This is a genomic window from Burkholderia sp. BCC0322, from assembly GCF_902833045.1.
Taxonomy (GTDB): domain Bacteria; phylum Pseudomonadota; class Gammaproteobacteria; order Burkholderiales; family Burkholderiaceae; genus Burkholderia.
On sequence record NZ_CADFDU010000009.1, the window covers coordinates 1 to 57671 of the forward strand.

Here is a 57671-nt window from a genome sequence, read left to right on the forward strand (position 1 = left end):
GAGACAGACTCGTTATAGGGTCAAGCGAACAAGTGCATGTGGTGGATGCCTTGGCGATCACAGGCGATGAAGGACGCGGTAGCCTGCGAAAAGCTACGGGGAGCTGGCAAACGAGCTTTGATCCGTAGATGTCCGAATGGGGAAACCCGGCCCTTTTGGGTCATCCTAGACTGAATACATAGGTCTAGTGAAGCGAACGCGGTGAACTGAAACATCTAAGTAACCGCAGGAAAAGAAATCAACCGAGATTCCCAAAGTAGTGGCGAGCGAAATGGGATGAGCCTTGCACTCTTTATTTGTATTGTTAGCCGAACGCTCTGGAAAGTGCGGCCATAGCAGGTGATAGCCCTGTAGGCGAAAACAGTATGAAAGAACTAGGTGTGCGACAAGTAGGGCGGGACACGTGAAATCCTGTCTGAAGATGGGGGGACCATCCTCCAAGGCTAAATACTCGTGATCGACCGATAGTGAACCAGTACCGTGAGGGAAAGGCGAAAAGAACCCCGGGAGGGGAGTGAAATAGATCCTGAAACCGCATGCATACAAACAGTCGGAGCCTCGTAAGGGGTGACGGCGTACCTTTTGTATAATGGGTCAGCGACTTACGTTCAGTAGCAAGCTTAACCGTATAGGGCAGGCGTAGCGAAAGCGAGTCCGAATAGGGCGTTCAGTTGCTGGGCGTAGACCCGAAACCAAGTGATCTATCCATGGCCAGGATGAAGGTGCGGTAACACGTACTGGAGGTCCGAACCCACTAACGTTGAAAAGTTAGGGGATGAGCTGTGGATAGGGGTGAAAGGCTAAACAAACTTGGAAATAGCTGGTTCTCTCCGAAAACTATTTAGGTAGTGCCTCGTGTCTCACCTTCGGGGGTAGAGCACTGTCATGGTTGGGGGGTCTATTGCAGATTACCCCGCCATAGCAAACTCCGAATACCGAAGAGTGCAATCACGGGAGACAGACATCGGGTGCTAACGTCCGGTGTCAAGAGGGAAACAACCCAGACCGCCAGCTAAGGTCCCCAAATATAGCTAAGTGGGAAACGAAGTGGGAAGGCTAAAACAGTCAGGAGGTTGGCTTAGAAGCAGCCACCCTTTAAAGAAAGCGTAATAGCTCACTGATCGAGTCGTCCTGCGCGGAAGATGTAACGGGGCTAAGCTATATACCGAAGCTGCGGATGCGAGCTTTGCTCGCATGGTAGGAGAGCGTTCCGTAAGCCTGCGAAGGTGCGTTGAAAAGCGTGCTGGAGGTATCGGAAGTGCGAATGCTGACATGAGTAGCGATAAAGGGGGTGAAAGGCCCCCTCGCCGTAAGCCCAAGGTTTCCTACGCAACGTTCATCGGCGTAGGGTGAGTCGGCCCCTAAGGCGAGGCAGAAATGCGTAGCTGATGGGAAGCAGGTCAATATTCCTGCACCATTGTTAGATGCGATGGGGGGACGGATCGCGGAAGGTTGTCCGGGTGTTGGAAGTCCCGGTCGCTGCATTGGAGAAGGCGCTTAGGCAAATCCGGGCGCAGGATTCAAGGGTGTGGCGCGAGCTCCTTAGGGAGCGAAGCAATTGGAAGTGGTTCCAAGAAAAGCCTCTAAGCTTCAGTCTAACGATGACCGTACCGCAAACCGACACAGGTGGGCGAGATGAGTATTCTAAGGCGCTTGAGAGAACTCGGGAGAAGGAACTCGGCAAATTGGTACCGTAACTTCGGGATAAGGTACGCCCTTGTAGCTTGACTGGCCTGCGCCAGGAGGGTGAAGGGGTTGCAATAAACTGGTGGCTGCGACTGTTTAATAAAAACACAGCACTCTGCAAACACGAAAGTGGACGTATAGGGTGTGACGCCTGCCCGGTGCCGGAAGATTAAATGATGGGGTGCAAGCTCTTGATTGAAGTCCCGGTAAACGGCGGCCGTAACTATAACGGTCCTAAGGTAGCGAAATTCCTTGTCGGGTAAGTTCCGACCTGCACGAATGGCGTAACGATGGCCACACTGTCTCCTCCCGAGACTCAGCGAAGTTGAAGTGTTTGTGATGATGCAATCTACCCGCGGCTAGACGGAAAGACCCCATGAACCTTTACTGTAGCTTTGCATTGGACTTTGAACCGATCTGTGTAGGATAGGTGGGAGGCTATGAAACCGGAACGCTAGTTTCGGTGGAGCCGTCCTTGAAATACCACCCTGGTTTGTTTGAGGTTCTAACCTTGGCCCGTGATCCGGGTCGGGGACAGTGCATGGTAGGCAGTTTGACTGGGGCGGTCTCCTCCCAAAGCGTAACGGAGGAGTACGAAGGTACGCTAGGTACGGTCGGAAATCGTGCTGATAGTGCAATGGCATAAGCGTGCTTAACTGCGAGACCGACAAGTCGAGCAGGTGCGAAAGCAGGTCATAGTGATCCGGTGGTTCTGTATGGAAGGGCCATCGCTCAACGGATAAAAGGTACTCTGGGGATAACAGGCTGATACCGCCCAAGAGTTCATATCGACGGCGGTGTTTGGCACCTCGATGTCGGCTCATCTCATCCTGGGGCTGTAGCCGGTCCCAAGGGTATGGCTGTTCGCCATTTAAAGAGGTACGTGAGCTGGGTTTAAAACGTCGTGAGACAGTTTGGTCCCTATCTGCCGTGGGCGTTGGATATTTGAAGGGGGCTGCTCCTAGTACGAGAGGACCGGAGTGGACGAACCTCTGGTGTACCGGTTGTCACGCCAGTGGCATCGCCGGGTAGCTATGTTCGGAAGAGATAACCGCTGAAAGCATCTAAGCGGGAAACTCGCCTTAAGATGAGATATCCCTGGGGACTAGATCCCCTTGAAGGGTCGTTCGAGACCAGGACGTTGATAGGTCAGGTGTGTAAGCGCAGTAATGCGTTCAGCTAACTGATACTAATTGCCCGTAAGGCTTGATCCTATAACAAGTCTGCCTCGCGCTGATAACAGCGCGTCGGACAAGTTGGATTCTCGTGTGTGATACACACAACTCAAAAATTACTGCTTCTTCCCAGATTGGTTCTGTTGGCCACGCTAGCAGAACAACCCTCTTTGCCTGATGATCATAGCGAGTCGGTCCCACCCCTTCCCATCCCGAACAGGACCGTGAAACGACTCTACGCCGATGATAGTGCGGATTCCCGTGTGAAAGTAGGTAATCGTCAGGCTCCCTAAGCCAAGAACCCCCGCCCGAAAGGCGGGGGTTTTTGCATTGGCGCGAAGGAAATGCACGGGGGATCGGGATGGACGGCCTGGCTGGAGCCGAGACGACGAATGCGCTGATTCAGGCGCCTGCCGTTCTCGAGCAATGACGGCTCCCCCACTCAAGAAACGACGACTGTAAATTCAACCCCCGATTCAAAGTCCAGGGTCGTGGTCGAAAACCGCGGGTCGTTGTCGAGGTAGTGTTTGTACGGTCGAACGGCGTCCTCGGCTGTGTACATGTTGTCGGCCAGTACGACCGATCCGGGGTGCAGCAGGCGCTCGATCTGCTTGAACAGCTTCAGATAGGCATCGGCCCATACGTCGATAAACACCATGTCGAAAACACCGTCGAGTTCGGCAACGGTCTCGAATACGTCGCCCTCCCGCATGTCGACATAGGCGTCCAGGCCCGCTGTTCTGACGTGAGCGCGCAATCGTGCGCACTTGAGCGCATCGCACTCGGTCGCGACGATCACGCCACGGCCCAACATGCGCAGCGCGTCGGCGAAATACAGCGTGGACACGCCGCATGAACTGCCGAGTTCGAGGATTCTGGCCGGCCGTTGCGAGAGCGCCATGTTGCGTAAAAATCCCCCCGTTTCCGGCGACACGGCCAACGACAGCCGACCGCCTTCCGGGGACTCGAAGTCGTCGCTGGACAGCCCGAACGTTTCGAGAAACCGCCCTCGCAGACGGGGAGCGATCGCGTCGTATTCCTCGGCTAACGACAGAAAAACCTCGTTCGATCCCTGGAACTGCGCGCGGGCGCGGGCGATGATTTCGGTTCGGCTCTCTTCGTGGAGCCGTTGCAGAAGAGCGATGGTGGGTGAAGTCATATGCGTTCCTTGACGCGATTGATCCGGTCGACGCTGTATCCAGCCAGCGACAGCCTCTCCCGTCAGGGTCGCTGCGCTGTCGCTCGATATCGGTGATACACGGATGTTGCTATGCCGTTCGGGCGAGCGTGATGGCGCGTTCGGGGCACGCCGTCACACACAATCCGCATGAACGGCAGGCATCCGCGTTTGGCGTGTAGGCGACTTTCATTCCATGCATACGCAGCTTCAGGCGATGCATCAGAGCAAGGCCGAGGTAATCGGCCTGGTCGATGCGCCGAATCTCGAACACGCTCTCGGGACACACCGCGACGCAAGCCCCCTTGCCTTCACAGCGTTTCAGATCGACGACCGGCGCTATCACGCCCGGTTTCTGTTTGCAGTCGCCCGTTGATTTTTCGCGCACGTTCACTCTCCCGTGGGCCGGTTGCTACCGGATCGCCACGCGGTCCGGAAAAGCTCGCGTTCTTCGGGTGTCATGGATTCCCACTTGCGCCAGTGACGCCGGCCGCGCCAGCCGTGGTGTCCGCGGAATCCGCCGAACAGGATGCGGCTCAGCACGAGCAGGCCCAGCGCATGGGCGAAGTCGATCGTACGGGCGCCGACGAATAGCGCCGGAATCACCCAGTTCCATAACATCATGACGACCCATCCGAGCACGCCAATCGCGATCAACACGAGCAGCGCCTTGCCTGCACATCTGGTTCGGTAATTCATCTGTCGATTCCTTTAGGTGTTATCCAATTCGTCATAAATGGGTTGCAGTCGGGCACGCAAATGCAAGACCGCATAGCGTTTGCGAGCGAGCAGCGTATTGAGCGCGACACCGCTTTGTGCGGCCATTTCCTTGAAGGACCGGCCCTCCAACTCGTGTGTGATGAATACCTCACGCTGGTTCGCCGGCAACTCGTCGAGCGCATCCTGCAACGCCTTGAGCACTACCGTGCGAGCGTAGAGTGCTTCGGGGCCGGCATCATGCGCTGGTAGCGCGAGGTCCAGGCGATACTCGCTGTCCGCGTCATCGTCGACCTCGGACAGGTCGGCCAGCGGCTGCTCCTTCTTCTTGCGAAAGCGGTCAACGATGCGGTTACGCGCGGCACGGAAAAGCCATGCACTCACCTGTTCAATTGGCGCAGGAAGCCGATAGGCTTGGACGAATTCGTGAAACACATCCTGCAGGATGTCCTCGGCATCGTCCGGATCGCGTATCCGACGCCGGATAAAATTCACTAGCCTCGTTCGTTCACGCATCACTGTCGCAGTGATGTCGCGGTCTGGGTCGGTCATCGTGTGCGAAGTGGGTGGCGATTCCATGCGCTTGAAGACGTTTCAGGCGCGCGAATATTGTGACGAGCGTAAAAATCTGCCGCTGAACACGCCAGCTTTGCGGGCATGCCATTTATCGCTGATCCAGCCAGCGGAACATGCATCGTAGGCGCCCCGTCGAACACGCCTGCCAGGGAAAGGGATGGGGCCCTCATCCCGTCTGTTGCTTCGATCCGTTGACCGGATGCCATCCTGCAACTGCCCATGAGGGAGCCACCGGATCGCGATGCAGACAGATCCTCAGCCCTTCGCCGAACCGGCACATGACAACCGTCCGCGTATCCCGGCGATCGTGGCCAGTTCATCAGGGCTCCCCGCTACGCGCCCAGTCAGTCGGAGCGGTATCCGATCTTGCCGGATCAGCCCGTCCGTCCCCCAATCCGCGCATCTGCCGAGCCTTCGCCCGCACTGGTCTGGCCAGTCAGGCCTTAAGTTCCCGCGATCGCAGTCGTTAAACAGGACGTTGCCTGTTTTCGGCAACCCTATTCAAACAACGCGGTAACGGAGATCGAAGTCATCATGTTGTCCTCGATTCGTGCTCGGATACTTGCGACTTGCGTCGCCATCGTGGTCACGGCGCTGGCCGTTACAGGCGGCCTGGTCTATTACGTGGTCAAGCAACACAACGACGAGGCAATCGACCAGAATCACAAGTCGATCCTCGCCGGGCACGCGCTTGCGATCAATGAATGGGTGGCCAGCCGGGGCCGGGAAACCCAGGCACTCGCGGACACGATCTCGATCGGCGAGGGCGACCCGCTGCCGGCGCTGAAGTTGCTCGGCAAGTCGGGCGGCTTCGAGGTGTTGACGCTCGGCCTGCCGGACAAGACCGCGTTCTCGAACGTGCCGCTCGCGCCCGGCTACGACCCGACAGCACGTCCATGGTACAAGCAGGCCGTCGGCGCGGGCCACCTGGTCGTGACGGCCCTCTACCGGGATGCGACGAGCGGCAAGCCGGCTGTTGCGTTCGCGGTGCCCGTGGTGCGCGACGGCACGGTGAAGGGCGTACTGGCCGCCAGCCTGTTCATGGAGAGCGTGAGTTCGATAGTGACCTCGGTTCACCCGACACCGGCGAGCTTCGCATTCCTGGTGGACAAGAGCGGGCGCGTGATTGCGTCGGCCAAGACCGACCTGATCATGAAGCCCGCAACCGGTCTTTCGCCCGCACTCGACGCCGACCACCTCGGCGCGCTGCAAACAGCGTCCGAGCCCGTCGCCGTCGACATCGACGGGGCAACCAAGCTGATGCGCGCCCAGCCGATCGCCGGTACCGATTGGTCCCTCGTGCTCGCGCTCGACAAGGCGGACGTGACGGCCGGCATGCGCGCGGTCGCGACGACGACGCTGGCAGCGATCCTGATCGTCGCCATCATCGCCGCGGCGCTCGTCGGTGCGATGACGAACGCGGCCTTCAAGCGCATTTTGCTGGTCCGCGACGCGCTCACGGATGTCTCGAGCGGCAGCGGCGACCTGACGAAACGCCTGCCCGCCGACGGCGTGGATGAAGCCGCGCAGATCGCGCATGCGTTCAACCTGTTCGCCGGAAAGATCAGTACGATCCTGCTGCAGATTCGCGAATTCAGCGAATCCGTCAACCTCGCGAGCGCCGAGATCGCGCAGGGCAACCAGGATCTGTCGGGCCGGACCGAACATGCCGCATCGAGCTTGCAGGAAACCGCCGCAGCACTCGAGGAGATCGCCGGCACGGCCCGCAACTCGGCCGATGCCGCGAGCCAGGTGAGCCGTCTGGCGGAATCGGCGTCGGACGTCGCGGTGCGCGGCGGCACGGTCGTCAGCGAGGTCGTCTCGACGATGAACGAGATCACGCAAGCGTCGAGCGAAATCGCCAACATCGTCGGCGTGATCGACGGCATCGCGTTCCAGACCAACATTCTCGCGTTGAACGCTGCCGTCGAGGCCGCACGTGCAAACGAGCACGGCCGGGGCTTCGCGGTCGTCGCGGGCGAGGTGCGCGCGCTCGCGCAGCGTAGCGCGCAGGCCGCCAAGGAAATCAAGCAATTGATTCACTCGTCGGTCGAGAAGATCGAGGGTGGCTCGGGACTCGTCCAGACGGCTGGTGCGACGATGAACGAAATCGTCGAGGGCGTGCGCAGCATCACGAGCGTCATTGCGGAAATTACCGTCGCCGCGAAGGAGCAGAGCACCGGGCTCGAGCAGGTCAATCAGGCGGTGTCGCATCTCGACAATGCGACACAGCAAAATGCGGCACTCGTCGAGCAGTCGGCGGCAGCCGCGACGTTGCTGCGCGAGCAGGCCGCGAAGCTCGCGCAGACGGTCGGCGAGTTCAAGCTCGAGGACAGTCGTGCGAGGACGTTGCAGCCAGCCTGAGAGGGGGCGACACGGGTATGTCTGGTTGCAGCGCCCGACAGGCGTTGCGATCAGATCGTGATCCGCAGGATCGGGAAGAACCTGCCCGGGACGACGCCCGATTCCTTTTCGCCGATTTTTTCAGCCCCGAGCGCCAGATAGAACGGAACCGCATTGGGATCCGCTTCGATCACGAAGCTTCTGATCCCTCTCGCGGCGCTTTCCCGGCGGACTGCTTCCCACAGTGCCCGGGCGACACCGCGGCGCATGTGGTCGGGATGAACGAACAGCCATCCGGGCGTCGGGCGATCCGATTCCGAAGACGCCCTGATCCAGAATCCAATGATTGCCTCTCCGGATTCCGCGACGTAACCGATCGACCCGTCGATCGTCTCCGGCGCAATCGTGAGATCGCGCTGCCACAAGTCGAGCCAGTCCTCCGGATAGCCCCAGTGTGCTTTCGAAATGCGAGCCAGTCGCGTGAGTTCGTTCGCGTCCGCGGTACGGGCGGCACGTAGGGTGAATGATTGGTGCATGTCGTCTCCTGTCATGGTCGATACCTTCTTCGAGGTATCGTCCGGCTCGCATCCATTCCACTCCGGATTCGCGGCTCGCCGGCTCGAAGGGCGCGCGAGCTCGACGCGGCTACATGACCTGCGATGCATGCCCGGCGACGACGCGCCAGCCGGCGCGCGATCGACGCCATAGCCGAGTATAGGCAAACACGCCGTCGAACGCCGCGCCGTCGAAATGGCCGGCGAGTATCGCTTTCGTCGTGGTCAGGATCATCTCGCCGATCGCGCATGCGCGCGTTTCCTGCACATCGAGCCTGTCGAGACGCAGCAGCTTCGCGCGATGAGCGGCCAGATCGTCTTCTTTCGAGATGATCTGGCCGGTCGGAACGGTGAACACCAGATCGTCGTCCAGCAACGCATCGAGCGCTTCGACATCGTTGGTCAGCATCGCGGCACGAAGCGCGGCTTCGCTGGGTTCGATGGCTGTACGGATTGCATCCATTTCAGGGCCTCGCATCGTCTCTGAAGGTTGGTGGTGCTCATATCGGCGAGCAACGGCAGCAACGAACATACCGCACCGACGGATATTGTCTATCGCGTGTTCGACAGCGATTGACGCCGGACGAGCATCACTCCGTAGATGCCGACCGACGCGATGACGTTGACGGCCGGGTAGAACGCGACAGCGACCGCGACGCTCCACGTGCTCAGGGCCAGCAGCGCCAGCATGTACTTGAGCACGCACGGCGCGAAATACGCGAGGCTCTCGCTCCACGGATCGCGGATCGTCTTGCGGACGGTCGGGCCGAGGCCAGCAAGCTCGATCAGCGCGACCAGACAGATCGAGATCGTCGGGGCGTCGGTCAACATCCACAGCGGAATGGCCGACAGGGCCGCGATCAGGAAAAACCAGTCGAGGCGCGTTCCGCCGCGTTCGCCGCGAAAGCGGCTTGCCACCAGCGTCAGCAAACATGTAACGGCAATGGCTGTCGTGCACCACGCGGACGGCCTGGCACCCGCGACGAACGGGCCGGCAGCCGCGATCGCCGTGACGACCGACCACACGAGCCATGTGAACAGATGCGGACGAACCGTGCGCCGGTAGATCGCGAGCGAGTACGGAATCGCCGCCGGCAAAGACACGGCCGTTCCGATCGTGCCAAAGATCGATGCGGCGCCCTGATCGACACGCATCATCGGCGCGTCCTCGTTCGCGCAGGCCGACCAGCGTGTGGTCGGACGGGCCGAGGCGCAACGTCGTACCGGCCGGGTGCCGCCGTGGGCGACACGTCGAATCCCACCGGAAAGCCGACGGGGTCGCGCCCAAACAAACGGCGCCGGGATCGCGGCGTGGCAGCAAAACCCGCTGCACGACGGCAGGATGAATAGAAATAACCTCTTCAATGAGAAGAAAAACTGTTCTTTCAAATCTCTTTTTGACGACCGACAGTTGGCCAACCGGACGACTGCGGCAATGCGCGGCGCTCATGGGCATCGGTCGTGCCCGCTGGTGTCTTTCGTCGGGTCGAGTTCAGGCGGAGAACAACGCACAAACGCCTGGTCGTCAAAACGGAGCCTTGAATGAACCCAACTTCGGCAGAAAATCATCAGCATGCGGACTGGAGACGTCTCGCGGCACAAATCATCCCGAGGACGCTCGCGCATATCGGCGGCCGCAGCGTGCCGGCTCGAAGCGGCCGGACGTTCGCCGCGATCAATCCGGCGACGGAGGCGGTCATCGCGGAAGTCGCATCGTGCGATGCACCGGACGTCGACGATGCAGTGCGTGCCGCGCGTCACGCGTTCGAATCCGGCGTCTGGTCGCGCTGTGCGCCGGCGCAGCGCAAGCGTGTGCTTTGCCGGCTGGGTGAACTCATCGCATCGCACGGTGCGGAGCTTGCGTTGCTCGACTCGCTCAACATGGGCAAGCGCGTGGCGGACGCGTTCAGCATCGACGTGCCGGCCGCGGGCGGTTTGTTCAGCTGGTACGGCGAAGCCGTCGACAAGCTGCATGGCGAAGTCGCGTCGACCGACCCCGGCAACCTCGCGGTCGTCACGCGTGAACCGTTGGGCGTCGTCGGCGCCGTGGTGCCGTGGAATTTTCCGCTCGACATGGTCGCGTGGAAGGTGGCGCCGGCGCTGGCGGCCGGCAACAGTGTCGTGCTGAAACCGGCGGAACAATCGCCGCTGTCTGCGTTGCGTCTCGTGGAACTGGCGCTCGAGGCCGGGCTGCCGCCGGGCGTGCTGAACGTCGTGCCGGGCTACGGCGAGACCGCGGGGCGCGCGCTCGGGCTGCATCCCGACGTGGACGTGCTCGCCTTCACGGGATCGACGGCTGTCGGCAAGAAATTCCTCGAGTACGCCGCGCAGTCGAACATGAAGCAGGTGTGGCTCGAGTGCGGCGGCAAGAGCCCGAACCTGGTCTTCGACGATACGGACGATCTCGACCTGGCCGCACGCAAGGCGTGCTTCGGCATCTTCTTCAACCAGGGCGAGGTGTGCTCCGCCAACTCGCGGCTGCTGGTTCAGCGTTCGATTCACGATGCGTTCGTCGATCGGTTGATTGCGCATGCCGCCGCGTTCATGCCGGGTGATCCGCTCGATCCGTCGAGCGGGATGGGCGCCATCGTCGACGAGCAGCAGCATCGGCGCTTGCGCGAGTGGATTGCACGCGGCCGCGATAGCGCGACGCTCGCGATCGGTGGAGGCGCGCCGCGCGTCGATGGCAGGGGTTACTTCATCGAGCCGACGATCTTCATCGACGTGAAGCACGACGATGCCATCGCACGCGAGGAGATCTTCGGGCCCGTGCTGTCGGTGATGGCGTTCGACACCGAGGACGAAGCCGTCCGGCTCGCGAACGACTCGATCTATGGCCTTGCCGCGTCGGTCTGGACCGGCAGCCTGTCGCGCGCGCACCGCGTGTCGGGCCGGCTGCGCGCCGGCACGGTGTCCGTCAACACGGTCGATGCGCTGAGCGCGCAGACGCCGTTCGGCGGGTTCCGCCAGTCGGGCTTCGGCCGCGATCTTTCGCTGCATGCGATCGACAAGTACACGGGCCTCAAGACAACCTGGATCAGTTACTGATTCGACTCGGCGGGCCGCAAGCGGTTGCGCCGCGCAACACGACAACGCCTTTTATCCACAAAACGAACCGGAGACTCGCCTATGAATGCGCCCAATTTTCCGCATCGTACGACGCAGGACTATCAACGCAGCGACGCCGCGCATCACCTGCATGCGTTCGTCGACCAGAAGGCGCTGAACGAGGAAGGCGCGCGCGTGATGGTGCGCGGCGAAGGTGTCCATTTATGGGACAACGACGGCAACCGCTACCTGGACGGCATGTCCGGGCTGTGGTGCACCAACGTCGGCTATGGGCGGCCGGAGCTGGTCGACGCCGCCGCGCGGCAGATGAAGGAACTGTCCTACTACAACATGTTCTTTCATACGACGCACCCGTCGGTGATCGAACTGTCGGAGCGGTTGTTCGCGTTGCTCGGCAACCGCTTCAGTCACGTGGTGTATACCAATTCGGGATCCGAATCGAATGAAGTGCTGATTCGTACCGTGCGGCGATTCTGGGACGTGATGGGCAAGCCGGAGAAGAAGGTGCTGATCGGCCGCGTGAACGGCTATCACGGATCGACGGTGGGCAGCGCGTCGCTGGGCGGCATGGCGTTCATGCATGAAATGGGCGACCTGCCGATTCCGAACATTACGCACGTGGACGAACCGTACTGGTACGCGAACGGCGGCGACCTGAGCCCCGAGGCATTCGGAAAACAGGCGGCGCTGTCGCTCGAGCGCAAGATCCTCGAGATCGGCGCGGACCGCGTCGCCGCATTCGTCGCGGAGCCGTTCCAGGGCGCCGGCGGGATGATCTTTCCGCCGGACGGCTACTGGCAGGAGATCGAGCGCATCTGCCGTCAGTACGACGTGCTGCTTTGTGCGGATGAAGTGATCGGCGGTTTCGGCCGCACCGGCGAGTGGTTCGCGCACCGTCACTTCGGCTTCGAACCGGACCTGATCTGCATGGCCAAGGGGCTGACCTCGGGCTACGTGCCGATGGGAGGGCTGATCATGAGCCGGCGCGTCGGCGAAGCGCTGGTCGACAAGGGCGGCGTCTATGCACACGGGCTGACCTATTCGGGGCACCCGGTCGCGGCTGCCGTCGCGCTGGCCAACCTCGACGTGCTCGAGCGCGAAGGCCTCGTCGAGCGGACGAAGACGGATACCGGACCGTACCTGCAGAAGACGCTGCGCGACGCATTCGACAGTCATCCGCTCGTCGGCGAGATCCAGGGCGTGGGCGCGGTCGGCGCGATCCAGTTCGCGAGGAACAAGGCGACGCGCGAGCGCTTCGCGAACGAGGCCGACCTGACCTGGCACAGCCGGACGGTCGGGTTCGAACTCGGCGCGATCGTGCGTTCGACGAACGGCCGCCTGATCGTCGCGCCGCCGCTGGTGATCGATCACGCGCAAATCGACGAACTGGTCGACACGATGCGCAAGGCGGTGGATGCGACCGCGCGCGAAGTGCTCGGGATCGACTGCTGACGGGTTGGGCGACGCGCTTCCGTCCGGTGAGAGTCGGGCGGGAGCGCGGCGAGCCACAGGATCCGTTTCGGAGACAGGCTGGCTGCGTTCAGTCACTGCAGCGGCTCCCTGGCCGGTTGAAGATCGGGCGTTGAAGGCAGTCGTCCGATAAAGCGAGGGGCTGTCGGCCGCTTGTTGATAAGGAATACGAATAGCGTGGCTGATTCATCAAAGAGCGCGCGATTCGCGTGAGCCAGGCACGGTGCGCTACCCGTCGGCCGCCGAACCGACGGACATCACAACAGCAACAAGGAGACGAAATGCGTCAGGGCGAGTCCATTGCTCATCTCGAGGAAAGCACCATCCAGCCGATTCCGCTGACCGAGCGGCACGGCAGCGCGAAGGATCTGTTCACGATCTGGTTCGGGTCGAACATCATGATGCTGACGATCGTCACCGGATCGCTGGCGACCACGGTGTTCAAGCAGCCGTTCTGGTGGGCGGCGCTTGCCACGCTCGTCGGCAGCCTGATCGGCGCGGTCTTCATGGCGCTGCATTCCGCGCAGGGGCCGCAGCTTGGCGTGCCGCAGATGATCCAGACCCGCGGGCAGTTCGGGTCGTTCGGCGCGCTGCTCGTGGTCGCGCTGGTCGTCGTGATGTACGTCGGCTTTTTCGCGTCGAACTGCGTGTTCGGCGGCCAGGCGCTGCACAGCCTGAGCGCCGACATTCCGCTCGATGCGGGCGTCGTGGCGATCGGCCTGATCAGCCTGCTCGGATCGATCTACGGCTACAAGCTGATCCACGCGTATGCGCGGCTTTTGAGCTGGTGCTCGGGCAGCGTGCTCGCGCTGGCGTTCGTGTGGATCATTTTCGTGCATGGATTGCCCGCCGATACGTTCTCGAAGCATTCGCTGAACCTGTCGGGCTTCCTGGGTGCGATGTCGGTCGCCGCACTGTGGCAGATCGCCTATGCGCCTTACGTGTCGGACTATTCGCGCTACCTGCCGCCCGATACCGGGCCGCGCACGGCGTTCTGGTCGAGTTACTGGGGCTGCGTGCTCGGCTCGTTCTTCCCGATGCTGCTCGGCTGCCTGGTCGGCCTCGCGACGCCCGACGGCAATGTCGTGAGCGGCCTCACCGGCCTCACGCAAGGGATCAGCGTACTCGTGATCGTCGTGCTGTCGTTCGGCATCGCGGCCAGCAATGCGATGGAGCTGTATTGCGGGGCGCTGTCGGCCATCACGGTGTTGCAGACGCTCTTTCCGTCTTGGTCGGGCAAGGCGCGTGCGCGGGCGATCACCGCGATCGTCCTGTGCGGCATCGCGCTCGCGATCGCGCTGTTCGGGCAGAACGATTTCCTCGCCGGCTATACGAACTTCATCCTGCTGCTGCTGTATGTGCTCGTGCCTTGGACCGCGATCAACCTCGTCGACTACTACCTCGTCTGTCATGGCGAGTACGACGTCGATTCGTTCTTCCGGCAGGACGGCGGTATCTACGGACGCTTCAATACGGTCGCCGTCGGTTCGTATTGCATCGGCATCGTCGCGCAGGCGCCGTTCATGGCGACCGATCTCTATACGGGCGAACTGGCGAGCCGGCTCGGCGGCGCGGACGTGTCGTGGATCGTCGGCTTGTCGTTGACGTCGCTCGTCTACTACGCGGGCTGCAAGCTGTTCTCGCGGCCGATGCAGGGTGTTGCCGCGAGCGTTGACGGGATTTCCCGATGAATCCGCGTCACGTTACAGCACGAATGTCCGCAGGCGTTCGGCGTGGGCTTCGAGACCGTCGAGGCCGAGGTAGTGGCTGAGCTTGCCGGCGCGGACCTGGGCGATGTCGGCGGTGAGCTTGCGCAGCAGCGTTGCGCTCGCCGCGCGGTAGGCGGCTGCCATATCGACGCCTTGTGCCGCGAGTGCCGCACCGATCAGGCGCGCGCTGTCGGTGCCGCCGCAGGCGATACAGCGCGCCATCGCGTCGGCATCCGGCTGCACGCCCGCGTCGAGTAGCGCGCGCGTCAGTGCGGGCGGCACATCGCCGGATACGGAGACCAGCGCATCGGGCTCGACCGGTGCGCCTGATTCGAGCAATGCGGCCGCCGCCGCAAATTTCCGACGTCGCAGCGCGTAGTCGATCGGAATCGAGCTGCCGGCGAACGCGGTTCCGAGATCAGCGACGATCGGCGCGAGTTGCGCGGTGAGCGCCGCGTTGTCGCGGTCGATCGCATATCGCAGTGCGTGACGCGCGAGCACCGGCTGCGCGGCGAGCGTGCCGTCGGTAAGCGGCGTGCGCCAGTCGATCACGGCTTCGCGGTAGAACGCGATCAGCTTGTCCGCCAGTGGCGCCGACAGGCCATGCTCGCCCCGGCGTGCGTCGACATACTCGAGCAGCATTGCGCCGGTACCGGTTTCGCCGCCGGGTTCCAGCGGATCGGCGTGGAGCAGCAGCGCGCGAAAGGCGGCATGCAGATCGGGCGCGATCGTCGCGAGGCCGTCCTCATGCAACGCGCCGCGCCACGCGGGCGGCAGCCCCTGTTTCCACGCGAGCACGTGGCCGTGGTCCTTGGTGTCGGGCTCCGTCACGATGTAGATTCGGTCGGAATATGCGCATCCGCCGAACGGCAACGCATCGATCCTGCCGCTCCACGGCCGCGCGTGTTCTTGGGCGGCCTCCTCGGCCAGTTCGAGTTCATGGTCGATCCAGCCCTGCAGGTCGTGGTAGCCGTCGCTGCCGTTGTAGAACAGCTCGCTCCAGCCGATCCCTTCGATATGACCGTTCATCTCCAGCGTCAGGTCGTAGTCGAGGCTGCCGCCGGCCGTCGTGCGCCACAGGTCCAGCAGCGCGGGCGGGAGGTCGCCATGACAGCAGGCCTGCACGGCCGCGATCTGGTCGGCCGGCATCGGCGGCTGCGCGTCGAAGATCACGCGGTCGGCAAACAGCACGATGCCGTGCGCGCGCAGGTCGGCCAGTTCAGTGTCGGAAAAGAGCGTGGCTGGCATCGGAGCGGGAGCAGTGAGGGTGGGTCGGGTGGTTGCCGTCATTCATCGACAACGAACGGCAGTCGGCAAATCGCATCGTATCAGCGTCGCGCGAGCGCTTCCGTGTCGACCGGGCATGCATCGTTGACGATTGCCTGCCGCATCATCCGCTCGCCACCCCCGGCTCGCCTTCCGCCACATGCACGTCCCGCCGGAACGCGCCGGGGCTCGTCCCCGTCCATTTCCGGAACGCGCGATGAAACGCGCTCGGCTCGGTGAAGCCGAGCTCGGCCGCAATCTCCGCGACGCTGAGCGCATGCCCGCGCAGCAGCGACTGGGCCAGCGCGCCGCGCAGCTCGTCCTTGATTGCCGCGAAGCTTTGCCCTTCGCTGCGCAGACGCCGCCGCAGCGTCGCGGGCGTCGTGCCGAGGCGCACGGCCAGCGTATCGAAGTCGGGCCACTCCGCGGCCGGTAGCGTTTTCAGCTGCGCGCGTATCTTCGCGACCCAGCCCGTGTCGTGCCGGTAGCGGACGAGCAGGTTGCCGGGCGCGCCGCGCAGAAAGGTCTTCAGCGCTTGTTCGGAGCGGATCGTCGGCAGCGCGAGGTACGCGGCGTTGAACGCGAGCCGGCTGTCGGGACGGTCGAAATGCACGGGCACGCCGAAGAACTGGTGATAGTCGCCGCGCTGGTCGGGGCTCGGGCACGCGAAGTCGATGCGCTGCAGCGGAATGCGCCGGCCGATCAGCCAGCACGCGACGCCCAGGAGGATCAGCCAGAACGTCCGGTACGCGAACGCCGGGTAGGGTGCGCCCGTTTGAGTCAGCACGATCTGGGCTTGTCCGTCGGCCACGACGAGTTCGCCATGCGGCTCGTCCAGCACCACGCGCAGGAACTGCAGCGCGCGCCGCAGCGCCTTGTCGAGGGTGCCGGCGTGCAGCACCGCATGGCACAGCAGCGTGAAGCTGCCACGCCGCATCGGGCGCGCGGCGAGGCCGAAGAATTCGTCGTCGAGCGTACCGGCGATCGCGAGCCACAGCCTGCCGTACTGCTGCGGCGTGACGGGCTCGCGTACGGCAGCAGGCAGGCCGGCGGCGCGCAGCACGGGCTCCGTCGGAAGGCCTTGCCGGCGCAGGCACGCGAGCGCGTCGTCGACGAAATCCGGTGAAATCATCTGCGGCCCCATTTTCCTGCAACCTCCCGACATGGCAAAAGCGATCACGATTCTAGATTCCGTTTGTCATTGATTGCAATGTGCGGGCTGTCTACTATCGAACTATCCCCGTCGCGCCCCTGGCTCGCCGGCGGCCATAACGCACAGGAGACACGCATGTCTGATGGAGCTACCGCCCAAGCGGTGCCGGCCTACGCCGACGCCGTGGCCCGGTTCAGTATCGAGACCGCCGCGCAGCAACTGCACGGCGACCTGGCGCGCGGCCTGAACGCATGCGTGGAATGCTGCGACCGGCACGCATCGGCGAACGCGATCGCGCTCGACTGGATCGACGCCGGCGGGCAGCACCACAGCTACACGTTTGCGCAGATGAAGGCGCTGTCGGCACGCGTCGCGAACCTGCTGGTCGCGCAGGGCGTGAAGCCGGGCGACGTGGTGGCGGGCCTGTTGCCGCGCACGCCGGAACTCGTCGCGACGATTCTCGGCACGTGGCGCGCGGGCGCCGTCTATCAGCCGCTGTTCACCGCATTCGGCCCGAAAGCGATCGAGCACCGGCTGCGCATGAGCGATGCACGCCTGGTCGTGACCAACCTCGCGAATCGCGCGAAGCTCGACGAGATCGCCGGTTGCCCGCCCGTTGCGACGGTGCGCGAGCCGGGCGAGACGCTGCCGGAGCGCGACATCGATTTCCTCGCGGCGCTCGACGCGCAGTCCGACACGTTCGAACCGGTACTGCGCAAGGGCACGGACCTGTTCATGATGATGTCGACGTCGGGCACGACGGGCTTGCCGAAGGGCGTGCCGGTGCCGTTGCGCGCGCTGCTCGCGTTCGGCGCGTACATGCGCGACGCGGTGGACCTGCGTGCCGGCGACCGGTTCTGGAACATCGCCGATCCGGGCTGGGCGTACGGCCTCTATTACGCGATCACGGGCCCGTTGCTGCTCGGCCACGCGACGACGCTCCACGAAGGCAGTTTCACGGTCGACAGTACGTACGACGTGATCGAGCGGCTCGGGATCACGAGCCTTGCCGGCTCGCCGACGGCCTTCCGGATGCTGATGGCGGCCGGGACGGAAGCGGCGGCGCGACTGCAGGGCAAGCTGCGCGTGGTCAGCAGCGCGGGCGAACCGCTGAATCCGGAAGTCGTGCGCTGGTTCGACGCGGCGCTCGGCGCGCCGATTTACGATCACTACGGCCAGACCGAACTCGGGATGGTCGTGAACAACCATCACGGCCTCGCGCATGCCGTCCACGCGGGTTCGGCAGGCTTGGCGATGCCCGGCTACCGCGTCGCGGTGCTTGACGAGGCGAGCCGCGAGCTCGGCCCGGGCGAGCCCGGAAACCTGGCGATCGACATCGCGCGCTCGCCGCTGCTGTGGTTCCACGGCTACTGGCAGCAGGACACGCCGGCGATCGCGGGCGGCTATTACCGGACCGGCGACAACGTCGAACTGGAGCCGGACGGCACCGTGAGCTTCATCGGCCGCGCGGACGACGTGATCACGTCGTCCGGCTACCGGATCGGCCCGTTCGACGTGGAAAGCGCGCTGATCGAGCATCCGGCCGTGAGCGAGGCTGCCGTCATCGGCGTGCCCGACGCGGAGCGCACGGAGATCGTCAAGGCGTTCGTCGTGCTGTCGAAAGGCCATGACGGCACGCAGGCGCTGGCCGAGGAACTGAGCCTGCACGTGAAGCGGCGGCTGTCCGCTCACGCCTATCCGCGCGCGATCGACTTTGTCGACGCGCTGCCGAAAACCCCGAGCGGCAAGATCCAGCGCTTCGTATTGCGCAAGATGGAAGCCGAGAAGGTCGCTCAACCCTGAACACATACTGTACGGACTGCGAATGGATATCAAGGATCGCGTTTTTCTGATTACGGGCGCCGGTTCGGGCCTTGGCGCCGCGGTGGCGCGCATGGTGGTCGAGGAAGGTGGCAAGGCCGTGCTGCTGGACGTCAACGAAGAGGCAGGTGCGGGCCTCGCACACGAACTCGGTGCGGCCGCATGCTTCGTGAAGACGGACGTGACGAGCGAAGCCGACGGTCAGGCTGCTGTCGCCGCGGCGCGTGACGCGTTCGGCCGCATCGACGCGCTGGTCAACTGCGCGGGCGTCGCGCCGGGCGAGAAGGTGGTGGGCCGCGACGGCCCGCATTCGCTCGACCGCTTCGCGCGCGCGGTGTCGATCAATCTGGTCGGCACGTTCAACATGATCAGGCTGGCCGCCGAGGCGATGTCGAAGCAGGACGCCGATGCGGAAGGCGAGCGCGGCGTGATCGTCAACACGGCGTCGGTCGCGGCGTTCGACGGGCAGATCGGGCAGGCCGCGTATGCGGCGTCGAAGAGCGGCGTGGTGGGCATGACGCTGCCGATCGCGCGCGAGCTCGCGCGGTTCGGCATCCGCGTGGTGACGGTCGCGCCGGGTATCTTCGCGACGCCGATGATGGCCGGCATGCCGCAGGACGTGCAGGACGCGCTCGGCAAGAGCGTGCCGTTCCCGCCGCGGCTCGGCCGCCCGGAAGAATTTGCGGCGCTGGTGCGCCACATCGCCGGGAACACGATGCTGAACGGCGAAGTCATCCGTCTCGATGGCGCGTTGCGCATGGCACCGCGCTGACACTGGAGGAAGCGAATCATGACGACTCAGGATCCGATCGTAATCGTTGGCACGGCGCGTACGCCGATGGGTGGTTTTCAGGGCGACCTGGCGGCGGCCAGCGCGAGCGACCTCGGCGCGGTAGCGATTCGCGCGGCGCTCGAGCGCGCGAACGTGCAGGCCGAGCGCATCGATGAAATCGTGTTCGGCTGCGTGTTGCCGGCGGGCCAGGGCCAGGCGCCGGCGCGGCAGGCCGCGCTGAAGGCCGGGCTGCCGCTTGCGGCGGGCGCGACCACGGTCAACAAGATGTGCGGCTCGGGGATGAAGGCCGCGATGTTCGCGCACGACCTGCTGCTGGCAGGTTCGGCAGGCGTGGCCGTCGCGGGCGGGATGGAGAGCATGACGAATGCACCGTACCTGCTGCCGAAGGCGCGCGCGGGGATGCGCATGGGTCACGGGCAGGTGCTCGATCACATGTTCCTCGACGGGCTCGAGGACGCGTACGAGAAAGGCCGCCTGATGGGCACGTTCGCCGAGGATTGCGCACAGGCGTACCAGTTCACACGCGAGGCACAGGATGCGTTCGCGATCGCATCGCTGACGCGCGCGCAACGCGCGATCGCCGACGGGCATTTCGCGTCGGAGATCGCGCCGGTGACCGTGAAGGCCGGCAAGACCGAAACGGTCGTGTCGATCGACGAACAGCCGGGCAAGGCGAAGCTCGACAAGATCCCGACGCTGAAGCCGGCCTTCCGCGAAGGCGGCACGGTGACGGCCGCCAATGCGTCGTCGATCTCGGACGGCGCGGCCGCGCTCGTGATGATGCGCCGCTCGGAAGCCGAGCGCCTCGGGCTCACGCCGAAGGCCGTGATCGTCGGGCATTCGACCTACGCAGACAAGCCGGGCCTGTTCGCGACCGCGCCGATCGGCGCGCTGCGCAAGCTGTCGGAGAAAACCGGCTGGAACCTGCGCGACGTCGACCTGTTCGAGATCAACGAAGCGTTCGCGGTGGTGCCGATGGCCGCGATGCGCGATCTCGACCTGCCGCACGACAAGGTCAACGTGCATGGCGGCGCGTGCGCGCTCGGGCATCCGATCGGCGCATCGGGCGCGCGCGTGATGGTGACGCTGCTGGCCGCGCTCGAAACGTATGGGATGAAGCGCGGCGTCGCGTCGCTGTGCATCGGCGGCGGCGAGGCGACGGCGATCGCGATCGAGCGCATCGTGTAACGCATCGCGCGTAGTCCACATGCGGCGACGCGTCCGACGGGTATCGCACGGGAAACACCGGTGCGATACCCGTTCCGCTTTGGGCGGATCGCGGTGCCGCGCTATGCCTTCGCGTGCGGCGACACCGCCCCGCATGCGCGAATCACAAGCTGCACGACCTGTTCGGTCTTCTCGTCGAACGCCTTCCGCGTGAACGTACGCTTGCCGCTCAGCGCGCGGATCTGCGCATCGAAATCCGCGTAGTGCTGCGTGCTTGCCCAGATCAGGTACATCAGCGCATGCGCGTCGATCGGCGCGAGCAGCCCGCGCGCGATCCAGCCGTCGATGACCTTCACGCGCGTGTCGAACCACGGTTTCACGCGTTCCGACAGGATGTCCTGCATGTGCTCCGCGCCGTGGATGATCTCGTTGGCCCAGACCTTCGAACCGAGCGGACGCCGCCGCGACAACGCCATCTTCGCGCGCACGTAGGCGCCGATCGCTTCGACGGGATCGTCGTCGGCCTCGAACGAACCGGCCGCACGATGCCAGTCCTCGAACAGGTCGTCGAGCACGCGGCGGTACAACGCAAGCTTCGTCGGGAAGTAGTAATGCAGGTTCGCTTTCGGCAGGCCGGCGCGCTCCGCGATCATCGCGGTGCTCGCGCCGTCGAGCCCGCGTTCTGCGAACACGGCCTCCGCGCAGGCGAGCAGATGCGCTTCGTTGGACTCGCGGATGTGCGCCTTGCGTCGCCGCAAAGGCGCAGGCGTTTCGTCGCTGTCGGTGGCTTCGGTTGCCGCCTCGTCATGTCTCATCGTTGTCCTCGCGCGGCGGGCGTGCCGCGTTGGGCTTCATTCTAGCCGCTGATTCGCATCGAACGCACGCGTGCGGACATCGCGCATGCATCGCCATGCTGCGTTGCGATGGCACGTTTCTCGCTCCATTCATTCACGCAAGAAAGAGATTGATTTGGTCATTTTGATCGTCTAAAACCTGTCCAATCGGACAGGATTAGACGAGCGGCGGAAACCTTTCGGCCCGATTCGCCGGACGTTCCTCGCGAACGACCGGGGCATGCACCGCGCTTGGGCGGCGTTGCCCCGAAACAGGCATGACACGCACCGGCACGGACCGGCTGGCGGCATCACCGACCCCACAGGAGCGATACGAATGAACGCGGTATCGGAAACAGTGAAGCGGGCAGCTTTCGACACGTCGATCAAGGTCGACGGCAAGCGGTTGTGGGACAGCCTGATGGAAGTCGCGAAGATCGGGGCGACGCCGAAGGGCGGCGTGTGCCGTCTCGCGCTGACCGATCTCGACAAGGCCGGCCGCGACCTGATCGTCAGCTGGGCAAAGGCCGCCGGCTGCACGGTGACGGTCGATACGATGGGCAACGTATTCATGCGCCGCGCGGGCCGCGCGGCCGATGCGGCGCCGGTCGTCACGGGCTCGCACGCGGATTCGCAGCCGACGGGCGGCCGCTTCGACGGCATCTACGGCGTGCTCGGCGGCCTCGAGGTGATTCGCAGTCTCAACGATCACGGCATCGAGACCGAGCATCCGGTCGAGGTCGTGATCTGGACCAATGAGGAAGGCTCGCGCTTCGCGCCCGCGATGGTTGCGTCGGGTGTGTTCGCGGGCGTGTTCTCGCTCGAATACGGGTTGTCGCGCAAGGATGTGGACGGCAAGACGATCGGCGAGGAACTGGCGCGCATCGGCTACGCGGGTGACGTGCCGTGCGGCGGACGCAAGCTGCACGCGGCATTCGAACTGCATATCGAGCAGGGGCCGATTCTCGAAGCGGAATGCAAGACGATCGGCGTCGTGACCGACGCGCAGGGGCAGCGGTGGTACGAGATCACGTTCACCGGCCAGGAAGCGCACGCGGGGCCGACGCCGATGCCGCGTCGCCGCGATGCGCTGCTCGGCGCGTCGCGCGTGGTCGATCTCGTCAACCGGATCGGCCTCGATCATGCGCCGTTCGGCTGCGCGACGGTCGGCATGATGCAGGTCTACCCGAACTCGCGCAACGTGATTCCGGGGCGCGTGTTCTTCACCGTCGATTTCCGTCATCCGGACGATGCGGTGCTCGCGAAGATGGATGCCGCGTTGCGCGACGGTGTGGCGCGCATCGCAGCCGACATCGGGCTCGAGACCGACCTCGAGCAGATCTTCTATTACAAGCCGGTCGCGTTCGATCCTGCCTGTGTGGAAGCCGTGCGCAGTGCGGCCGACCGCTTCGGTTTCTCGCATCGCGACATCGTGTCGGGCGCCGGCCACGATGCGTGCTACCTCGCGCAGGTCGCACCGACGTCGATGGTGTTCGTGCCGTGCATCGACGGCATCAGCCACAACGAGATCGAGGACGCGACGCCCGCCTGGATCGAGGCCGGCGCGAACGTGCTGCTGCACGCGATGCTGTCGCGCGCATGCGAGCCGGTTTCATGACACGGAGACCGTAGCAGCCGGCAGGCTGCGCATCGCCTGACCGTAGCAATCCCAAGAACGACCGCCCCGACTGTGCGTTCGCAGCCGGCGGGGACGGCTTTGTCTCCACCCAGTCGAAGGAATGCGTATGACCACCAAGCCAACCGGCGATATCGCCGCGCATCGCCTGTCGTCCACGCAACTGTCGTGCGAATTCGCCGATATCGCGCCGCTGCTCGATCCGACGGCCGCCGCGGCCGCCGCCAGCCGCTGCCACTACTGCTACGACGCGCCGTGCGTGCAGGCCTGCCCGACCCGGATCGACATCCCGAGCTTCATCCGCAAGATCGGCAACGGCAACCTGAAGGGCGCCGCGACCGACATCCTGTCGGCGAATCCGCTCGGCGGGATGTGCGCCCGCGTGTGTCCGACCGAGATCCTGTGCGAAGGCGCATGCGTGCGCAATCACCAGGATGCGCAGCCCGTCGCGATCGGCGCGCTGCAGCGGCATGCGACCGACTGGGCGATGGAGACCGGTGCGGTGCGCTTCACGCGTGCGCCCGACACGGGCCGCCATGTCGCGGTGGTCGGCGCGGGGCCGGCCGGGCTCGCATGCGCGCACCGGCTCGCGCTCGCCGGGCACCGCGTCACGCTGTTCGACGCGCGCCCGAAGGCCGGCGGCCTCAACGAATACGGGATCGCCGCATACAAGACCGTCGACGCGTTCGCGCAGCGCGAAGTCGAGTGGCTGCTGTCGGTGGGCGGGATCGCGTTGAAAACCGGCGTCGCGCTGGGGCGCGACATCGCGCTCGACGCGCTGCGCGAGCAGCACGACGCGGTGTTTCTCGCGATGGGCCTCGGCGGCGTGCGTGCGCTTTCGATCGACGGCGAGCAACTGGCCGGCGTGATGAACGCGGTCGACTTCATCGAGCAGGTGCGGCAGGCCGACGCGCTGGAGCACGTGCCGGTCGGGCGGCGCGTCGTCGTGATCGGCGGCGGCAATACGGCCATCGACGCGGCGGTGCAGAGCCGCAAGCTTGGCGCCGAACGCGTGACGATGGCGTACCGGCGCGGCGTGGACGCGATGAGCGCGACATGGGCCGAGCGCGAGTTCGCGCAGAAGAGCGGCGTCACGCTCGTCACGCACGCGAAGCCGGTGCGCATGACGGGTGTGGACGGGCAGGTGACGGGTGTCGAATTCGAGTCGGCGTCGGGCGAGCGCTTCACCGTCGATGCGGACATGGTGCTGAAGGCGATCGGCCAGACGCTGACACCGGACGGCGTCGACGCCGCGCTGCTGACGGCGGACGGTGCCCGCATCGCAGTGGACGCGGACGGGCGCACCGCATGGCCCGACGTATGGGCCGGCGGCGACTGCGCGGCGACGGGCGGCATCGACCTCACGGTGCAGGCCGTGCAGGACGGCAAGCGCGCGGCCGCGTCGATCGACGCAACGCTTGCGCAGCGCGCCGCGAAGGCCGCGTGACCGCACAACGCGCGTCATACGCCACGAGCACAACGTACACGACCCCACTCTCACGGAGCCGACCATGGCCGACCTTCGCTGCACCATCGCGGGCATCACTTCGCCGAATCCCTTCTGGCTCGCGTCCGCACCGCCGACCGACAAGGCCTACAACGTGAACCGCGCGTTCGAGGCGGGCTGGGGCGGGGTCGTCTGGAAGACGCTCGGGCTCGATCCGCACGTCGTCAACGTCAGTTCGCGTTATGGCGCCGTGCAGTGGAACGGCCAGCGCATCGCGGGGCTGAACAACATCGAGCTGATCACCGACCGTCCGCTCGACGTGAACCTGAGAGAGATCGCGCAGGTGAAGCGCGACTGGCCGGATCGCGCGCTGATCGTGTCGCTGATGGTGCCGTGCAACGAGCGCGACTGGAAATGGATCCTGCCGCTCGTCGAGGATACGGGCGCCGACGCGGTCGAGCTGAACTTCGGCTGTCCGCACGGGATGAGCGAGCGCGGGATGGGCGCGGCGGTCGGACAGGTACCCGAATATGTGGAGATGGTCACGCGCTGGGTGAAGGAAGGCACGAAGCTGCCGTGCCTCGTGAAGCTCACGCCGAACATCAGCGACATCCGGATGGGGTCGCGCGCCGCATATAAGGGCGGCGCGGACGGCGTGTCGCTGATCAACACGATCAACTCGATCGTCGCGGTCGACCTCGATCACATGGCGCCGATGCCGATGGTTGACGGCAAGGGCACGCACGGCGGCTATTGCGGCCCGGCGGTCAAGCCGATCGCGTTGAACATGGTCGCGGAGATCGCGCGCGATCCGGAAACGCCGAACCTGCCGATCTCGGGCATTGGCGGCATCTCGACCTGGCGCGACGCGGCCGAGTTCATGGTGCTCGGCGCCGGTAGCGTGCAGGTATGCACCGCCGCGATGCACTACGGCTTCCGGATCGTGTCGGACCTGGCCGACGGGCTGTCGAACTGGATGGACGAGAAGGGCTACGCGACGCTCGACGACATCCGCGGCCGCGCGGTGCCGAACGTGACCGACTGGAAATACCTGAACCTGAAGTACGACATCAAGGCGCGCATCGACCAGGATCGCTGCATCCAGTGCGGGCTGTGCCATATTGCGTGCGAGGACACCTCGCACCAGGCGATCACGGCGACGAAGGACGGCGTGCGGCACTTCGAGGTGGTCGATTCGGAATGCGTCGGGTGCAATCTTTGCATGCATGTGTGTCCGGTCGAGCAATGCATCACGATGGAGCGTGTCGATTCGGGCGACTACGCGAACTGGACTACGCACCCGAACAACCCGGCGAGCGCGGACGCGGGTGCGGGCACGGCGGCGGCACCCGAGAAGCACGCGAAGCAGGCTGCCTGACCGGCGTCCGGCGGCGCGGGCCATTCCGCACCGCCGCTTTGGGTTCCACCCGGGCCGGCATCGCATGATGCCGGCGCCGACGTTTTTCGTGGAGTGCGTTCGATGAATCCCGCAGCGAATTCCGCCGATCCCGATAGCGCCGCGGCGCAGGGCGGCAGCCTGTACAACGACGACCTCGCGCCGACGACGCCGGCGCAGCGCACGTGGAAGTGGTATCACTTCGCCGCGCTATGGGTCGGGATGGTGATGAACATCGCGTCGTACATGCTCGCGGCAGGGCTGATCCAGGAAGGCATGTCGCCGTGGCAGGCGGTGATGACCGTGTTGCTCGGCAACCTGATCGTGCTCGTGCCGATGCTGCTGATCGGCCATGCGGGCGCGAAGCACGGGATTCCGTACGCGGTGCTCGTGCGCGCGTCGTTCGGCACGCAGGGCGCGAAGCTGCCGGCGCTGCTGCGCGCGATCGTTGCGTGCGGCTGGTATGGGATCCAGACCTGGCTCGGCGGCAGCGCGATCTATACGCTGCTGAACATCCTGACCGGCAACGCGCTGCACGGCGCCGCGCTGCCGGTCGTCGGCATCGGGGTCGGGCAGCTCGCGTGCTTCCTCGTGTTCTGGGCGCTGCAGATCTACTTCATCTGGCACGGCACCGATTCGATCCGCTGGCTCGAGAGCTGGTCCGCGCCGATCAAGGTCGTGATGTGCGTGGCGCTCGTGTGGTGGGCGACGTCGAAGGCGGGCGGCTTCGGCACGATGCTGTCGGCGCCGTCGCAGTTCGCGGCGGGCGGCAAGAAGGCCGGGCTGTTCTGGGCGACCTTCTGGCCGGGCCTGACCGCGATGGTCGGCTTCTGGGCGACGCTCGCGCTGAACATTCCCGACTTCACGCGCTTCGCGCATTCGCAGCGCGACCAGATGATCGGACAGTCGATCGGGCTGCCGCTGCCGATGGCGTTGCTGTCGGTGGTATCGGTCGTCGTGACGTCGGCGACCGTCGTGATCTACGGCAACGCGATCTGGGATCCGATCGACCTGACGAGCCGGATGACGGGCATCGGCGTGGGCATCGCGCTCGTGATCCTCACGCTCGACACGATGTGCTGCAATCTCGCCGCGAATCTCGTCGGCCCGGCCTACGATTTTTCGAGCCTGTGGCCGAAGGCGATCTCGTACCGCACCGGCGGGATGATCACCGCGACGATCGCGATCGTGATGATGCCGTGGAAGATCCTCGCGACGACGGACGGCTATATCTTCACCTGGCTCGTCGGCTATTCGGCGCTGCTTGGGCCCGTGGCGGGGATCCTGATGGTCGACTACTTCCTGATCCGCGGCACGCGGCTCGACACGCGCGCGCTGTTCGACGAGCGCGGCGGCTTCAGCTACGCGCGCGGCTGGAATCCGGCCGCGCTGGCCGCGCTCGCGATCGGCGTGCTGCCGAACCTGCCCGGCTTCCTGCATACGGCTTTTCCGGCATCGTTTCCAAACGTGCCCGCATTCTTCAACACGCTCTACACGTACGCGTGGTTCGTCGGCCTCGTGCTGGCGTCGTGCGTGTACGGCACCTGGATGAAGTGGCGCGCCGGACAGCGCGCGCAGATCGCGAGCGCGTGACGCGCGCGGCGCTTGTGATCCGAGCGCGGCATGCGGCACCCGACAGTCAACGAGGAGGCAACCCAATGGCAATCCTGATTCGCGGCGGCACCGTGGTCGATGCGGACCGCTCCTATCGCGCGGACGTGCTCTGCGCAGCCCCGGAGGACGGCGGCACGATCCTGCAGATCGCCGAGCAGATCGAGGCGCCGGCCGGCGCGACCGTCGTCGATGCGCACGACCAGTACGTGATGCCGGGCGGCATCGACCCGCATACGCACATGGAACTGCCGTTCATGGGCACGACCGCGAGCGACGATTTCTACTCGGGAACGGCCGCCGGGCTCGCGGGCGGCACGACGAGCATCATCGACTTCGTGATCCCGAGCCCGAAGCAGCCGCTGATGGACGCGTTCCATGCATGGCGCGGCTGGGCCGAGAAGGCGGCGGCCGATTACGGTTTCCACGTGGCCGTGACATGGTGGGACGAGAGCGTGCATCGCGACATGGGCACGCTTGTGCGCGAACACGGCGTGTCGAGTTTCAAGCACTTCATGGCGTACAAGAACGCGATCATGGCCGACGACGAGGTGCTCGTGAACAGCTTCGCGCGCTCGCTCGAACTCGGTGCGCTGCCGACCGTGCATGCGGAGAACGGCGAGCTCGTGTTCCAGCTGCAGAAGGCGCTGCTCGCGCGCGGGATGACGGGGCCGGAGGCGCATCCGCTGTCGCGGCCGCCGGAGGTCGAGGGCGAGGCCGCGAACCGCGCGATCCGCATCGCGCAGGTGCTCGGCGTGCCCGTGTATATCGTGCATGTCTCCGCGAAGGATGCGGTCGATGCGATCGCGCGTGCGCGCAGCGAAGGGCTGCGCGTGTTCGGCGAGGTGCTGCCGGGCCATCTGGTGATCGACGAGGCGGTCTATCGCGATCCGGACTGGACGCGTGCGGCCGCACACGTGATGAGCCCGCCGTTCCGCTCGGCCGAGCATCGCGAGGCACTGTGGCGCGGGCTGCAGGCGGGGCAACTGCATACGACTGCGACTGATCACTGCGTGTTCTGCGCATCGCAGAAGGCAATGGGCCGCGACGATTTCACGAAGATCCCGAACGGCTGCGGCGGCGTGGAGGATCGCATGTCGGTGTTGTGGCATCACGGCGTGAATCACGGCCGCATCACGCCGAACGAGTTCGTGCGGATCACGTCGACGAACGCCGCGCAGATCTTCAACCTGTATCCGCGCAAGGGCGCCGTGCAGGTGGGCGCCGACGCCGACCTCGTCGTCTGGGACCCGGCCGCGACGAAGACGATCTCGGTGAAGACCCATCATCAGCAGGTCGATTTCAACGTGTTCGAAGGGATGACGGTGCAGGGCGTGGCGACGCACACGCTCACGCGCGGCGCGCTCGCATGGGCCGACGGCGAGCTGCGCGCGGTGCGCGGCGCGGGCCGCTACCTGAAGCGCCCGCCGGCGGCCAGTTACTACGAGGCCGCGCGGATCGCGAACCGGCTGCGCGAACCGCATCCGGTCGAGCGCGGCGGCTGAGCGGAACGTGTCGCGGGGCGTGTTCGTTCGCGCGCCGCGCCCCGCGCGCGTTTGGACGTCCCGTTGCGCTCACGCCGACGGCCGGCCGGCGCGGGACGGCTTGTCACGCAGGTGGCGGCCGTTCCCCGCTTCCGCATCTTCTTCGCATCCTGTCCGTCCGGTCAATATATGGCACGGCTTGTGCTTTATCCCCTCGGGTTTATCCGCGAAACGGTCCGAATGCTGACTGACCGGTCAAGTTCGGAGCGCACGCGCACTTGAAGCAGGCGGCGCGCCCGAATCTGGGGCAGCGGCCGACCGCGGAGATCCGGGCCCGGCGCGCGGCATCGGGATATCGACAAGAGCAACGATCGGAAGGCGGGGTCAAGAGCATGCATATAGAAAAACTGAAAAAATTGTCAAGGAGTGCGATGAAAGAGATGAATGCGGCGGTGCGCACGGGCGCCATGCTGCTTGCGCTGTCGGTGGGGATGCCGGCGGCCGCGATCGCGCAGGAGGCGGGCACCGTCGCGCAGGCGGGTGCGACGCAGCTTGCCGAGAGCGGCACGGTCACGCCGAACGCGCCGCCGGCACCCGCGCCGTCGCCGTATCTGTCGAGCTGGTTTCACCAGAGCCTCGGCGTGATCGGGTCGAAGGACATCCGCTTCGGGCCGCACACGACCAACGACGTGTACCTCGAATACGAATACTTCGGCCGCAAGGGGCCGTTCGACCTGTACGGCTATGTCGACCTGCCGCGCGCGTTCGGCGTCGGCAACGGCTACGACTCGGGCTATACGAACAAGGGCTCGCCGCTGTTCAGCGAGCAGGAGCCGCGCGTGTCGATCGACGATCTCGTCGGCCGGCATCTCGGATTCGGGCCGTTCAAGGAATGGTATGTCGCGTTCGACTGGATCTACGACCAGGGGCACAACACGGCCGGGCGGCAGAACACGCTGTATGCGGGCCTCGGCACCGACATCGATACGCATACGAAGCTGATGCTGTCCGCGAACCTGTACCTGCGCCGGCAATGGGAGAACTACGGCGCGGCCAACCAGAACACGTGGGACGGCTATCGCGCGCAGATGAAATACATCTACCCGATCGGCACGTTTCACGGCGGCAACCTGACCTACGTCGGGTTCTTCAACTACGACTTCGGTTCGAAACTGCGCGAGGAGACGGGCGGCCATGCGCGCACCGACACCGCGTTCGTGTCGACCAACGTGCTGATCTATTCGTTCAAGCACTGGCGCTTCTGGACCGCGGCCCGCTATTTCCACAACGGCGGCCAGTGGGGCGGCACCGAGCTGAACTTCGGCGACGGGCCGTTCCAGAACCGGTCGACCGGCTGGGGCTATTACGCGAGCGTCGGCTATCAGTTCTGACGGGCTCGCAACACGATCATGAATCTCACACGAACGAGGCAAGCAATGTGGAAGGGGAAAGTAGCGAAGTGGGCGGCCATCGTCGCGCTGGCCGCGACGATGACGGGCGGCGCGCACGCGGCCGGCGAACGCGCGCATCCGCCGCGCGCGATCAAGGTGCTGATCGTCACGATGTTCGGGCCGGAAGGCAAGGCATGGCTCGACCGGATCGGCCCGGTGCGGAAGATCGCGGTGCCGGGCCTGTCGCCCGACTACCCGGCCGTCAGTTGCACGCGCAACGACGTTTGCGTGCTGACGACCGGCATGGGCCACGCGAACGCGGCCGCGTCGATGGCGGCGCTGGTCTATTCGCGCCGGTTCGACCTGCGCAAGACCTACTTCGTCGTGACCGGCATCGCCGGCATCGATCCGGCGCAGGGCACGCTCGGCTCGGCCGCGTGGGCGCGCTACCTGGTCGACTTCGGGATCCAGTGGGAGCTGGATGCGCGCGAAATTCCGGCCGGCTGGAAGTCGGGCTATCTCGGCATCAACACGAAGAACGGGGACGAGAAGCCGCCGCTCGATTACCGCACCGAGGTGTTCCGGTTGAACGAGGCACTCCTCGACAAGGCCGTCGCGCTGTCGCGCGACGTGACGTTGCACGACAGCAAGGAGGCGGCCGCGTATCGCGCGAAGTATCCGGATGCGCCCGCGAACCGGCCGCCGACCGTGATCCAGTGCGATACGCTCGCGGGCGACACGTGGTTCTCGGGCACGAAGCTCGGCGAGCGCGCCAGGGAATGGACGCGCCTGCTGACCGACGGCAAGGGGGTGTACTGCACGACGCAGCAGGAAGACAATGCGACGTTCGAAGTGATCAAGCGGGCGGCCGCGGCAGGGCTGGCCGATACGCAGCGCGTGGCCGTGCTGCGCTCGGGCTCGGACTTCGACCGGCCGCCGCCGGGCGGCTCGGACGTCGACAACCTGCTCGATTACCAGAGCCAGGGCGGGTTCGTACCGGCGCTCGACAATCTGTACCTCGCCGGTTCGCCGCTCGTGAACGCGATCGTGAAGGACTGGGCGCACTGGAAGGACGGCGTACCGGCCGAGTAACGGCCGCCGTCGGCAGGACACGGGCGCGCATCGGGCGCGCTCCGGCATTTCAATAACATCGAGAGAAAGGAGCACAAGGTGGAAATTCTGCGCAGTCTCCTGGGTATGCTGTGCCTGCTGCTGGTGGCCTACCTGCTGTCGAACAACCGGCGCGCGGTGAGCGGCCGGACCATGATCGCCGCGCTGTGCACGCAGCTGGCGATCGGCGCGCTGGTGCTGTTCGTGCCGTCGGGCCGCACGGCGCTGGCGGCGGCCGCGAACGGCGTCAATCGCGTGCTCGACATGGGCAATCACGGCATCGCATTCGTGTTTGGCGGGCTGGTCGACAGCCGGATGTTCCAGTTGTTCGGCGACGGCGGGTTCGTGTTCGGCCTGCGCGTACTGCCGATGATCATCTTCGTGACCGCGCTGATCGCGGTGCTGTACTACATCGGCGTGATGAAGTGGATCGTCGCGATCCTCGGCGCGGCGCTCGCGAAATTGCTCGGCGTGAGCCGCATCGAGGCGTGCTCGGCGGTGGCGACGATTTTTCTCGGGCAGAGCGAAATGCCCGCGCTCGTGAAGCCGTTCGTGCGGAACATGACGAGCGCCGAGATCTTCACGGTGATGGCGAGCGGCATGGCGTCGGTCGCGGGGTCGGTGCTGGTCGGCTACGCCGGCCTTGGCGTGAGGATGGAATACCTGCTCGCCGCGTCGTTCATGGCGGTGCCGGGCGGGCTGCTGTTCGGCAAGCTGCTGTACCCGACGGTCGAGCCGAGCCGCGTCGTGGTCGACGGGCTCGACTTCGACGACAAGCGGGCCGCCAACGTGATCGAGGCGGCGGCGTCCGGCGCGTCGGTCGGGCTGCGAATCGCGATCAACGTCGGCGCGATGCTGATCGCGTTCGTGGGGCTGATCGCATTGATGAACCTCATCGTCGGCGGCGTGGCCGCGTTCGCGGGCTTTCCGCAGATCACGCTGGTGGGTATCATCGGCCACCTGTTCGCGCCGCTCGCGTGGATCATCGGCGTGCCGTGGCACGACGCGGCGCTGGCCGGCAACTTCATCGGCGAGAAACTGATCTTCAACGAGTTCGTCGCGTATGGCGACCTGTCGCCGTACCTGAAGGGCGGCGCGCACGTCGCGGCGGCCGGCCTGCAGGTGCTCGACCCGAAGACGCTTGCGATCGTGTCGTTCGCGCTGTGCGGTTTCGCGAATTTCTCGTCGATTGCGATTCTCGCGGGCGGCTTCAGCGCGGTCGCGCCCGAGCGCCGCTCGGAAGTCGCGCGGCACGGCCTGCGCGCATTGACGGCCGCGACGCTGTCGAACCTGATGAGCGCCGCGATCGCCGGCCTGTTCTTTTCCCTGCATTGAGCCCGCAGCGGCCATCGACCGATCGAGGAGAGGCAACGATGTTCTTACCGCAGGAATTCATTCGCCAGAAGCGCGACCGGCAGCCGCTCGATCGCGACGAGATTGCCGCGTTCGTGCGCGGCGTGACCGACGGCAGCGTGACCGAGGGCCAGGTGGCCGCGTTCGCGATGGCCGTGTTCTTCAACGACCTGAGCACCGACGAGCGCGTCGCGCTGACGCTCGCGCAGCGCGACTCGGGCGACGTGCTCGACTGGCACACGCTCGATCTCGACGGACCGGTGATCGACAAGCATTCGACCGGCGGCGTCGGCGATGTCGTGTCGCTGATGCTCGGGCCGATGGTGGCCGCGTGCGGCGGCTACGTGCCGATGATCTCGGGCCGCGGGCTCGGCCATACCGGCGGCACGCTCGACAAGCTGAGCGCGATTCCCGGCTACGACGTGACGCCCGATACGGACGCGTTTCGCCGCACGGTGCGCGACGTCGGCGTCGCGATCATCGGGCAGACCGCGCGGCTGGCGCCGGCGGACATGCGCATCTATGCGATTCGCGACGTGACGGCGACCGTCGAGTCGGTCGCGATGATCACCGCGTCGATCCTGTCGAAGAAGCTCGCGGCCGGACTCGACGGGCTCGTGATGGACGTCAAGGTCGGCTCGGGCGCATTCATGCCGACCGCCGAGCAGTCGGCGGAACTGGCCCGCAGCATCGTCGACGTCGGCAACGGCGCCGGCATGAAGACGACGGCGATCCTCACCGACATGAACCAGTCGCTCGCGCCGTGCGCGGGCAATGCACTCGAGGTGGTGTGCGCGATCGACTACCTGACGGGCAAGTCGCGTCCGGTGCGCCTGCATGACGTCACGATGGCGCTTTCGGCGGAGCTGCTGGTCACCGGTGGGCTGGCGCGCGACGTCGCGGACGCGCGCGCGAAGTTGCAGCACGCGCTCGATACGGGTGCGGCGGCGGAACGCTTCGCGAGGATGGTCACGGCGCTCGGCGGCCCTGCGGACCTGCTCGATGCGCCCGCACGTCATCTCGCGCGGGCGGAGGTGATCGTGCCGGTGCCGTCGCGCACGAGCGGCGTGGTGCAGCGGGTCGATTGCCGCGCGCTCGGGCTGGCGGTCGTCGCGCTCGGCGGCGGCCGCACGCGCGCGGCGGATGCGATCGACTACAGTGTCGGCCTGACGGCGCTCGCGGAAATCGGGCAGCGTGTCGAAGCCGGCCAGCCGCTCGGTTACGTGCATGCTCGCGACGCTGCCGCCGCGGCGCACGCGGTGGACACGATCCAGCGCAGCTACGTGCTGGGCGAGACGGGCGACGCGCCGCCGACCATTTATCAGCGGATCGACTGACCGATCTCACGGTGCGGACAACAGCGGCCCGCTTCACGTCACGCGAGTATCGTGATGGCTGGGTGCGGCCGCGCTCATACATCCCGGCACACAATCGGAGGCACGACGAGATGGAACGACACGAACTGATCGAGGCGGCGAAGGCGGCGCGCGAACGCGCGTACGCGCCGTATTCGCGCTTCAAGGTCGGCGCGGCGCTACAGGCGCGCGACGGGACGGTTTTTCACGGCTGCAATGTCGAGAACGCATCCTACGGGCTCTGCAATTGCGCGGAACGTACGGCGATGTTTTCTGCCATCGCCGCCGGTTATCGTCCGGGGGATTTCGCGCGGCTCGCGGTCGTCGGCGACACGGATGGCCCGATCGCGCCGTGCGGCGCGTGCCGCCAGGTGATCATCGAGATCGGCACGCCCGACATCGAAGTGATCCTGGCCAACCTGAAAGGCGCCGTCGAAGTTACGACGGCCCACGCATTGCTGCCGGGCGCGTTCCGGTTGTAACGGCGCGCGCGATTCACGTCACGCGCCGTCGCGTGCGTCGCGGATCGGGATCACCGTGCGTGCGCCGCACTGGCGCAGCAGGTCGCGCAACTCGTTGATGACCGGGAACACCTCGTGGTTCCAGTCGGCGCCTTGGGCGTCGTGCGCTTCCTGCTCGCGCTCGACGATCCAGCGATCCTCGCGGAAGATCCGCTCGGTGAACCAGACGAGCAGCGGCCACGCAAGATCGAGCGCGAACGGGATGCCGGGCTTGTGGATCGACAGCAGTCCGAACGTGCGGTTGGTGCGCTGCTCGGCGTCGAGCGGCACATAGACGATCCACAGATCCATCACGAGCGTGCCTTCGCTCGAGCGGATCTGCAGCGTCTGGTACGGATAGGCGGTGCGCACCGTCATCACGCTCTTGTCGGACTGGTCGGCCGGCTTCTTGCTGGCGCCGAACACGAGCGCCTCGCCAACCGGCTGCTTGCCTTCCATCCGCGCGAACGTGTAGTCGACCTCGACCCAGTCGTCGCCGCGCCGCCGGCCCAACGAGCGCGCGCGCATCTGCCCCATCTGCTTGCGGTGCAGGAACTGATGGTTCATGTCCATCAGGTTCTCGTGCATGAACGAGTAATGGCACTTGACCTCGCGGCCGAAACGGCGCGTCTTGTATGCGCGGTCGTCCGCCGATTCGAGCGCGGGGAACGGCCGCGTGTCGGCGAGCGTCGCATCCCCCGGGAACACGAAGATCAGCCCGTGCGCTTCGCGGCACGGATACGCGCGCACGCCGTTGGGCAGGCGCTCGCGGCCGAGATACGGCACGTCGACGCAGCGGCCGCTGTCGCACGCGTAGGTCCAGCCGTGATAACAGCAGCGCAGCGTCTCGCCGCTCACGACGCCCGCGTGCAGCGGCACCTGGCGGTGCGCGCAACGATCCTCGAGCGCGTACACGGCGCCGGATTCGGTGCGCACGAGCACGATCGGTTCGCCGGCGAAGCGCACGCCGAGCGTCTTGCCGCGTTTCAGCTCGCGCGACCACGCGAGCGGGTACCAGTGATCGGGATGAATCGGCACGCGGCGCAGGTCGCGCACGGCCGCGCCGGAAGAGGGTTCTCCAAGGGTGCCGCTGTCAGGGAAGGGCACTGCGCGCATGCGTGACGTCTCCAGGCTGGACTGGGATTCCGGGCGCCGCACGACACGGCGGGGATCTGGAGAAGTCTACGCGAAGTTGCCTGTCTCGGCGGACGCGATGCGGGTTTGCCCCGTCACGGCGGTCGCGGTTTCGTTGATGCAGCGCAAACCGGCTCGAAGGCGGCGTGCGCCGGCCGTGCGTGGCCGCACGTGCCCCGGCCGCGCGGCGGGTATCACCCGTCACGCGGCCGCTTGCGGGTCACGAGCCCGTATCGCGCCACAGTACCGGGTCGGTGCGGTACAGCGCCGGAAAGTGCTGCTTCAGCCCGGTGATCTTCGGCATGTCGTTGTACGCGATGTACGGCGCGTCGGGGTGCAGTTCGAGGTAGTTCTGGTGATAGGCCTCGGCCGGGTAGAACCCCTTGTAGTCCTCGACGCGCGTGACGACGGGCGCCGGAAACACGTGCGCGGTGCCGAGCTGCGCGATGTACGCGGTCGCGACCGCGCGTTGCTGCGCGGTGGTCGGGAAGATCGCCGAGCGGTATTGCGACCCTTCGTCGGGGCCCTGCCGGTTGAGCTCGGTCGGATCGTGCGCGACCGAGAAGAACACCTGCAGCAGCCGGCCGTACGTGACCCGGGTCGGGTCGTAGACGATGCGAACCGATTCCGCGTGCCCGGTCAGCCCCGAGCCGACGAGCGCGTAGTGCGCGGTTTCGGATGCGCCGCCCGCATAGCCGGCCGTGACCTGCTTCACGCCCTTCACGTGCTCGAACACGCCCTGCACGCCCCAGAAGCAGCCGCCGGCGAACACGGCCGTCTCGTCGTGCGATGCGCCGGGCGTTTCGTCGAGCGCCGGTGCGGGCACGGTGCGCATCGGCTCGGCGGACTGGACGATGCGCTGGTAGCCGAACACGGCGGCGGCCGCGACGGCGATGGCGCCGATGCGGCGCAGCATCGCCGTGCGTCGTTGCGGCGCGGGACCGCGGGGGGAGATGGTGTTCACGGTGTGCTCCTTCGGAAGGCGGTATGGAAAACGGGTAGCCAGGAGGCGGCACCGGTGCGCCGCGTCCAGCCGGGATCAGCCTGGATCAGCCGAACGTGAACGCATACGCATTCACGCCGGGATCGAGAAACTCGACCGCGAATGTGCGGTCGGCGATCGCGCCGGGCTGCCGGACCAGCTGGTACAGGCGCTGCCCGGTCACGGTGCCGTAGCCTTGCGCATCGACGTCGGTGCCATGGGCGGCACCGGGCGCCGTGCCGTCGATCGTTACGCGAAAGCGCACGGGCTGGCCGTTCGCGCCCGGGCCGAGCACGAGGTGCAGGTCGCGGGCGTGGAAGCGGTAGACGATCCGTCCCGACGGCGCGTCGAGCGACGCGCGTTCCGCGCCGACCCGCCACGTGCCGGCGAGGCCCCAGTCGTTGAGGTCGGGGTGCGCGGGCGCGTCGTAGCGGTGCGCCGCATCGCGCACGACGCCGCCCGGCGACGTGAAGCTCTCCGCACGTGCGTAGCCGACATAGGTTTCGGGCGAACGGACGTCCGCGGCATCGGCTGCCGCGAGCACACCCGTCGTGGGTGCGGCGGCGAGCCCGAGCGGCACGTTCAGCGCTTCCGGATGGCCGGCCTCGGCGAGCAGCGACTGGATCGCGCGCTCGGATTGCGCGTATTCGCCTTCGCCGAAGTGGTGATGGCGGATCCGGCCTTGCGCATCGATGAAATAGTGCGCGGGCCAGTATTCGTTGCCGAACGCGCGCCAGATCGAATAGCCGTTGTCGATCGCGACCGGGTAGTCGATACCGAGGTCATGCACGGCCTTTTTCACGTTGCCGATGTCGCGCTCGAACGCGAACTCCGGCGCGTGCACGCCGATCACGACGAGCCCGTACGGCGCGTACTTGCGTGCCCATGCGGCCGTGTACGGCAGCGTGCGCAGGCAGTTGATGCACGAGTAGGTCCAGAAATCGACCAGCACGACCTTGCCGCGCAGGCCGGCCGCCGTCAGCGGCGGCGAGTTCAGCCACTGCACCGCGCCGTCGAGCGAGGGCAGCGTGCCTTCGACGGGCAGCGCGGCAGGTGTCGCGGCGGCCGTGCGCATCATCGCGCCGCCGGCCATTGCGCCGCCACCGGCCTGCGCGCCATCGGCAACCGCGGCCATCATCGCGCCGCCGCTTGCGTGGCCGGCGGCATCGCCCGTCGCGGCCATCGCCGCGGGTGCGCCGTTCGAACGCCCGCCGAGCCGGTCGACGAGTTTCGTCTCGAGCCCGCCGGTGGTCACGGTCGACAACTGCGCGAGCGCGCCCGTATCGAGGCCCAGCGCGATCGCGCCGACGCCGGCCAGCAGCGCCACGCCGATCCCGCGCTTGATCCATTCGCCGGCGCCGAGCGAGCGCTTCATCGCAGCGAACACCTTGCCGCCGATCACGAGTGCGACGCCGAGCGACGTCGCCGCGCCGGCCGCGTACGCGACCAGCAGCAGCGTCGTGCCGACACTTGCGCCTCGCAGCGCGGCGCCGGTCAGCACGAGCCCGAGGATCGGGCCTGCGCACGGCGCCCACAGCAGGCCGGTCGCGACGCCGAGCAGCAGCGACGACGCGGGGCCGGCCGGGCGGCCATCGCGTTGCGCGAAGCCGGTGAGACGGTTGCCGGCGGCGACGAGCGGGCGGGTCAGGTGCTCCGCGAGGCGCGGCATCAGCAGGGTCAGGCCGAAGAACGCGAGCAGCACGATGGCGACCCAGCGTCCGGCCTGGTTCGCCTGCGCGACCCAGCCGCCGCCGACGGCGGCGAGCGTCGCGACGACGGCGAACGTGAGCGCCATACCGGCGAGCAGCGGCAGGCCGGTGCGTACGAACGGCTGGTCGGCGCGCGCGAACACGAACGGCAGCACGGGCAGGATGCACGGGCTCAGGATCGTGAGCACGCCGCCGAGGTAGGCAAGGACGATGAGCAGCATGGTGCGTTCTCCAGTCGGTCGGGAGTTCGGGGCCGGATCAGGCGGCGGCAGGGTGGAAGGTGAGCGCGAGGCCGTTCATGCAGTAGCGCAGGCCGGTCGGTTGCGGACCGTCGTCGAACACGTGGCCGAGATGGCCGCCGCAGCGGCGGCAGTGCACTTCGGTGCGGATCATCCCGAACGACGTGTCGGTATGGGTGGCGACCGCGTGGTCGAGCGGCTTCCAGAAGCTCGGCCAGCCCGTATGGCTGTCGAACTTGGTGGCCGACGAGAACAGCGCGAGGTTGCAGCCGGCGCACGCGAACGTGCCTTGCCGGTGCTCGTCGTTCAGCGGGCTGGTGTACGGCCGCTCGGTGCCGGCTTCGCGCAGGATCGTGTACTGGGCGGGCGTGAGCCGGCGATGCCATTCGGCGTCGCTGAGGGTGACTTCAAAAGGGGCGGCCGTCTGCGGGGTGACCGGCGGCGCGGCGAACGCGCGGCCGACCAGCGCGCGGCGGCCGGCGGACGACAGGGTCGCGAGCACGGCGAGGCCGGTAGCGCCGGCGAACAGCAGATGTCTGCGGGTGGGCATGATGGGCTCCTGGCAGCAGGTCCTGAAAACATGCGCCTATCGTAGTTAGCGGCCGGTGTCGAAGTCCTCACGGAAAGTTAAATGAATTGTGAAGGTTGGGGGGCTGTCGAGGTGCGTCGGAATCCGTCGCAGCGCCGACCGGCAAGGGGCTTCAAACGGATGAGCCGCGGATTTCTACCGAGTACCTGTTCGCACCGCGATTTTTAGTGTTCGTCGAGTGGCGCGGCGAATCCGGATTTTGGGTTGCCGATCAAATGCGGTGACGTGGGACAGCCGGGGGCGACTGCAGCCGACGGCTCCCGGCCATTTCAGCCGTTCGCTCCCGCCCCCGTATGGACACTCAAATGTCCGCGCCAGGCATGGCTGCGGCCCCTCATACATCTGGCTGATCAGCCGCAAGTAAGCCGGCACGATATCGACGCCCGCAGGCGCTTCGCATTGCCGGGCACCTGCGCAGCAGCCTGGCGATGCGCGGCTCGCAATGCCGCTGCCGGCTCCGGCGTGACTTTCCTCGAGGTACTGGCGAACCAGAAAAACTTGACAATGAGAGCATATGCTCCTAACCTTCGTGTCAAGGGAGCATATGCTCTCATTTTTCGAAAGGAGCGAAGCGATGAACGAGCCTGAAATTCTTGTGAGCGGTGCAACCGGACGCACCGGAGGTATTGCCATTGACGAACTGCTCAAGATGCACAAGCGCGTGCGGGCCTATGTGCGCACGGATGATGATCGGGCGGCAGCCCTGAGGCAGCGCGGTGTCGATGTCGCGGTCGGGGACTTCACCGACATCGACGACATTCGGGCAGCGATGGAAGGCATCCGATCGGCGTATTTCCTTCATCCGATCGCGCCGGGGATCATCGGGGCCGCGGCCTATTTCGCGCAGGCAGCAAAGGAAGCGGGCGTCACGGCGATCGTCAACATGTCGCAGATTTCCGCGCGCCGGGCGTCGCTGAGCCACGCGGCACAGGATCACTGGGTCTCCGAGCAGGTGTTCGATTGGTCGGGTGTCGCGACGACGCATTTGCGCCCGACCTTCTTTGCCGATTGGCTCGTCTATCCACATTTTGCGCGGGAGATTTGGGCCACGAAGAAGATCGAATTTCCGTTTGGCGACGGCCGTCACGCGCCCATCGCCAGCGACGATCAGGGGCGCGTGATCGCCCGCATCCTCGCCAACCCCGAAGGCCACGAGGGCAAGACCTACACGCTCCACGGCCCCGTCGAGATGAACCACGTCGAGATCGCAGACGCGATGAGCGAGGTGCTCGGCGCCCGGATCGAATATGCGCCGACTTCCATCGAGGAATTCCGAATCAAGATGGAAACCCTTTACAAGTTTCCGCCGTTCCTCACGCAGCATCTGGTCGAAGTCGCGCAGAACTACCGCGACGGCATCTTCTCGGGCACCAACGATGCCGTCGAGAAGATCACCGGAACGCCGGCGCTGTCGGTCCAGCAGTTCGTCGAGAAATATCGGGCCGCGTTCGTGTGAACGCGTCGTTGAAACGAACCGGGAGGTTTGAAAATGTCACTCACTCAAGATGAGCGTCACCCGTTTCTCGATGATCTGACGGCCGACGCCGAGCTGGTCAGCTCGGTGTTGCGCGCGCCCGTCATCGGGCGCGACGAAATCCGGCTCGCCGTCGACGCCGTCGGGACTTTTTATGTCTCGCAGACGCCTACGTTTGTTCAAGCTGTCGGCACGCGGCTTTTTCTCGAATACGAGGCCGTTCTGACGAGCGGCGAAACGTTGAGCGCGGTCGTGGTCGTCGATCGCAATGCCGATGGCTCGGTGCCGCGCGTCAGCGTGCGGATGAGCCCGCTTGGCGCCGTACTGACTCTCGCGACCCATCTGCGGGAGTCGCTTTCGAAGCAGTTGCCGGACCACGTCTTTCTTTGAGCCAGCCACCCGCGCGCTCGTGGGTGGCGTCGACACCGCCCCCGGCACGCGGCTTTTGAAAAAGGAGCTTGTCATGGATATCAAGAACGCCACCGTCTTCATCACCGGTGCCAATCGCGGCCTGGGCCTCGCTTTTGCACGCGAGGCGCTTCGGCGCGGGGCGGCGAAAGTGTACGCGGGTATGCGCAACACGAGCGGTTTCGACGAGCCGGGCCTCGTGCCGGTCAGGATCGATGTCACGGATCCGGCGTCGATCGCCGAGGCCGCGAAACGGGCGGCCGACACGACGCTGCTGATCAACAACGCAGGCATTGCCGCGCTGATCGACGGGCCCCTCGCGGCCGACGTCGAAGCGCAATCCACCCGCATGTTCGATACCAACTACTACGGCGTGGTGCGCGTCACACAGGCCTTCGAACAGATATTGGCGGCCCAGCGGCACGCCGCCATCATCAACGTGCTTTCCGACATCGTGTGGCTTCCGAGGCCCATTCTGACGCCCTATGCCGCGTCGAAAGCCGCCGCCTGGAGCTACACGAACCAGCTTCGCTTTCACCTGCGCGAGCGTGGCATCCAGGTTCTCGGCCTGCACGTCGGGTTCGTGGATACCGATCTGACCAACGGCATCGACGTGCCTAAAGCCAGTCCCGTGGACGTCGTGCGACAGACCTACGACGCGCTTGCCGCCGGCAAGAGCGAGGTCATGGCCGACGAGGGGACAGCGGTGCTGAAGCGCACGCTCGCGGCCGAGATACCCGGCTACATCACGCCGCCGGCAGGGCTTTGAACACCGCAGTCGACACGGGCCGGATTCGGCGGCGCGCCACGCGGTGCGCAGGTCGTACGCCGGCCCTGTCGCTCCCGGCTATCATTGACAGCTACCACCGAACCTCCGCGCGACACGCGCGTAGCGTTCGCGCAATGAACCGAAATCAGGAGTGCAACCGATGTTGCCCGTTAACCAGCCGCTCGGAATCGATCAATGCAACTGCTTCACCGTCAGGAAGGCGAGCAGGCAGATCACCCGACTCTACGATAGCCATCTCGAGCCCTCGGGGCTGCGCATCACGCAATTCCTTACCCTGGCCGCCCTGTGCGAAGTGGGAAGTACCCCGGTCAACGCCCTTGCCGAACGGCTCGATATCGAACGAACGGCGATGGGGAAGATGGTGGGCTTCCTGGAGCGCGACGGCTTCGTCACGATCAAGCCGTCGCCCACCGACGGCCGAAGCCGCCTTGTCGAACTCACCGAGGAGGGGCGGCGCCTGCACGAACGGGCGGCCGCTCTCTGGCAGGAAGCGCAACGGGCGTTCGAGCAACTGAACGGCGTAGACAATGTGACGGCGTTGCGGAAGGGGTTGAAAGGCGTGGTCGTCGGCGACGTGCCGATGGGTTCGTCGGTCGACTAAGCCATCCGATGCATGGCGACAACAACATGATGCGTGACACCGGTCCTCCTTCGAGGAAGGGCTACGTTTCACGACCTGGAGTTCTTCTCAGCTGTCCGAGTGGTAGCGATGCAGGACCGTAGTGCGGTACGACGCGGGAGTCGTTCTGCAGTCCGACCCGCAACATCTTGAGGTCGGATTCGGGGGAGGCTCACAGACAAGCCGCCCGATGCCGCGGGGTTTCCGGTTGCCGAGATTTCGCAAGACGATTTCGAGAGCATGGCCCACTCATGCTGGCGCGAATCGCCCACCCGAGAGGGCGTGCGCTCGAGGTTGACTGGCGCTCGGGCTTCGACCTCGAAACCGAGATGATCCCTCCCGTCCCGAACGGGAAACGATTGATCGGGTTTGACGGCGCTCTGATCGGCAACGATCAAGACCTACCGCCCCACAACGCCATTCAACGCCGGCGTCAACTTTCCGGCCCCGCGTTTCCACGCCGCGGCAGGAGCACCAGGTCGGCCGCTTCCTCGGCATCCCTGAAGAGCGTCTTGCGCGGCGTGCCTAGCTGCGCACGCATGGTCAGCCCACGCGCCAAATCCGTGACTTGGGTGGCGCGCGCGGCTACGGGAAAGTCAGGGGGTATTTCTCCCGCGCTGATCGCGTCCCGGAAGCGACTTTCCACCAGCGCGGTGCCACCGGCGGCCGCGTTTTGCAGGAACTGCCGAACCTCGGGGTCGTCCACAAGCGGAGCGACGCACACCAGCAGGCAGCCCCGGGCGGACCCTTTCTCGGTCGCGCTTTCGACGGCGTACCTCAGAAAGCCCGTGATCGAGTCGCGAAGACTCGCTGGCGAGAGGAGTGCCTTCGCGGCCGATGCGCCTTTCCGTTCTGCGTACCCCCTGAGGACGCGCAGGAATATCGCCCGCTTGTCCCCAAAGACGGCATACAGGCTCGGCCGTCCGACACCCATCCCGGCGACGAGATCGTCAATCGTCACTCCGTCATAGCCTTTCGACCAGAACACCTGGGTGGCCTTTTCCAGTGCCCCCGTCTCGTCGAAGCTGCGCGGTCGCCCCCTCGGTCTACTCGTATTTTGAATCATTTGGTTCAAAATTCCTTGACGATTTGCATTGCGCAAATATATAACCAAATAGTTCTAAATTGGCAAGTCGTCCGTGGCCCCGCGGGGCCTCACGACTCGGCCTTCGCCCCTCACCACGGAGACACCCATGGAACATTCGATCGCGCTCGTCACCGGCGCCACCTCCGGGCTTGGCCATGCGGCCGCCCGCCTGCTCGCCAAAGAGGGCTGGCACGAGATCATCGTCACCGGGCGCAGCCTGGCTCGGGCCCAGGAAGCGGCCGCTCAGCTCGCGGCGGAAACCGGAAGGCAGGTCTTCACGCCGCTGGAGCTGGAGTTGGACACGCCGTCCAGCGTTCAGTCGGCCCTCGCCGAACTCGTCAAGCGAGGTCGGCCGATCGATTTCCTGCTGCTCAATGCCGGAATGGTCCCAGGCAAACAGCGCGTGATCACCGCGGCGGGCGTCGAGGCTTCTCAGGCCCCGCTGATCGGCCATCATCAACTGACTGTCGGGTTGCTCCGCGCCAACCTGTTGAGCCCCGACTCGCGGATTGTCATCGCCGGCGCGGAACCTGCCCGAGGGGGCGTACCCCTGTTCCGCTACACCGACGTGGACGCATTCGCTGCCCAATATCACCAGGGCGACCTGACCGCTGCGATGGAAGCCCTGCTGCGCAACGGGCCGAACGTGAAGTACGTGCCGAACAATGCATATGCCGACGCGAAGCTCATGATCGCCTGGTGGACCGCGGCGCTGGCTCGCCGGCTGCCTTCGGGCATGGCCGTGTACGCGGTCTCGCCCGGTGCGGCGACCGACACCAGGGTGGTGCGAAACGCTGGCCCCGCGTTGAAGTATCTGTTCATCCCGATCACGAACCTCATTCCCGGCATGAATCAGACGCCGGAGACCGCGGCCCGTCGATACCTCCAGGCGTCGGAGTTCGGAACCGACGTCTCAGGGCAATTCTTTGCCTCGGCCAAAGGGAAGTTCACCGGCCCCATTGAGGCGCAGCGCCACCCGCACCTCCACGATGGCGCCAATCAAGAAGCCGCGTGGCAGGCCGTCGTCAATGTCTCCGGCGTCAATTGGTCATACGCGGAATCCCTGAGCGCGGCGTCCTGAATCAGAAGCGCAACCCGAATCTCTCTAGGAGAAACCATATGAACCGGTACCAGGATAAAAAGGTGGTGATTATCGGCGGCACGAGCGGCATGGGGCTCGCGACGGCGAAGATGCTCCTCGACGGAGGCGCGCGCGTTCTGGTGACCGGCCGCTCGCAGGCCGGCCTGGTGTCGGCGCAGCAAGCGCTTGGGGACGGCGCTATCGTGATTTCGAGCGACGCGCGGTCGTTGACCGATATCGACGCGCTCGCCGCTCAGGCGAAGACCGAGTTCGGCACCATCGACCTGCTTTTCGTCAACGCCGGGTTCAGCATGCCGACGCCGCTCGGACACGTGACCGAAGCCGTCTACGACGAGATGTTCAATCTGAACGCGAAGGGCCCCTTTTTCGCGGTCCAGACGTTCGCGCCGCTGATCAATCGGGGAGGCGCTGTCGTCCTCACGACCTCCGTCGCCAACGTCAAGGGGCTGCCGGGCCAAGCCACGTACGGAGCCGCCAAGGCTGCGCTGCGGGCATTCGCCCGGGTGCTCGCCGCCGAGCTGCTTCCTCTGGAGATCCGCTTAAACGCGGTGTCGCCCGGCCCCATCGATACGGGCATCCTCGACAAGGTGTTTCCTGCGGAAGAGATGCGTACCCAGGTCAAGGAGCACACCGTCGGCATGATTCCCATGAAGCGCTTCGGGACGTCGGAGGAAATCGCCAAGGCCGTCCTCTTCCTCGCGTTCGACGCGACCTTCACGAACGGCGCCGAACTGCCGGTCGACGGAGGGTGGTCGCAGCTATGAACGCGGTACCGACCGCACGCATCGCCCGACGCGGGCTTCGCGATGAATAGGCTGGCAAGCGACCGCGGCCTGACCGGATGAGCGTCCGCTTCCGGGCGCTCGGTGCGGCCAGGCCGATGGCGGCATCGCGGCGCCCAGGGACGTATGCGGTCGATATCGCGTCCACCCAGCGCGCTCAGTCCACCAGCGCTTTACCGGCGACGTCCTTGATTTTCGCCTTCCATTGCTTGCGAATTTCGGACACGACCGGATCGGGAAGCGAGATGTAGTCGAGATCCGTGGCAGCCTGGTTGCCATTGCGGAATGCCCAGTCGAAGAACTTCAGCGTTTCCTTGCCTTGTTCCGGCTTGTCCTGCTTCGCGTACAGCAGCACGAACGTCGCGCCGACGATCGGCCACGCGTCCTTGCCCGGCTCGTTGGTCAGGATCTGATAAAACGACTTCGACCAGTTCGCGCCGGCGGCAGCGGCCTTGAACGTTTCCGTCTTCGGTTCGACGACGGTGCCCGTCGAGTTCTTCATCGCGGTGTAGACCATGCCGTTCTTCTTCGCGTACGCCCACTCGACATAGCCGATCGCGCCCGGCAGGCGCTGCACGAAAGCCGCGACACCGTCGTTGCCCTTGCCGCCCGTGCCCGTCGGCCAGTTGACCGTCGTGCCTTCGCCGACCTTCGACTTCCATTCGCCGTTGACCTTCGACAGGTAGTTCGTCCAGATGAAGCTCGTGCCCGAGCCGTCAGCACGGCGAACCACGGCGATGTCCGCATCCGGCAGCTTGACCTTCGGGTTCAGCGCGGCGATCGCCGGGTCGTTCCACTTCTTGATCTTGCCGAGGTAGATGTCGCCGAGCACCGGGCCCGACAGCGTCAGTTCGCCTGACTTCACACCGGGCACGTTGACGACCGGCACCACGCCGCCGACCACCGTCGGGAACTGGAACAGGCCGTCCTTGGCGAGCTCGTCATCCTTCAGCGGCGCGTCCGAACCGGCAAAATCGACCGTCTTCGCGTTGATCTGCTTCAGGCCACCGGACGAACCGATGCCTTGATAGTTGACCTTGCCGCCGCCCGACTTCTTGTACGCGTCTGCCCATTTTGCGTAAATCGGGGCGGCAAACGTGCTGCCTGCGCCGGTGATATCGGCGGCGTGAGCGGCGATGGCAGCGAGGGCCAGGGTGCAGGGAACCAGGATCCGGATGTTCATGTAGTACCTCCTGTCTACTGTCGGTATGCCGGCCCACCCGCGGGTGCTGATCTAGAAGTCTGATTTGTCGAGCAGGATGTGCCGGCCGTCGTTCGGCAAGGTATGTCGATTGACCGCAATCGCGATCTTCTCGCGATTGCTTTCAAATGCGGTGAGCAACTGTTCGGGTGTCGCCGTCTTTGCGCCGAGCGTTTCCCGAATGACGTCGACCGGGAGCTTGATTGCAACGTACCCCCAACCGGCCCCATAGGCAGAGAACGACAGGCTCAGATCATCGCAAACGACCGGGGAGGTCAGACGAGTGGCGGAGTCCGTCATGGCGCGTGGCGAATGGTCTCGCATCGGTGGCTGATAGGAGTATTGCATCTGGATATGAAAACTCAAGGAGCGTGCGACTGCCGGAAATGCCGGGTTCAGTTCCCGCCACTTGCCACGCTGGAGGCCAACGCTCGATCGCCGTCACGTTGGGCCGTGTCGTCAGCGGAATGGCCAGCGCGAAATGGTGGATGCGGCTGTCAGCTATCTTCACGATCAAAAAAACGACATATGCACCGGGCGTACGAAACGCTGCGCCGTTCTCGATCGCTCGAAAATCATTCTGATGAATCTGCCACGATCGAGACGAAGCCTTCGCGATTTCAGGCGTGGTTGATCGCGCGGGATATTCGCAGGACGCCTGTCTGGCCAACGTTGCCGGGCGGGCAGCGGGTGCGGCTTTGAAACGGTTGTTTCGGTAGAGGGCGCCTGAACGGCTGCTGAGGGGCGGCTGCAGCCGACCGCAATCCGTCATCGGCGCGGCTTCTCATGCCCCACGTGTCCACGAGAAATGGACAATGGCGACATCGAAGCCATCCGATATCGGGATGACTAACTGAATAGCTGAACCAGCGCGCTATCCAACCGGACGAAGATCGGCAAAATTGATTGTTCTTGCACCGCAGCCCTCTGTAAGCCATCGATCGTGACTCGAGAAGAACACCACCCGATCTTTTGCCAGCGTGCGGAAGAGATCCATGAGGACGCCGCGCGCGGCGTCGTCGAGCCCGTTGCCAGGCTCGTCCGCAATGACGATCGAGGCTTCCCCGAGTGTGATCGCGCTCAAGAAAATCTTCTTGCGAGTGCCGAGGGACATCTGCTCAAAGCGCTTGTCCAGGTGCGGCGCCAACCCGAAACGATGAGCCAGATCGAGCGTGCGACGATCGACGACCGTTTTTTTAGTCGCGGCGACGAGTTCGAGGAACTCACGTCCAGTCTGGAACGGATACGCGATGCAGTCGTCGGGCACATATGCGAGTGACGACTTCGCCTTGAGCGGCGCTTCACGCAGCGAATGACCGTTGATCCAGACATCGCCTTCATCGGCATCGATGGTCCCGGCGAGGATGCCAAGCAAGGTCGACTTGCCGCTGCCGTTTTCGTCACAAAGCGCCACGCACCCGGCCCCGAAGCTGTGACGCAGCCCCTGGAATATGACGCGCTCGCCATAGCGTTTGTGGAGGTTGTCGATTCGAAGCATCGTGAAGCCTATCAGACGAAGATTTGCCATGCGGCGGCGATCCAGATCGCGGCGAGTATTGCGCCGAGCAACACGGATTCCCCCGGCGCACAGCGTTGTGGCAAACGCAGCAGCGCAAGCAGTGGCGCCCCGGCCAAGACGATGGCTGCCGCGACGTGGGCCGCCAGGACGCCGTGCACGACCAGAAACAGGGGCGCGGCAGCCGCGAATGGCAGTGCCAGCGTGGCGACGGTCAGTACATCCGCACGAACCTGCACGATCGAGGCAAGCGGGAGTGAGCGCACAAAATGGGCCGCGCGAACATGACTCGCGCGCAAATCGCGATAGGTCGTCGCCGAGATCAACGCGATCGCAGCCTGCGCGATCAGCGTCAATGGCACGACGCGTGCGTCGAAACCCCAAAGGTCAATCACGTAACAAGTGGACGCAGCGACCGCGCCCATGACGACGCAGCGGCTAACGGTTCCTGCGAGGTGAAACCTTACGATACCGAGCTGAAGTTTGACCAACGCCGGAAGCCGGCGCGATGCATTGACGGAAATGCGATTGGTGAATCGACGCCACGTTGCACCGAGCTGCCCCGCACGCGCAGAGGATGCCGCAGGCGCATGGATCAACGCGAACGCAGCAACGATCGACGCCGCCGCCAGCAGCGTCGTCTGCAGCGCGTGACCCGTCTGCAGCGCGCCGATCAGCATGAAATTGGCCATCACCAACGACACTCCGTTACTGATATTGCGCGACAACGCGACCAATTGCCATCCAAGCGTAATCATCGTCAAATCGATCACGTACAGATAGTTCGAGGCCTTGTGCGGCAAGTAAGCGAACGCGATCGCAGCGGCAACGACGGGCAGCAGCAGCGGCGTACTCGCGATCAGCACGATGGTTGCGTCGAGGGCGCGGTGACGCCGATTGGAAACAGGCAACGACTTGACGAAGACGGCGAAGGGGCCGCCGCTGATGGCCGTACGTTGAATCAGCACCCAGAGCATGCCCATGGCTTCGAGCATGTGCATCCAGACGAACCGCCATTCGAAGCCATGCTCCGGAGCCAAAGGTGCGAGTACGGGCGCGCCCAAGAGGCGGGACTGTGCGAACAAGGGCATTGCGGGTACCAGCAGCAGGACAGCAAGTAATAGAGCCTGCCAGTGCTTGTGCAGCGTCCGGGCCGTCGCCAGTACGTACCAACGCAATCGCCACGACAGCATCATTTTTCAATCCCTGTATTCAATCCCTGTAACGCACACCACGCGCCCCGCACGATCGAAGCGATATCCTGCCATGTCGGCCGACAGGGTACAACTCGCCTGCCTTTTCAAGGCTGAGCCGCGGAGACGGATTCGAGTACCGCGGCGTTCAGCCCTCGTCGGCTCACGCGCACTCGATCGCCGCGGCGCGGGTCGACCGGCTGAGCCGGATCTCGCCCAGGTAGGCGCTGTCGCCCAATTCGCATGCTCGCGACGCGTTGCCGAGGGCATGCCGGATTTGCACCCTGTAGGAGCCGCTGCCTTTGGCCAGACCATCGAACCGGAAATCGCCGAAGCCGTCGGAGACGGTTTCGGCTATCAACTGATTACCGGCGTACAACGCGACGGCCGCATCCGCGACACACTCGACCACGTCTGCGGCTTGGACACTGACGCTTCCGCCGACGAAGCACGTTTCCCAGCGCTCAAGGCCGCTGTACCACACGCGGGGCTTCGTACCCAGGTTGGGTCGCAATACCTTGAGCCCCTCGCGTCGGGCCTTCTCGGCCATCGCCGTGTCATCGAGCTTGACCGTCTCGAAGACATCGGTGGGGCACGACTGCTGGCAGCGCGGACGGGGCCAACCCTGGTCGAGCAAATGGGCATCGAAGATCCAGATCTGGGGCAGTTGCAGTTCTGCGTTCCACACGATCGCCTTGTAAGGGCAGGCCTTGACGATGTCCTGTCGGCCGCGCGCCTTGTCCGGATCGATGATGACGATGCCGTCGGCACGCTTGCGAATGGCGTTGCCGCCGACACGCATGCACGGCGCGTCGTCACAGTGGTTGCACATGACCGGCAAATACGTGGTCTCGATCATATGCGCGGCACCGTGCACGCGACGCAGGATGCGGATGGGGCTCTCGGCGTCGGCCGAGGCGGGCGCGGCGTAACCGGGGAAGTCGTTGCCGACGTGCTCGTCCCGCGCGGCGATCACGCAGTTCTGGCAGTTCTCGCAACGTCCGACCTTGATAATCAGGTTCCACTTGCTCATTGGAAAATCCTCACGCTGCGCGACCGAGCATGAACGCCTCGGCACCGCGCCATTTCTCGACCTGCACCAGGCAGGAATTCGGGCTCATGCTGCTCGTGCCGGCGGTCTGCGGCCGGTCGGGGGTGAGCATGTTCATGCAACCGCCAATCTCGACTTGCTCGCCGTCGATTTCGATCAGCTGGAATTCGGCGCTCGCCTCGTAGGATTTCACTACGCCGGCGTTCACCAGCGGCGAGACATCGGCCGCACAGATCACCGCGCCGCGGTCGTTGTGCACCTTGACGAGATCGCGATGGGCAATGCGCCGAATCGCGGCGTCGGCCGGATTGAGCCGCAGCAGCCAGAACCGGTGCCCGGCAATCAGCGCGCGATGATCGTCGACGCTGTTCACCGCGGAACGCTTGCCGTCGCAATGGGTATGAAAGCTGTAGCGGCTGTGGGTGGCGATCAACTGCAGCGGGTAGCGTTGAGCCAGGTCCGAGCGCAGGCCTTCCCACGACGGGATATATCGGTTGAGCGGCGGCCGCTCGGGATTGTCCGCGGTGTGCCGCTTCAGCAGTTCGGGCACGAACTCGAGCTTGCCGCTCGGCGTCTGCAAGCCCCGGCCAAACTTCTCCGCGAACTGCGACGGTAGCGGATGCGGTTCCGGCAGATCCTTCTTCCGGTCTTCCGCATACCAGCGCATGTCCACGGGATGGCGAAGCTCGGGCTTTTCGGGCGGCACGACGAAATAGCCCTTGCGGCAGAATTCGCGCCACGACACGTGATCGGGCAGATCCGACGAATCGAACACGCGCTTGACCCAGTCGAGCTCGCCGCAGCCCTCGGTGAAAACGCCACCCAGGCCCAACCGGGTCAGGATGGCGGTGAAGATGTCGTAGTCGGAACGCGATTCGCCCAAGGGCTCGATGCACTTGTGCTGCATCGTCAGCATCCGATGGTTGACCGTGCCATACCCGTGATGGGCGTAGCCGCCCGAATTCGCCCATTCTCCGATGTCCCAACGTTCCAGCGACGTGCACGCGGGCAGGATGATGTCGGCGAACTGGGCTTCGCCTTCCATCCAGATCGACTGATTGACGACGAACTCGATGCTCGAGTGCCGGTAGGCCTGCGTCCAGCGTCCGGAATTCGTCACGGTACTGAACGCGGATCCGCCGTAGCGATAGATCATGTGGATCGGCGAATAGCCGGGCATCGGGTAGGTGAACGGCGCGAACTGGGCTTCCTGCGACATGCCGTCCCACAGATAACCGGTGGCATGGCCGTCGAGAATCGCATCGGGCATCTGCTGTCGCGGCACCATCTGCTTGACGGGATTCATGGTCAGGATGTGCGGCATGCGCTGGTAGTTGTCCACCGCATTGGCCGTCCACGCGAGGTCGCCTGAAATGCCGCCGTCCGCGTAGCCGGGGAAATAGAACTGGAGATCGTGCGGGGCGCCGATTTCGAGGCAGCCGAAATTCACCCCAGGCTTACCCCAGCCCTGCATGGCCATCATCATGATCATGCAGCGCGCCCATTGCGCGCCGGTCGCGCCGCGGCCCGCGCCACCGAATCCCGCGCCGGTCATCCCGACGGCGAGATGCACCTTTTTCCTTCCCCACAGGCGCGCAAGGGCGCGGGCGTCCTTGGCCGGCACGCCGGTCTCGCTCTCCTGCCACTCGGGCGTCTTGGGAATCCCGTCGGTTTCGCCCAGGAGGTAGGCTTTCCAATCGTCGAAACCGGTCGTGCGCGTGGCGACGTAATCCTGGTCGTACAGGCCCTCGACTGTCCATACATACATGATGGCGGTCGCCAGGGCGGCATCGGTTTGCGGCCGGATCGGGATCCAGCGGCCGCCCAGCAGCTGGGCGGTCGGATTGCAGTGCGGGTCGATGTGAACGAACTCGATCCCGAGCTCCTTGGCCCACAGGCGGCGCGGCGTTCCCTCGAATCCTGCGTAGGCGCCGTTGGTACTCTCGGGATCGCACGACCAGAAGACGATCATTTCGGCTTCCTTGAGACCATCCTCGAGGCCGCCATAGCCGGAGGGCACGCCCACACGCATCGAGTTGCCGAAATGATGCATGGCGCCCCAGTACCAGCCTTCCCAGCTGTCCGGATTCGCGGCGACCCGGGTGAAGCCGATCAGGTTGGCGAAGCGCGTCAGCGCGCTGAGGTAGTAGCCCACGTTGCCCCACTGGTGGTGGGACGACATCGGGAACGTGATGGAACCGGGGCCGTGAACGCGCTTTTGCCGGTTGATCTCGTTGGCGACGATGTCCAGCGCCTCGTCCCAGCTGATACGTACATAGCCGGACTTGCCGCGGTTCTGCGGATTGCGCTCGCCGTCAGGGTCGAAGTCGACTCGTTTCATCGGGTGAAGGATGCGCTTGTCGGAGTAGACCAGCGACTTGAGCGTCAACGCGTGGGGCGCGACCAGGCCGCGCCGTGGCGGGCTGAAGCGGCGTCCGCGTGCCTCGATCACCCAGCTTGGCGCATCCGTATCGTCCAGCTCGATGGGGGTCACGCGGACGATGCGGCCATCCTTGACGTAGACGAACAGAGGCCCGCCGTTGGTACACGTGGTGTAGCGCCGGGTGCCGTCGCGCATGGGGGTGCCCATCGGCTGGCCGACGGTGCGCATCATGCTCAGGGTTTGCATGAACCAGACCAGCAGTGCGTCGTCGCCGTCGGTGACCACCTTGAAGTTCTTGGCGGCGTGGACGATTTCGCCCTGGTCCGGGCTGGGTGAAAGAAACTTCAGCGCGGTCGCGACATCCTTGAAGGCCATGCGGACGTCGGGCTGCAGGTGCTTGCCGGCGCGTGACCGGATGCGGCCATTCCTGATCTCGATGGCGCGGCCGATGCTTTGATCCATGAGCCCGATCCACGCGACGAGATTGCGCTCCTCGAGACGTTCCCGGTAGGCGGGGAAGCGGCGGGCCGTCAGGTCCAGAACCTTGGGCAACGCAAATAGAATGGTCTTGAGAACCTGTCGTTTCATCGTTCGATCCAATGTGTTGCTTCGATGCGGGGGTTGGCATCCGGGCGTCCCCGTCAGAACGTATAGGCGACGTTCAGGAACACGCTGAGGGGATTGAGCCGGAGCATCGATCTGGAAACGATCGGCGTGCCCGTCGCGGTCTGTCCGTATAACGTGAGGTGGGTTTTCACGGGCATGTAGTTGACGGAGGCCCCGACTGACCAGTGTCTTGTCAGCGCGTAATTCGCGCCGATCTCGAACACGGGATTCCACGACGCGCTGAGCGTCGCTCGTGCCGAGCCGCCCGGCCCGAAGCTGTCGGAGATGAACTGGCTGTTGGTTGCCCGAACCTGCGTGAACCACGTGTAGTTCGCGCCGATGCCCAGGTACGGACGGAATTTCGATGCGGCTGAAAACAGGTGGTAGCGAAGTTCGATGGCGGGCGGCATCGGCCGTGTCGTGCCGAGCGTGCCGTACTTCTGCAACGTCCCGTCGCCGATCAGATTGACTTTCAGCGGCATGCCCAACAGCATGGCGACACCCAGGTGGTCGGTGATGTAGTACTCGGTGGTTATTCCGAGCGTATCCGTCGAACTGGCATGTGCGCCGGTGCCGGCCAGTTGCTGATTCACCGTCATGCCGCCCACGCTCTGCACGGTCAGGGGCGTTGCGTCGCCCTGTGGGGCAATGTGCAGCCATCCTGCCGATGTCGTAATGCTGCCTGCCGTCTGCGCATCGGCATGGTCGGCAAGCGAGGCCGAGCAGATACAAACCGCCGCGCCTGCGAAACGCATCGTTCGCCTGAACTTCATCTCGTGTCTCCTCTGTCTCGATCCATTTCATGAATGACAACTAATCTGGATACCTTATTGAATGCGGCGGCCTGCTTTCGATGTAGGTGTTATGCAGGCTAGCCGTGCTGCTCCATCGCCGCGGTTCTGTAGCGCTCGGTCAAGGCGACCTTATTGGCCGCGCGGCGATCGAGATCGAGAACGCAAACGGAAAGCGCCCCAGCACCAGTCGGGCCGCGGGCTCGAGCCCGGCGTCGCTCAACTCGACCGACACCGACATTCCGCCCGATTCGTTGGTCGTGACGTCGATCGATGCACCGGGGGCGCCGCCCTGCGCCAACGCTTCGCGGAGCGCGTCACGCGTCTCGCGGCGCTTGAGTTCCGGTTTGAAGATCTTGCCGACGCCCGTGAGCGGGATCGCTTCGACGATTCGGACGTGCTTGGGCAGCGCGGCGCGTTCAGTGATCTCCAGTTGCATGAACGCTGCCAGATCGTGCTCGGTCGCGCTCATACCCGGCTTGAGCTGAACGTATGCGACCGGCAGCTCGCCGGCATGCGCGTCGGGGCGCCCGATTGCCGCGGCGATCTGGACCGCCGGATGTCGATGAAGCGGTTCCTCGATCGCCGCGGGGTCGATATTGTGCCCGCCGCGGATGATCAACTCCTTCTTGCGGCCGGTCAGCCAAAAGTAACCGTCGACATCGCAGCGGCCGAGGTCGCCGGTGTTGAGCCAGCGCTTGCCGTCGCCGAGATCGAGCCACAGGGCCCTGTTCTGATCGGGGCGCGTATAGCCGGTGAAAACGTTCGGCCCCGAGATGACGAGCAGCCCGTCCTCGTTCACCGCGCAATCGCGCAGATACCGTCCCGCATCGTCCACCACGACCGCCTTCATCGCCTGGAACGGGATGCGCAGCCCGATCGATCCCAGCCGACGCTCGCCGTTCGGCGGGTTGACGCTACTCACGCACGTGCCTTCGGTCAGGCCGTAGCCTTCGAGAATCCGGATGCCGGTTTTTTCCTGGAAGGCCCTGAAGACGCCGACCGGCATCGGCGCCGCACCGCACAGGCCGTATTCGAGCGAGTCGATGGCATGGCCGTCGGCGGGAATGTCGAGCAGCGACGCATAGAGTGTCGGGACGCCGCTGAAGAAATTGATGCGATGATGTTCGACGATTTCCCAGAAACGCTTGACGACACCGTCGCCCCGGTAACCCTGCGGTGTGCCGAGCACGACATGGGCGCCGCGCGAGAACGGCAGCAGGCCGGTCACCATCGCCGCATTGACGTGAAAGAGCGGCAATCCGCAGAAGGTCGTCTTGCCGGGGCCGATGCTGTCGCCGAGAAACCGGCCGGCGCTCCATGCATTCGCGACCTCGTTGCCGTGGCTGCGCATCGCGATTTTCGGCAACCCGGTGGTGCCGCCGGTACAGAAGAACGACGACATGTCGCCGGGTTGAAAGCGGCGCGCGTTGTCGAGCGCCGTACCCGATTCCCGCGCGATCGCCGTACCGAAGTCGTGAATCTGGATAGGTGCGGGCACCGCGCCGCGCAAACCGTCGTCGCCGTGCAGCTTCGTGCACGCGTCACGCTGGAGCGTTCGGGCAGCGGATTGCGCCGCGCCCCGCACGCGATCGGCCGGGTTGACCAGCACGAGATGCCGCAGCGACTCGACCCGGTGAAGGATGGCCGCGACTTTCTGCCAGAGATCGGTGCCGGGAAATGGCGCGAGCGTCACGAGTACGCTCGCACCGGCGGCATCGAGCAGATTGCCTATCGCCTCGCTTTCGAGCAGCGGATTGATCGCGCAGACGATGCCGGCCGCCTGCCCGCCCCAGATCACGAAATGCGTTTCGGGAAGATTGGGCAGCACATAGGCGATCACCGAATCCGAACTCACGCCGAGGCGCGTGAACAGGTTGGCCGTGCGCGTGATGTCGCTAACCAGCTCGCGATAGGTCCAGCGCTCGGCGTCGCGGTGCGCGTCGGCGCTCGGAAAGAAGGAGAGCGCGGGGGCGGACGGATCGATGGCCGCACCGGCGCAAATCATCTCGTACGTGCTGGCAGGGAGGTCCGCCGGCAGGCCCTGCGCCTCGATCGCCAGCACGTCGTCCCGGGTCGCGATGCCGTTCATGCCGCTTCGTCCACGATCTCGTTGCGTTGCACGCCCAGGTCGATCGTTCCGTCGCGGCTCGCGATCCGGGCTTCGACGATGTCTCCGGCCTTCAGGTACTGCGCGCGTCCCGCCTGCACCTTCATGAACATCTTCCACTTCACGGATTCGGGAAACAGCGCGACGGCCCGCTGCTTGAGCGGCGACGGGATGCTGAGTGCGCAGCCGGCCGGCGTGCCGGTCGCGAGCAGGTCGCCGGCGTGAAGGTCGTGCACGCCCGACAGCTCGGTCAACGTCTCTGCCGGGCCGTAGACGAGGTTCGATGTCGAATCCTGCTGACGCACCGCGCCGTTGACGGTCAACGTCAGGTCGAGCGCCTTCAGCTTCGGGAAGTCACGCCGTTCGAGCAGGCACAGATACGGGCCGACCGGGCCGAACGTCCGGAAGCTCTTGCCCTTGTAGAACTGCATCTGCGGGATCTGGACATCGCGCGCGGAATAGTCGTTGACGATCACGGTGCCGGCGACGTAGTCGTGCAGGTTCGCGTCCGTGATCTGCCGGCGAGACGTGATGTCGCGTTTGAGAATGAGGCCGAGCTCGATTTCGTAGTCGAGAAACCGGACGTGCCGCGGTTTCACGACCGGCGAGTCGGCGGCGACGATGCAACTCGTCGCCTTCGTGAAGATCATGTTGAACTTTTTCGCGTCCGGATCCATGCCCGACTCGATCATGTGCCGGCGATAATTCGCGCCCTGGCAAACGAATTGCTGGTTGGCCGTTACCGGGGGCAGCCATTCCACATCGGTCTCGGGAATCGTCGGCCCGTCGAGCGCGACGAGCCGCTCGACCGGATTCGCCGCGAGAAAGCGCGCGGTCGTTTCGAAGTCGCCGGGAATCGGCGTGACGGCACCGTTGGCGACCACGCCCCATTGGGCGCGGCCGTTATGCCGGAAGTGCAGGACTAGCAGTGACATGAATCGGTCTCTCGTGAGTCGAACAGGCGGTAGGGGGTCAGGCGAACAGCTTCGCCAGGGTCAGCAGCTTGCTCAGCGTCAGGTCGGGGCTGCGGCGCAGGTTGCGAAACAGCGCCGCGACGCTCGACGGCGTGAAGCGGGGCTTCGTGAAGCTGCGCGGCATCGTCGGGCCCCACTG

The 57671-nt window shown here is 65.1% G+C and carries 48 protein-coding genes and 2 rRNA genes (1 of these 50 running past the window's edge); 25 read left to right on the forward strand and 25 right to left on the reverse strand.

The window, feature by feature from the left end; all coding sequences use genetic code 11:
- The first annotated feature begins 18 nt into the window (after positions 1-18).
- A 23S ribosomal RNA gene (locus HWX39_RS23380) occupies positions 19-2900 on the forward strand.
- Positions 2901-3034: 134 nt separating this feature from the next.
- Positions 3035-3147: ribosomal RNA gene (gene rrf / locus HWX39_RS23385) — 5S ribosomal RNA — on the forward strand.
- Positions 3148-3303: 156 nt separating this feature from the next.
- Here the strand turns inward: rrf and HWX39_RS23390 are convergent.
- From HWX39_RS23390 to HWX39_RS23405, 4 genes are all read right to left on the reverse strand, one after another.
- Positions 3304-4020 carry a class I SAM-dependent methyltransferase gene (locus HWX39_RS23390; RefSeq protein ID WP_175970186.1) on the reverse strand — a complete coding sequence of 239 codons (717 nt, stop codon included), beginning with the start codon at positions 4018-4020 and terminating at the stop codon, positions 3304-3306.
- A 109-nt stretch (positions 4021-4129) separates the two neighbouring features.
- A complete protein-coding gene (locus tag HWX39_RS23395; protein ID WP_175970187.1) occupies positions 4130-4426 on the reverse strand; it encodes a 4Fe-4S dicluster domain-containing protein in 297 nt (98 codons plus the stop codon).
- A 2-nt stretch (positions 4427-4428) separates the two neighbouring features.
- A complete protein-coding gene (locus HWX39_RS23400; RefSeq protein WP_175970188.1) occupies positions 4429-4737 on the reverse strand; it encodes a hypothetical protein in 309 nt (102 codons plus the stop codon).
- Between the two features lie 12 nt (positions 4738-4749).
- Complete coding sequence (locus HWX39_RS23405; RefSeq protein ID WP_175970189.1) at positions 4750-5334, reverse strand: sigma-70 family RNA polymerase sigma factor; 585 nt, start codon at positions 5332-5334, stop codon at positions 4750-4752.
- Between the two features lie 531 nt (positions 5335-5865).
- On the opposite strand from HWX39_RS23405, the gene HWX39_RS23410 reads away from it, so the two are divergent.
- Positions 5866-7695, forward strand: coding sequence for a methyl-accepting chemotaxis protein (locus HWX39_RS23410; RefSeq protein WP_175970190.1), 1830 nt, complete (start codon positions 5866-5868; stop codon positions 7693-7695).
- Positions 7696-7745: 50 nt separating this feature from the next.
- Here HWX39_RS23410 and HWX39_RS23415 read toward each other — a convergent pair whose 3' ends face one another.
- The 3 genes from HWX39_RS23415 to HWX39_RS23425 all read right to left on the reverse strand — a co-directional run bounded on the left by HWX39_RS23415 (position 7746) and on the right by HWX39_RS23425 (position 9386).
- A complete protein-coding gene (locus tag HWX39_RS23415) occupies positions 7746-8210 on the reverse strand; it encodes a GNAT family N-acetyltransferase (protein WP_175970191.1) in 465 nt (154 codons plus the stop codon).
- Positions 8211-8319: 109 nt separating this feature from the next.
- Positions 8320-8691 carry a nuclear transport factor 2 family protein gene (locus HWX39_RS23420; RefSeq protein WP_175970394.1) on the reverse strand — a complete coding sequence of 124 codons (372 nt, stop codon included), beginning with the start codon at positions 8689-8691 and terminating at the stop codon, positions 8320-8322.
- 89 nt (positions 8692-8780) lie between these two features.
- Positions 8781-9386 (reverse strand): hypothetical protein, encoded by a 606-nt coding sequence (locus HWX39_RS23425; protein ID WP_175970395.1) that lies wholly within the window; start codon positions 9384-9386, stop codon positions 8781-8783.
- A gap of 384 nt (positions 9387-9770) precedes the next feature.
- On the opposite strand from HWX39_RS23425, the gene HWX39_RS23430 reads away from it, so the two are divergent.
- The 3 genes from HWX39_RS23430 to HWX39_RS23440 all read left to right on the forward strand — a co-directional run bounded on the left by HWX39_RS23430 (position 9771) and on the right by HWX39_RS23440 (position 14458).
- Positions 9771-11276, forward strand: coding sequence for an aldehyde dehydrogenase (locus HWX39_RS23430; RefSeq protein ID WP_175970192.1), 1506 nt, complete (start codon positions 9771-9773; stop codon positions 11274-11276).
- An 81-nt stretch (positions 11277-11357) separates the two neighbouring features.
- A complete protein-coding gene (locus HWX39_RS23435; protein ID WP_175970193.1) occupies positions 11358-12749 on the forward strand; it encodes an aspartate aminotransferase family protein in 1392 nt (463 codons plus the stop codon).
- 299 nt (positions 12750-13048) lie between these two features.
- Positions 13049-14458, forward strand: a complete 1410-nt coding sequence (locus HWX39_RS23440; protein ID WP_175970194.1) for a cytosine permease — start codon at positions 13049-13051, stop codon at positions 14456-14458.
- Between the two features lie 12 nt (positions 14459-14470).
- On the opposite strand, the gene HWX39_RS23445 is transcribed toward HWX39_RS23440, so the two are convergent.
- Both HWX39_RS23445 and HWX39_RS23450 read right to left on the reverse strand, forming a co-directional pair.
- The gene (locus HWX39_RS23445) at positions 14471-15724 is read right to left on the reverse strand and encodes an SMI1/KNR4 family protein (protein ID WP_175970195.1); all 1254 of its coding nucleotides are present in this window, start codon (positions 15722-15724) and stop codon (positions 14471-14473) included.
- 142 nt (positions 15725-15866) lie between these two features.
- Positions 15867-16886 carry an AraC family transcriptional regulator gene (locus tag HWX39_RS23450; protein ID WP_175970196.1) on the reverse strand — a complete coding sequence of 340 codons (1020 nt, stop codon included), beginning with the start codon at positions 16884-16886 and terminating at the stop codon, positions 15867-15869.
- A gap of 144 nt (positions 16887-17030) precedes the next feature.
- On the opposite strand from HWX39_RS23450, the gene HWX39_RS23455 reads away from it, so the two are divergent.
- Genes HWX39_RS23455 through HWX39_RS23465 form a run of 3 tightly spaced genes read left to right on the forward strand, consistent with a single transcriptional unit; the run spans position 17031 to position 20697 of the window.
- Positions 17031-18698, forward strand: coding sequence for an acyl-CoA synthetase (locus HWX39_RS23455; RefSeq protein WP_175970197.1), 1668 nt, complete (start codon positions 17031-17033; stop codon positions 18696-18698).
- 22 nt (positions 18699-18720) lie between these two features.
- Positions 18721-19488, forward strand: coding sequence for a 3-hydroxyacyl-CoA dehydrogenase (locus HWX39_RS23460; protein ID WP_175970198.1), 768 nt, complete (start codon positions 18721-18723; stop codon positions 19486-19488).
- A gap of 18 nt (positions 19489-19506) precedes the next feature.
- A complete protein-coding gene (locus HWX39_RS23465; RefSeq protein WP_175970199.1) occupies positions 19507-20697 on the forward strand; it encodes an acetyl-CoA C-acetyltransferase in 1191 nt (396 codons plus the stop codon).
- A 101-nt stretch (positions 20698-20798) separates the two neighbouring features.
- Here the strand turns inward: HWX39_RS23465 and HWX39_RS23470 are convergent, their stop codons facing one another.
- A complete protein-coding gene (locus HWX39_RS23470; RefSeq protein ID WP_175970200.1) occupies positions 20799-21491 on the reverse strand; it encodes a TetR/AcrR family transcriptional regulator in 693 nt (230 codons plus the stop codon).
- A 355-nt stretch (positions 21492-21846) separates the two neighbouring features.
- Here HWX39_RS23470 and HWX39_RS23475 point away from each other — a divergent pair, with 355 nt between their 5' ends.
- From HWX39_RS23475 to HWX39_RS23520, 10 genes are all read left to right on the forward strand, one after another.
- Positions 21847-23127 (forward strand): Zn-dependent hydrolase, encoded by a 1281-nt coding sequence (locus tag HWX39_RS23475; RefSeq protein ID WP_175970201.1) that lies wholly within the window; start codon positions 21847-21849, stop codon positions 23125-23127.
- 127 nt (positions 23128-23254) lie between these two features.
- Positions 23255-24592, forward strand: coding sequence for an NAD(P)-dependent oxidoreductase (locus HWX39_RS23480; protein ID WP_175970202.1), 1338 nt, complete (start codon positions 23255-23257; stop codon positions 24590-24592).
- 64 nt (positions 24593-24656) lie between these two features.
- Positions 24657-25970 (forward strand): NAD-dependent dihydropyrimidine dehydrogenase subunit PreA, encoded by a 1314-nt coding sequence (gene preA / locus HWX39_RS23485; RefSeq protein WP_175970203.1) that lies wholly within the window; start codon positions 24657-24659, stop codon positions 25968-25970.
- A gap of 102 nt (positions 25971-26072) precedes the next feature.
- Positions 26073-27581 carry an NCS1 family nucleobase:cation symporter-1 gene (locus HWX39_RS23490; protein WP_175970204.1) on the forward strand — a complete coding sequence of 503 codons (1509 nt, stop codon included), beginning with the start codon at positions 26073-26075 and terminating at the stop codon, positions 27579-27581.
- 65 nt (positions 27582-27646) lie between these two features.
- Positions 27647-29104 (forward strand): dihydropyrimidinase, encoded by a 1458-nt coding sequence (hydA, locus tag HWX39_RS23495; RefSeq protein ID WP_175970205.1) that lies wholly within the window; start codon positions 27647-27649, stop codon positions 29102-29104.
- 410 nt (positions 29105-29514) lie between these two features.
- The gene (locus HWX39_RS23500) at positions 29515-30474 is read left to right on the forward strand and encodes a nucleoside-specific channel-forming protein Tsx (protein WP_279613108.1); all 960 of its coding nucleotides are present in this window, start codon (positions 29515-29517) and stop codon (positions 30472-30474) included.
- Positions 30475-30573: 99 nt separating this feature from the next.
- Positions 30574-31566, forward strand: coding sequence for a purine nucleoside permease (locus tag HWX39_RS23505; RefSeq protein WP_244135088.1), 993 nt, complete (start codon positions 30574-30576; stop codon positions 31564-31566).
- A 78-nt stretch (positions 31567-31644) separates the two neighbouring features.
- A complete protein-coding gene (locus HWX39_RS23510; RefSeq protein ID WP_175970207.1) occupies positions 31645-32919 on the forward strand; it encodes a NupC/NupG family nucleoside CNT transporter in 1275 nt (424 codons plus the stop codon).
- A gap of 38 nt (positions 32920-32957) precedes the next feature.
- Complete coding sequence (deoA, locus tag HWX39_RS23515; protein ID WP_175970208.1) at positions 32958-34274, forward strand: thymidine phosphorylase; 1317 nt, start codon at positions 32958-32960, stop codon at positions 34272-34274.
- Between the two features lie 110 nt (positions 34275-34384).
- On the forward strand, positions 34385-34774 hold the full coding sequence (locus tag HWX39_RS23520; protein WP_175958346.1) for a cytidine deaminase: 390 nt from the start codon (positions 34385-34387) through the stop codon (positions 34772-34774).
- Positions 34775-34792: 18 nt separating this feature from the next.
- Here HWX39_RS23520 and HWX39_RS23525 read toward each other — a convergent pair whose 3' ends face one another.
- From HWX39_RS23525 to msrB, 4 genes are all read right to left on the reverse strand, one after another.
- The gene (locus HWX39_RS23525) at positions 34793-35908 is read right to left on the reverse strand and encodes an aromatic ring-hydroxylating dioxygenase subunit alpha (RefSeq protein ID WP_175970209.1); all 1116 of its coding nucleotides are present in this window, start codon (positions 35906-35908) and stop codon (positions 34793-34795) included.
- A gap of 238 nt (positions 35909-36146) precedes the next feature.
- Entirely contained in the window at positions 36147-36842 is a 696-nt protein-coding gene (msrA, locus tag HWX39_RS23530; RefSeq protein ID WP_175970397.1) for a peptide-methionine (S)-S-oxide reductase MsrA, read from the reverse strand.
- A gap of 133 nt (positions 36843-36975) precedes the next feature.
- Entirely contained in the window at positions 36976-38838 is a 1863-nt protein-coding gene (locus HWX39_RS23535; protein WP_175970210.1) for a cytochrome c biogenesis protein DipZ, read from the reverse strand.
- Positions 38839-38875: 37 nt separating this feature from the next.
- Positions 38876-39406 (reverse strand): peptide-methionine (R)-S-oxide reductase MsrB, encoded by a 531-nt coding sequence (gene msrB, locus HWX39_RS23540; protein WP_175958349.1) that lies wholly within the window; start codon positions 39404-39406, stop codon positions 38876-38878.
- 613 nt (positions 39407-40019) lie between these two features.
- Between msrB and HWX39_RS23545 the strand changes: the two genes are divergently transcribed.
- The 4 genes from HWX39_RS23545 (at position 40020) to HWX39_RS23560 (ending at position 42718) form a co-directional block, all read left to right on the forward strand.
- Positions 40020-40901 (forward strand): NmrA family NAD(P)-binding protein, encoded by an 882-nt coding sequence (locus HWX39_RS23545; RefSeq protein WP_175970211.1) that lies wholly within the window; start codon positions 40020-40022, stop codon positions 40899-40901.
- A gap of 33 nt (positions 40902-40934) precedes the next feature.
- Positions 40935-41309, forward strand: a complete 375-nt coding sequence (locus HWX39_RS23550) for a hypothetical protein (protein ID WP_175958351.1) — start codon at positions 40935-40937, stop codon at positions 41307-41309.
- Positions 41310-41382: 73 nt separating this feature from the next.
- Positions 41383-42096 carry an SDR family oxidoreductase gene (locus HWX39_RS23555; RefSeq protein ID WP_175970212.1) on the forward strand — a complete coding sequence of 238 codons (714 nt, stop codon included), beginning with the start codon at positions 41383-41385 and terminating at the stop codon, positions 42094-42096.
- 160 nt (positions 42097-42256) lie between these two features.
- Positions 42257-42718: a MarR family transcriptional regulator gene (locus HWX39_RS23560; RefSeq protein ID WP_175970213.1), complete on the forward strand. Its 462-nt coding sequence runs from the start codon at positions 42257-42259 to the stop codon at positions 42716-42718.
- Positions 42719-43169: 451 nt separating this feature from the next.
- On the opposite strand, the gene HWX39_RS23565 is transcribed toward HWX39_RS23560, so the two are convergent.
- Entirely contained in the window at positions 43170-43802 is a 633-nt protein-coding gene (locus tag HWX39_RS23565) for a TetR/AcrR family transcriptional regulator (RefSeq protein WP_175970214.1), read from the reverse strand.
- Positions 43803-43929: 127 nt separating this feature from the next.
- Here HWX39_RS23565 and HWX39_RS23570 point away from each other — a divergent pair, with 127 nt between their 5' ends.
- Both HWX39_RS23570 and HWX39_RS23575 read left to right on the forward strand, forming a co-directional pair.
- Entirely contained in the window at positions 43930-44904 is a 975-nt protein-coding gene (locus tag HWX39_RS23570; protein WP_175970215.1) for an SDR family NAD(P)-dependent oxidoreductase, read from the forward strand.
- A 38-nt stretch (positions 44905-44942) separates the two neighbouring features.
- The gene (locus HWX39_RS23575; protein ID WP_175970216.1) at positions 44943-45689 is read left to right on the forward strand and encodes an SDR family oxidoreductase; all 747 of its coding nucleotides are present in this window, start codon (positions 44943-44945) and stop codon (positions 45687-45689) included.
- Positions 45690-45864: 175 nt separating this feature from the next.
- Here the strand turns inward: HWX39_RS23575 and pstS are convergent, their stop codons facing one another.
- The 10 genes from pstS to HWX39_RS23625 form a co-directional block, all read right to left on the reverse strand.
- On the reverse strand, positions 45865-46890 hold the full coding sequence (gene pstS, locus HWX39_RS23580; protein WP_175970217.1) for a phosphate ABC transporter substrate-binding protein PstS: 1026 nt from the start codon (positions 46888-46890) through the stop codon (positions 45865-45867).
- 51 nt (positions 46891-46941) lie between these two features.
- Positions 46942-47208, reverse strand: a complete 267-nt coding sequence (locus HWX39_RS23585) for a hypothetical protein (protein WP_208458851.1) — start codon at positions 47206-47208, stop codon at positions 46942-46944.
- A gap of 574 nt (positions 47209-47782) precedes the next feature.
- Positions 47783-48406: an ABC transporter ATP-binding protein gene (locus tag HWX39_RS23590; RefSeq protein ID WP_175970398.1), complete on the reverse strand. Its 624-nt coding sequence runs from the start codon at positions 48404-48406 to the stop codon at positions 47783-47785.
- Between the two features lie 11 nt (positions 48407-48417).
- Positions 48418-49620 carry a hypothetical protein gene (locus HWX39_RS23595; protein WP_175970219.1) on the reverse strand — a complete coding sequence of 401 codons (1203 nt, stop codon included), beginning with the start codon at positions 49618-49620 and terminating at the stop codon, positions 48418-48420.
- 160 nt (positions 49621-49780) lie between these two features.
- A complete protein-coding gene (locus tag HWX39_RS23600; RefSeq protein ID WP_175970220.1) occupies positions 49781-50650 on the reverse strand; it encodes a 4Fe-4S dicluster domain-containing protein in 870 nt (289 codons plus the stop codon).
- Between the two features lie 10 nt (positions 50651-50660).
- Entirely contained in the window at positions 50661-53639 is a 2979-nt protein-coding gene (locus HWX39_RS23605; protein WP_175970221.1) for a molybdopterin-dependent oxidoreductase, read from the reverse strand.
- Positions 53640-53692: 53 nt separating this feature from the next.
- Positions 53693-54430: an OmpW family outer membrane protein gene (locus HWX39_RS23610; protein WP_175970222.1), complete on the reverse strand. Its 738-nt coding sequence runs from the start codon at positions 54428-54430 to the stop codon at positions 53693-53695.
- A 139-nt stretch (positions 54431-54569) separates the two neighbouring features.
- Positions 54570-56540 (reverse strand): acyl-CoA synthetase, encoded by a 1971-nt coding sequence (locus tag HWX39_RS23615; protein ID WP_175970223.1) that lies wholly within the window; start codon positions 56538-56540, stop codon positions 54570-54572.
- Positions 56537-57493, reverse strand: coding sequence for a fumarylacetoacetate hydrolase family protein (locus HWX39_RS23620; protein ID WP_175970224.1), 957 nt, complete (start codon positions 57491-57493; stop codon positions 56537-56539). Before HWX39_RS23620 ends, HWX39_RS23615 begins: the two co-directional genes overlap by 4 nt.
- Before the next feature lie 37 nt (positions 57494-57530).
- Positions 57531-57671 carry the end of a VOC family protein gene (locus tag HWX39_RS23625; RefSeq protein ID WP_175970225.1) on the reverse strand. Its footprint extends 930 nt past the window's final position, so 141 of the gene's 1071 nt are visible here — the last part of the coding sequence; the start codon falls outside the window, past its right edge — the gene reads right to left on this strand; it ends in the stop codon at positions 57531-57533.

Excerpts from the sequence above, each read along its gene's own strand:
- HWX39_RS23390 (WP_175970186.1), bottom strand. The coding sequence starts at position 4,020 with ATGACTTCACCCACCATCGCTCTTCTGCAACGGCTCCACGAAGAGAGC.
- HWX39_RS23400 (WP_175970188.1), bottom strand. The coding sequence starts at position 4,737 with ATGAATTACCGAACCAGATGTGCAGGCAAGGCGCTGCTCGTGTTGATC.
- HWX39_RS23405 (WP_175970189.1), bottom strand. The coding sequence starts at position 5,334 with ATGGAATCGCCACCCACTTCGCACACGATGACCGACCCAGACCGCGAC.
- HWX39_RS23410 (WP_175970190.1), top strand. The coding sequence starts at position 5,866 with ATGTTGTCCTCGATTCGTGCTCGGATACTTGCGACTTGCGTCGCCATC.
- HWX39_RS23415 (WP_175970191.1), bottom strand. The coding sequence starts at position 8,210 with ATGCACCAATCATTCACCCTACGTGCCGCCCGTACCGCGGACGCGAAC.
- HWX39_RS23420 (WP_175970394.1), bottom strand. The coding sequence starts at position 8,691 with ATGGATGCAATCCGTACAGCCATCGAACCCAGCGAAGCCGCGCTTCGT.
- HWX39_RS23425 (WP_175970395.1), bottom strand. The coding sequence starts at position 9,386 with ATGATGCGTGTCGATCAGGGCGCCGCATCGATCTTTGGCACGATCGGA.
- HWX39_RS23430 (WP_175970192.1), top strand. The coding sequence starts at position 9,771 with ATGAACCCAACTTCGGCAGAAAATCATCAGCATGCGGACTGGAGACGT.
- HWX39_RS23435 (WP_175970193.1), top strand. The coding sequence starts at position 11,358 with ATGAATGCGCCCAATTTTCCGCATCGTACGACGCAGGACTATCAACGC.
- HWX39_RS23440 (WP_175970194.1), top strand. The coding sequence starts at position 13,049 with ATGCGTCAGGGCGAGTCCATTGCTCATCTCGAGGAAAGCACCATCCAG.
- HWX39_RS23445 (WP_175970195.1), bottom strand. The coding sequence starts at position 15,724 with ATGCCAGCCACGCTCTTTTCCGACACTGAACTGGCCGACCTGCGCGCG.
- HWX39_RS23450 (WP_175970196.1), bottom strand. The coding sequence starts at position 16,886 with ATGGGGCCGCAGATGATTTCACCGGATTTCGTCGACGACGCGCTCGCG.
- HWX39_RS23455 (WP_175970197.1), top strand. The coding sequence starts at position 17,031 with ATGTCTGATGGAGCTACCGCCCAAGCGGTGCCGGCCTACGCCGACGCC.
- HWX39_RS23460 (WP_175970198.1), top strand. The coding sequence starts at position 18,721 with ATGGATATCAAGGATCGCGTTTTTCTGATTACGGGCGCCGGTTCGGGC.
- HWX39_RS23465 (WP_175970199.1), top strand. The coding sequence starts at position 19,507 with ATGACGACTCAGGATCCGATCGTAATCGTTGGCACGGCGCGTACGCCG.
- HWX39_RS23470 (WP_175970200.1), bottom strand. The coding sequence starts at position 21,491 with ATGAGACATGACGAGGCGGCAACCGAAGCCACCGACAGCGACGAAACG.
- HWX39_RS23475 (WP_175970201.1), top strand. The coding sequence starts at position 21,847 with ATGAACGCGGTATCGGAAACAGTGAAGCGGGCAGCTTTCGACACGTCG.
- HWX39_RS23480 (WP_175970202.1), top strand. The coding sequence starts at position 23,255 with ATGACCACCAAGCCAACCGGCGATATCGCCGCGCATCGCCTGTCGTCC.
- preA (WP_175970203.1), top strand. The coding sequence starts at position 24,657 with ATGGCCGACCTTCGCTGCACCATCGCGGGCATCACTTCGCCGAATCCC.
- HWX39_RS23490 (WP_175970204.1), top strand. The coding sequence starts at position 26,073 with ATGAATCCCGCAGCGAATTCCGCCGATCCCGATAGCGCCGCGGCGCAG.
- hydA (WP_175970205.1), top strand. The coding sequence starts at position 27,647 with ATGGCAATCCTGATTCGCGGCGGCACCGTGGTCGATGCGGACCGCTCC.
- HWX39_RS23500 (WP_279613108.1), top strand. The coding sequence starts at position 29,515 with ATGAAAGAGATGAATGCGGCGGTGCGCACGGGCGCCATGCTGCTTGCG.
- HWX39_RS23505 (WP_244135088.1), top strand. The coding sequence starts at position 30,574 with ATGACGGGCGGCGCGCACGCGGCCGGCGAACGCGCGCATCCGCCGCGC.
- deoA (WP_175970208.1), top strand. The coding sequence starts at position 32,958 with ATGTTCTTACCGCAGGAATTCATTCGCCAGAAGCGCGACCGGCAGCCG.
- HWX39_RS23520 (WP_175958346.1), top strand. The coding sequence starts at position 34,385 with ATGGAACGACACGAACTGATCGAGGCGGCGAAGGCGGCGCGCGAACGC.
- HWX39_RS23525 (WP_175970209.1), bottom strand. The coding sequence starts at position 35,908 with ATGCGCGCAGTGCCCTTCCCTGACAGCGGCACCCTTGGAGAACCCTCT.
- msrA (WP_175970397.1), bottom strand. The coding sequence starts at position 36,842 with ATGCTGCGCCGCATCGGCGCCATCGCCGTCGCGGCCGCCGCCGTGTTC.
- HWX39_RS23535 (WP_175970210.1), bottom strand. The coding sequence starts at position 38,838 with ATGCTGCTCATCGTCCTTGCCTACCTCGGCGGCGTGCTCACGATCCTG.
- msrB (WP_175958349.1), bottom strand. The coding sequence starts at position 39,406 with ATGCCCACCCGCAGACATCTGCTGTTCGCCGGCGCTACCGGCCTCGCC.
- HWX39_RS23545 (WP_175970211.1), top strand. The coding sequence starts at position 40,020 with ATGAACGAGCCTGAAATTCTTGTGAGCGGTGCAACCGGACGCACCGGA.
- HWX39_RS23550 (WP_175958351.1), top strand. The coding sequence starts at position 40,935 with ATGTCACTCACTCAAGATGAGCGTCACCCGTTTCTCGATGATCTGACG.
- HWX39_RS23555 (WP_175970212.1), top strand. The coding sequence starts at position 41,383 with ATGGATATCAAGAACGCCACCGTCTTCATCACCGGTGCCAATCGCGGC.
- HWX39_RS23560 (WP_175970213.1), top strand. The coding sequence starts at position 42,257 with ATGTTGCCCGTTAACCAGCCGCTCGGAATCGATCAATGCAACTGCTTC.
- HWX39_RS23565 (WP_175970214.1), bottom strand. The coding sequence starts at position 43,802 with ATGATTCAAAATACGAGTAGACCGAGGGGGCGACCGCGCAGCTTCGAC.
- HWX39_RS23570 (WP_175970215.1), top strand. The coding sequence starts at position 43,930 with ATGGAACATTCGATCGCGCTCGTCACCGGCGCCACCTCCGGGCTTGGC.
- HWX39_RS23575 (WP_175970216.1), top strand. The coding sequence starts at position 44,943 with ATGAACCGGTACCAGGATAAAAAGGTGGTGATTATCGGCGGCACGAGC.
- pstS (WP_175970217.1), bottom strand. The coding sequence starts at position 46,890 with ATGAACATCCGGATCCTGGTTCCCTGCACCCTGGCCCTCGCTGCCATC.
- HWX39_RS23585 (WP_208458851.1), bottom strand. The coding sequence starts at position 47,208 with ATGACGGACTCCGCCACTCGTCTGACCTCCCCGGTCGTTTGCGATGAT.
- HWX39_RS23590 (WP_175970398.1), bottom strand. The coding sequence starts at position 48,406 with ATGCTTCGAATCGACAACCTCCACAAACGCTATGGCGAGCGCGTCATA.
- HWX39_RS23595 (WP_175970219.1), bottom strand. The coding sequence starts at position 49,620 with ATGATGCTGTCGTGGCGATTGCGTTGGTACGTACTGGCGACGGCCCGG.
- HWX39_RS23600 (WP_175970220.1), bottom strand. The coding sequence starts at position 50,650 with ATGAGCAAGTGGAACCTGATTATCAAGGTCGGACGTTGCGAGAACTGC.
- HWX39_RS23605 (WP_175970221.1), bottom strand. The coding sequence starts at position 53,639 with ATGAAACGACAGGTTCTCAAGACCATTCTATTTGCGTTGCCCAAGGTT.
- HWX39_RS23610 (WP_175970222.1), bottom strand. The coding sequence starts at position 54,430 with ATGAAGTTCAGGCGAACGATGCGTTTCGCAGGCGCGGCGGTTTGTATC.
- HWX39_RS23615 (WP_175970223.1), bottom strand. The coding sequence starts at position 56,540 with ATGAACGGCATCGCGACCCGGGACGACGTGCTGGCGATCGAGGCGCAG.
- HWX39_RS23620 (WP_175970224.1), bottom strand. The coding sequence starts at position 57,493 with ATGTCACTGCTAGTCCTGCACTTCCGGCATAACGGCCGCGCCCAATGG.